Origin of the sequence: Mesorhizobium sp. M0772, from assembly GCF_040320135.1 — a bacterium.
In the GTDB taxonomy this organism is placed as follows: domain Bacteria; phylum Pseudomonadota; class Alphaproteobacteria; order Rhizobiales; family Rhizobiaceae; genus Mesorhizobium.
The window spans coordinates 114,118-171,021 of record NZ_JAMYPB010000005.1; the positions used below are offsets into that span (position 1 = coordinate 114,118).

The 56,904-nt window shown below is 63.5% G+C and carries 50 protein-coding genes, 2 pseudogenes and 1 riboswitch (2 of these 53 cut by a window edge); of the genes and pseudogenes, 36 read left to right on the forward strand and 16 right to left on the reverse strand.

Features of this window, described 5'->3' with window-relative positions; all coding sequences use genetic code 11:
- A pseudogene (locus NKI06_RS05225) lies at positions 1 to 31 on the reverse strand (BrnT family toxin) (it extends 222 nt beyond the left edge of the window).
- A 182-nt stretch (positions 32 to 213) separates the two neighbouring features.
- Between NKI06_RS05225 and NKI06_RS05230 the strand changes: the two are divergent.
- The 9 genes from NKI06_RS05230 (at position 214) to NKI06_RS05270 (ending at position 11,248) form a co-directional block, all read left to right on the forward strand.
- The gene (locus NKI06_RS05230) at positions 214 to 2,199 is read left to right on the forward strand and encodes a CocE/NonD family hydrolase (protein ID WP_352984354.1); all 1,986 of its coding nucleotides are present in this window, start codon (positions 214 to 216) and stop codon (positions 2,197 to 2,199) included.
- A gap of 154 nt (positions 2,200 to 2,353) precedes the next feature.
- The gene (locus NKI06_RS05235) at positions 2,354 to 3,940 is read left to right on the forward strand and encodes an ABC transporter substrate-binding protein (protein ID WP_023671387.1); all 1,587 of its coding nucleotides are present in this window, start codon (positions 2,354 to 2,356) and stop codon (positions 3,938 to 3,940) included.
- A gap of 16 nt (positions 3,941 to 3,956) precedes the next feature.
- Positions 3,957 to 4,916 carry an ABC transporter permease gene (locus NKI06_RS05240; RefSeq protein ID WP_023671388.1) on the forward strand — a complete coding sequence of 320 codons (960 nt, stop codon included), beginning with the start codon at positions 3,957 to 3,959 and terminating at the stop codon, positions 4,914 to 4,916.
- A gap of 9 nt (positions 4,917 to 4,925) precedes the next feature.
- Positions 4,926 to 5,750, forward strand: a complete 825-nt coding sequence (locus tag NKI06_RS05245; protein WP_352654545.1) for an ABC transporter permease — start codon at positions 4,926 to 4,928, stop codon at positions 5,748 to 5,750.
- Positions 5,750 to 7,405, forward strand: coding sequence for an ABC transporter ATP-binding protein (locus NKI06_RS05250; RefSeq protein WP_352535465.1), 1,656 nt, complete (start codon positions 5,750 to 5,752; stop codon positions 7,403 to 7,405). Before NKI06_RS05245 ends, NKI06_RS05250 begins: the two co-directional genes overlap by 1 nt.
- Before the next feature lie 64 nt (positions 7,406 to 7,469).
- Entirely contained in the window at positions 7,470 to 8,309 is an 840-nt protein-coding gene (locus tag NKI06_RS05255; protein ID WP_023815944.1) for an alkaline phosphatase family protein, read from the forward strand.
- Between the two features lie 287 nt (positions 8,310 to 8,596).
- The gene (locus NKI06_RS05260) at positions 8,597 to 9,163 is read left to right on the forward strand and encodes a sigma-70 family RNA polymerase sigma factor (RefSeq protein ID WP_352984356.1); all 567 of its coding nucleotides are present in this window, start codon (positions 8,597 to 8,599) and stop codon (positions 9,161 to 9,163) included.
- A 14-nt stretch (positions 9,164 to 9,177) separates the two neighbouring features.
- The gene (locus NKI06_RS05265) at positions 9,178 to 9,846 is read left to right on the forward strand and encodes an anti-sigma factor (protein WP_352984397.1); all 669 of its coding nucleotides are present in this window, start codon (positions 9,178 to 9,180) and stop codon (positions 9,844 to 9,846) included.
- A complete protein-coding gene (locus NKI06_RS05270) occupies positions 9,836 to 11,248 on the forward strand; it encodes a S8 family serine peptidase (protein ID WP_352984358.1) in 1,413 nt (470 codons plus the stop codon). The genes NKI06_RS05265 and NKI06_RS05270 overlap by 11 nt, the downstream gene beginning before the upstream one ends.
- A gap of 26 nt (positions 11,249 to 11,274) precedes the next feature.
- Here the strand turns inward: NKI06_RS05270 and NKI06_RS05275 are convergent, their stop codons facing one another.
- Positions 11,275 to 12,621 (reverse strand): NAD(P)/FAD-dependent oxidoreductase, encoded by a 1,347-nt coding sequence (locus tag NKI06_RS05275; protein WP_352984359.1) that lies wholly within the window; start codon positions 12,619 to 12,621, stop codon positions 11,275 to 11,277.
- Positions 12,622 to 12,787: 166 nt separating this feature from the next.
- Positions 12,788 to 13,810: a substrate-binding domain-containing protein gene (locus NKI06_RS05280; RefSeq protein WP_023729697.1), complete on the reverse strand. Its 1,023-nt coding sequence runs from the start codon at positions 13,808 to 13,810 to the stop codon at positions 12,788 to 12,790.
- Between the two features lie 364 nt (positions 13,811 to 14,174).
- Here NKI06_RS05280 and NKI06_RS05285 point away from each other — a divergent pair, with 364 nt between their 5' ends.
- The 5 genes from NKI06_RS05285 to NKI06_RS05305 all read left to right on the forward strand — a co-directional run bounded on the left by NKI06_RS05285 (position 14,175) and on the right by NKI06_RS05305 (position 20,783).
- Complete coding sequence (locus tag NKI06_RS05285; protein ID WP_023668892.1) at positions 14,175 to 15,530, forward strand: ABC transporter substrate-binding protein; 1,356 nt, start codon at positions 14,175 to 14,177, stop codon at positions 15,528 to 15,530.
- 234 nt (positions 15,531 to 15,764) lie between these two features.
- Positions 15,765 to 16,778 (forward strand): carbohydrate ABC transporter permease, encoded by a 1,014-nt coding sequence (locus NKI06_RS05290; protein WP_023668891.1) that lies wholly within the window; start codon positions 15,765 to 15,767, stop codon positions 16,776 to 16,778.
- 1 nt (position 16,779) lies between these two features.
- Positions 16,780 to 17,934: a carbohydrate ABC transporter permease gene (locus tag NKI06_RS05295; protein ID WP_023702525.1), complete on the forward strand. Its 1,155-nt coding sequence runs from the start codon at positions 16,780 to 16,782 to the stop codon at positions 17,932 to 17,934.
- A 5-nt stretch (positions 17,935 to 17,939) separates the two neighbouring features.
- Complete coding sequence (bglA, locus tag NKI06_RS05300) at positions 17,940 to 19,604, forward strand: beta-galactosidase BglA (RefSeq protein ID WP_352984360.1); 1,665 nt, start codon at positions 17,940 to 17,942, stop codon at positions 19,602 to 19,604.
- Between the two features lie 66 nt (positions 19,605 to 19,670).
- Complete coding sequence (locus NKI06_RS05305) at positions 19,671 to 20,783, forward strand: ABC transporter ATP-binding protein (RefSeq protein ID WP_023668888.1); 1,113 nt, start codon at positions 19,671 to 19,673, stop codon at positions 20,781 to 20,783.
- Between the two features lie 73 nt (positions 20,784 to 20,856).
- On the opposite strand, the gene NKI06_RS05310 is transcribed toward NKI06_RS05305, so the two are convergent.
- From NKI06_RS05310 to NKI06_RS05320, 3 genes are all read right to left on the reverse strand, one after another.
- Positions 20,857 to 21,090 carry a DUF680 domain-containing protein gene (locus tag NKI06_RS05310; protein ID WP_023715518.1) on the reverse strand — a complete coding sequence of 78 codons (234 nt, stop codon included), beginning with the start codon at positions 21,088 to 21,090 and terminating at the stop codon, positions 20,857 to 20,859.
- Between the two features lie 71 nt (positions 21,091 to 21,161).
- Positions 21,162 to 21,365, reverse strand: coding sequence for a DUF680 domain-containing protein (locus NKI06_RS05315; protein ID WP_023668886.1), 204 nt, complete (start codon positions 21,363 to 21,365; stop codon positions 21,162 to 21,164).
- Between the two features lie 66 nt (positions 21,366 to 21,431).
- Entirely contained in the window at positions 21,432 to 21,638 is a 207-nt protein-coding gene (locus NKI06_RS05320; RefSeq protein WP_023668885.1) for a DUF680 domain-containing protein, read from the reverse strand.
- Between the two features lie 499 nt (positions 21,639 to 22,137).
- A riboswitch (cobalamin riboswitch) is annotated at positions 22,138 to 22,339 on the forward strand.
- 117 nt (positions 22,340 to 22,456) lie between these two features.
- On the opposite strand from NKI06_RS05320, the gene NKI06_RS05325 reads away from it, so the two are divergent.
- The 8 genes from NKI06_RS05325 to NKI06_RS05360 all read left to right on the forward strand — a co-directional run bounded on the left by NKI06_RS05325 (position 22,457) and on the right by NKI06_RS05360 (position 30,296).
- A complete protein-coding gene (locus tag NKI06_RS05325; protein WP_023715520.1) occupies positions 22,457 to 23,704 on the forward strand; it encodes an aromatic ring-hydroxylating oxygenase subunit alpha in 1,248 nt (415 codons plus the stop codon).
- Between the two features lie 37 nt (positions 23,705 to 23,741).
- Positions 23,742 to 24,842 carry an FAD-binding oxidoreductase gene (locus NKI06_RS05330; RefSeq protein WP_352984362.1) on the forward strand — a complete coding sequence of 367 codons (1,101 nt, stop codon included), beginning with the start codon at positions 23,742 to 23,744 and terminating at the stop codon, positions 24,840 to 24,842.
- A gap of 162 nt (positions 24,843 to 25,004) precedes the next feature.
- A complete protein-coding gene (locus NKI06_RS05335; protein WP_023668882.1) occupies positions 25,005 to 25,427 on the forward strand; it encodes a PqqD family protein in 423 nt (140 codons plus the stop codon).
- A gap of 150 nt (positions 25,428 to 25,577) precedes the next feature.
- Positions 25,578 to 26,627: a serine kinase gene (locus NKI06_RS05340; RefSeq protein ID WP_352984364.1), complete on the forward strand. Its 1,050-nt coding sequence runs from the start codon at positions 25,578 to 25,580 to the stop codon at positions 26,625 to 26,627.
- Complete coding sequence (locus NKI06_RS05345; protein ID WP_352984365.1) at positions 26,624 to 27,367, forward strand: glycosyltransferase family 2 protein; 744 nt, start codon at positions 26,624 to 26,626, stop codon at positions 27,365 to 27,367. Before NKI06_RS05340 ends, NKI06_RS05345 begins: the two co-directional genes overlap by 4 nt.
- Before the next feature lie 33 nt (positions 27,368 to 27,400).
- Complete coding sequence (locus tag NKI06_RS05350; protein ID WP_352984367.1) at positions 27,401 to 28,153, forward strand: glycosyltransferase family 2 protein; 753 nt, start codon at positions 27,401 to 27,403, stop codon at positions 28,151 to 28,153.
- Positions 28,138 to 28,830 (forward strand): glycosyltransferase family 2 protein, encoded by a 693-nt coding sequence (locus NKI06_RS05355; protein ID WP_245260052.1) that lies wholly within the window; start codon positions 28,138 to 28,140, stop codon positions 28,828 to 28,830. Before NKI06_RS05350 ends, NKI06_RS05355 begins: the two co-directional genes overlap by 16 nt.
- Positions 28,830 to 30,296, forward strand: a complete 1,467-nt coding sequence (locus NKI06_RS05360; RefSeq protein ID WP_352984370.1) for a nucleotidyltransferase family protein — start codon at positions 28,830 to 28,832, stop codon at positions 30,294 to 30,296. Before NKI06_RS05355 ends, NKI06_RS05360 begins: the two co-directional genes overlap by 1 nt.
- A 45-nt stretch (positions 30,297 to 30,341) precedes the next feature.
- Here NKI06_RS05360 and NKI06_RS05365 read toward each other — a convergent pair whose 3' ends face one another.
- From NKI06_RS05365 to NKI06_RS05390, 6 genes and pseudogenes are all read right to left on the reverse strand, one after another.
- Positions 30,342 to 31,082 (reverse strand): FAD-binding oxidoreductase, encoded by a 741-nt coding sequence (locus NKI06_RS05365; RefSeq protein WP_352984372.1) that lies wholly within the window; start codon positions 31,080 to 31,082, stop codon positions 30,342 to 30,344.
- Complete coding sequence (locus NKI06_RS05370) at positions 31,079 to 31,690, reverse strand: sulfite oxidase-like oxidoreductase (RefSeq protein WP_023696910.1); 612 nt, start codon at positions 31,688 to 31,690, stop codon at positions 31,079 to 31,081. The genes NKI06_RS05365 and NKI06_RS05370 overlap by 4 nt, the downstream gene beginning before the upstream one ends.
- Positions 31,691 to 31,824: 134 nt before the next feature.
- A pseudogene (locus NKI06_RS05375) lies at positions 31,825 to 32,055 on the reverse strand (PDZ domain-containing protein); the annotation flags it as partial.
- Positions 32,056 to 32,070: 15 nt separating this feature from the next.
- Positions 32,071 to 32,835 carry an MBL fold metallo-hydrolase gene (locus NKI06_RS05380; protein ID WP_031196287.1) on the reverse strand — a complete coding sequence of 255 codons (765 nt, stop codon included), beginning with the start codon at positions 32,833 to 32,835 and terminating at the stop codon, positions 32,071 to 32,073.
- On the reverse strand, positions 32,835 to 34,001 hold the full coding sequence (locus NKI06_RS05385; protein WP_023746592.1) for a diphosphate--fructose-6-phosphate 1-phosphotransferase: 1,167 nt from the start codon (positions 33,999 to 34,001) through the stop codon (positions 32,835 to 32,837). Before NKI06_RS05385 ends, NKI06_RS05380 begins: the two co-directional genes overlap by 1 nt.
- 99 nt (positions 34,002 to 34,100) lie before the next feature.
- Positions 34,101 to 34,868, reverse strand: coding sequence for a L,D-transpeptidase (locus NKI06_RS05390; protein ID WP_023668871.1), 768 nt, complete (start codon positions 34,866 to 34,868; stop codon positions 34,101 to 34,103).
- A 229-nt stretch (positions 34,869 to 35,097) separates the two neighbouring features.
- On the opposite strand from NKI06_RS05390, the gene NKI06_RS05395 reads away from it, so the two are divergent.
- The 3 genes from NKI06_RS05395 to xylB all read left to right on the forward strand — a co-directional run bounded on the left by NKI06_RS05395 (position 35,098) and on the right by xylB (position 38,607).
- A complete protein-coding gene (locus NKI06_RS05395; RefSeq protein WP_023715525.1) occupies positions 35,098 to 35,721 on the forward strand; it encodes a LysE family translocator in 624 nt (207 codons plus the stop codon).
- A 24-nt stretch (positions 35,722 to 35,745) separates the two neighbouring features.
- Positions 35,746 to 37,071: a tetratricopeptide repeat protein gene (locus NKI06_RS05400; protein ID WP_023702516.1), complete on the forward strand. Its 1,326-nt coding sequence runs from the start codon at positions 35,746 to 35,748 to the stop codon at positions 37,069 to 37,071.
- Positions 37,072 to 37,152: 81 nt separating this feature from the next.
- Positions 37,153 to 38,607: a xylulokinase gene (gene xylB, locus NKI06_RS05405; protein ID WP_023828615.1), complete on the forward strand. Its 1,455-nt coding sequence runs from the start codon at positions 37,153 to 37,155 to the stop codon at positions 38,605 to 38,607.
- Between the two features lie 191 nt (positions 38,608 to 38,798).
- Here the strand turns inward: xylB and NKI06_RS05410 are convergent, their stop codons facing one another.
- Positions 38,799 to 39,161: a nuclear transport factor 2 family protein gene (locus tag NKI06_RS05410; RefSeq protein WP_023668867.1), complete on the reverse strand. Its 363-nt coding sequence runs from the start codon at positions 39,159 to 39,161 to the stop codon at positions 38,799 to 38,801.
- A gap of 113 nt (positions 39,162 to 39,274) precedes the next feature.
- Here NKI06_RS05410 and xylA point away from each other — a divergent pair, with 113 nt between their 5' ends.
- Positions 39,275 to 40,600: a xylose isomerase gene (gene xylA, locus NKI06_RS05415; RefSeq protein ID WP_352654574.1), complete on the forward strand. Its 1,326-nt coding sequence runs from the start codon at positions 39,275 to 39,277 to the stop codon at positions 40,598 to 40,600.
- A 205-nt stretch (positions 40,601 to 40,805) separates the two neighbouring features.
- The gene (locus tag NKI06_RS05420; RefSeq protein ID WP_023668865.1) at positions 40,806 to 41,009 is read left to right on the forward strand and encodes a hypothetical protein; all 204 of its coding nucleotides are present in this window, start codon (positions 40,806 to 40,808) and stop codon (positions 41,007 to 41,009) included.
- 61 nt (positions 41,010 to 41,070) lie between these two features.
- Here the strand turns inward: NKI06_RS05420 and NKI06_RS05425 are convergent, their stop codons facing one another.
- Positions 41,071 to 42,051, reverse strand: a complete 981-nt coding sequence (locus tag NKI06_RS05425) for a GlxA family transcriptional regulator (RefSeq protein WP_023668864.1) — start codon at positions 42,049 to 42,051, stop codon at positions 41,071 to 41,073.
- A gap of 78 nt (positions 42,052 to 42,129) precedes the next feature.
- Between NKI06_RS05425 and bcoG the strand changes: the two genes are divergently transcribed.
- The 7 genes from bcoG (at position 42,130) to NKI06_RS05460 (ending at position 49,889) form a co-directional block, all read left to right on the forward strand.
- On the forward strand, positions 42,130 to 43,053 hold the full coding sequence (gene bcoG / locus NKI06_RS05430) for a 3-dehydrocarnitine:acetyl-CoA trimethylamine transferase BcoG (protein ID WP_352984376.1): 924 nt from the start codon (positions 42,130 to 42,132) through the stop codon (positions 43,051 to 43,053).
- 14 nt (positions 43,054 to 43,067) lie between these two features.
- Positions 43,068 to 43,691, forward strand: coding sequence for an HD domain-containing protein (locus tag NKI06_RS05435; protein WP_023831233.1), 624 nt, complete (start codon positions 43,068 to 43,070; stop codon positions 43,689 to 43,691).
- Between the two features lie 2 nt (positions 43,692 to 43,693).
- A complete protein-coding gene (locus NKI06_RS05440) occupies positions 43,694 to 44,788 on the forward strand; it encodes a carnitine 3-dehydrogenase (protein ID WP_023831232.1) in 1,095 nt (364 codons plus the stop codon).
- Between the two features lie 5 nt (positions 44,789 to 44,793).
- Positions 44,794 to 45,957, forward strand: a complete 1,164-nt coding sequence (locus NKI06_RS05445; protein ID WP_023694246.1) for an acyl-CoA dehydrogenase family protein — start codon at positions 44,794 to 44,796, stop codon at positions 45,955 to 45,957.
- Positions 45,958 to 45,975: 18 nt separating this feature from the next.
- On the forward strand, positions 45,976 to 48,054 hold the full coding sequence (locus tag NKI06_RS05450; protein WP_352984378.1) for an acetate--CoA ligase family protein: 2,079 nt from the start codon (positions 45,976 to 45,978) through the stop codon (positions 48,052 to 48,054).
- A complete protein-coding gene (locus NKI06_RS05455; RefSeq protein ID WP_023831230.1) occupies positions 48,047 to 48,829 on the forward strand; it encodes a carnitinyl-CoA dehydratase in 783 nt (260 codons plus the stop codon). The genes NKI06_RS05450 and NKI06_RS05455 overlap by 8 nt, the downstream gene beginning before the upstream one ends.
- A 124-nt stretch (positions 48,830 to 48,953) precedes the next feature.
- Positions 48,954 to 49,889: an alpha/beta hydrolase gene (locus tag NKI06_RS05460; protein WP_352984381.1), complete on the forward strand. Its 936-nt coding sequence runs from the start codon at positions 48,954 to 48,956 to the stop codon at positions 49,887 to 49,889.
- A 6-nt stretch (positions 49,890 to 49,895) separates the two neighbouring features.
- Here NKI06_RS05460 and NKI06_RS05465 read toward each other — a convergent pair whose 3' ends face one another.
- Together NKI06_RS05465 and NKI06_RS05470 are read right to left on the reverse strand one after the other, a co-directional pair.
- A complete protein-coding gene (locus NKI06_RS05465; RefSeq protein ID WP_352984382.1) occupies positions 49,896 to 50,759 on the reverse strand; it encodes a hypothetical protein in 864 nt (287 codons plus the stop codon).
- A 6-nt stretch (positions 50,760 to 50,765) separates the two neighbouring features.
- Positions 50,766 to 52,358 carry an ABC transporter substrate-binding protein gene (locus NKI06_RS05470; RefSeq protein ID WP_352984384.1) on the reverse strand — a complete coding sequence of 531 codons (1,593 nt, stop codon included), beginning with the start codon at positions 52,356 to 52,358 and terminating at the stop codon, positions 50,766 to 50,768.
- Between the two features lie 202 nt (positions 52,359 to 52,560).
- On the opposite strand from NKI06_RS05470, the gene NKI06_RS05475 reads away from it, so the two are divergent.
- Entirely contained in the window at positions 52,561 to 54,816 is a 2,256-nt protein-coding gene (locus NKI06_RS05475) for a hypothetical protein (protein ID WP_352984385.1), read from the forward strand.
- 10 nt (positions 54,817 to 54,826) lie between these two features.
- Positions 54,827 to 56,904, forward strand: partial view of a DUF7929 domain-containing protein gene (locus tag NKI06_RS05480; protein WP_352984386.1) — the 5' portion only. 1,780 nt of this gene lie beyond the right edge of the window; 2,078 of the gene's 3,858 nt are visible here — the first part of the coding sequence; the start codon lies at positions 54,827 to 54,829; its stop codon lies beyond the right edge, outside the window.

A 56,904-nucleotide genomic window follows, 5' to 3' on the forward strand; every position in this document is an offset into this window, starting at 1 on the left:
CGCGCTTTGGCTCATCCCAAACGATTTTCAGGCGAAACCATCCTCATCACGTTGGGTTCAGTTAATAAATGTAATACATTAATTATAATCCTGCAACATCAGGACAAAACAATCGGGCTACATATCGTGGCGTCGTCGCGGCGACACCGGCCGTCGCCCGTTTGACTTCATGACATGCCCGCTTCATGCGTCACTGACATCCTGGAGCATCGCATGAAAACCATCACCGAATTTCCCCGCAAGGTCATCGAATTCCCCGATATGGGCATCGTCATGCCGGATGGTTGCCGGCTGTCGGCGCGGGTGTGGATGCCGGACGATGCGAGCGAGGATCCGGTGCCGGCAATCCTTGAGCACCTGCCCTATCGCAAGCGCGACGGCACCATCTTTCGCGATCAACTGACGCATCCCTATTTTGCCGGCCACGGCTACGCCTCGATCCGCGTCGACATGCGCGGCAATGGCGATTCCGAAGGCCTGATGGACGACGAATATTCCGAGCAGGAATTGCAGGACGCCTGCGATGTGATTGCCTGGGCGGCAGCACAGCCCTGGTGCAACGGCAGTGTCGGTATGATGGGCATTTCCTGGGGCGGCTTCAACTGCCTGCAGGTGGCAGCCAAGCAGCCGCCGGCGCTGAAGGCGGTGATCAGCCTGTGCTCGACCGTCGACCGCTACGCCGACGACATCCACTACAAGGGCGGCTGCCTTTTGACGGAAAATTTCGGCTGGGCCTCGACCATGTTGTCCTATTCGTCGCGACCGCCGGATCCGCTGATTGCGGGCGACAACCGCTGGCGCGACCTCTGGCTGACGCGGCTGGAGAACCAGACTTTCCTTCTGCCGCTCTGGCTCAGCCATCAGCATCGCGACGCCTATTGGAAACGCGGTTCGATCTGCGAGGATTTCTCCGCGGTCAAAGCCGCCGTGCTGTCGATCGGCGGCTGGCATGACGGCTATCGCAACACGATTTCGCATCTGGTCACCAACATCCAGGCGCCGGTGAAGGGCATTGTCGGGCCGTGGATCCACAAATACCCGCATTATGCCGAACCCAAACCCGCCATCGGCTTCCTGCAGGAGGCGTTGCGCTGGTGGGACAGCTGGTTGAAGGGCGTCGACACCGGCGTCGAGGCCGACCCGGACTACCGCGCCTATGTCATGGACAGTGTGCGGCCGGCGCGCTGGCACCCGGAGCGGCCGGGCCGTTGGGTGGCCGAACAGGAATGGCCGTCTCCCAACATCAAGGTCGGGGTGATCGAACTCATTGCTGACGGCGTCAGGCCGGCGATCGTGGCGACCCCGCAAAGCTGCGGGCTCGCCGGCGGCGAATATTTTCCCTTCACCTTTGGCCCGGAACTGCCGGGCGACCAGCGCCCGGACGATGCGCTGTCCGTCTGCTTCGATCAGCCTGTGCTTGCCGAGACACTCGACATCGTCGGCGCGCCGGAGCTTCTCATCCGGGTGTCGTCCGATCGCCCGCAGGCGAACATCGCGGTGCGGCTGTGCGACGTGCACCCCGACGGCGCCTCGGAACTGATCTCCTACGGCGTGCTCAACCTGACGCATCGTTCTTCGCACGAACAGCCGCAAGCGCTGGTGCCGGGCGAAACGGTTTCGGCGCGCGTTATTCTCGACCAGTGCGCCTACCGCGTGCCGGCCGGACACCGCCTGCGCATCGCGGTTTCCAATGCTTACTGGCCGATGATCTGGCCGTCGCCGGAGCCGGTGCGGCTCGACCTTTCAGCGGCGACGCTGAGGCTGCCGCTGCGCCCGCTCGCAAAAAGCGACGAGACTTCATTCCAGTCTCCCGAAGGCGCAACACCCTGGGCAACCGCGACAGTTCGTGCAGCGAATTCCGAGCGTCACGTCGATCGCGATGAGAAGACCGGCATCGTCACGCTCTCGATCACGGATGATTTCGGCGAAGTGCGCGATCTCGCGCATGGACTGGCCAATGGCAGCATTGCCCGCGAGAGCTGGACGATCCACCCCGACGACCCGCTGTCTGCCTCGGGCCGCACGCACTGGACGCAGACCTTGTCGCGAAACGGATGGTCGGTGCGCACCGAGACGTCGGCTGAAATGCGCTGCGATGCGCAAAACTTCATCGTCAGCGCCAGAATCGAAGCCTATGAGGGCGAAACGCTGGTTTTCGAACGCGATTTCGAAGAGACGATCCCGCGCGACCTGCTCTGAGCGTCCACCCGACTGGTCCAGTTGCGACGCACGATTTACGCCACGGCATGTCGCATTCCGTCTTGCTTACGGCTTTGCCTTCCGGTCAATATCCCTTTGGTAACAACAAGCAAAAAACGACCATAAGGTCGAACCAACAGAGTGAGGAACTCAAATGTCCAACGAACTCGAATATCTGAGCCGGCGCGTTGCGTCCGGCAAGCTGAGCCGTCGTGATTTCCTCGGCCGCGCCGCAGCACTCGGCGTCACAGCGCCCTTCGCCAATATGCTGCTTTCCAGTGCGGCTCGCGCGGAAGGCCCGGTCAAGGGCGGCACGCTGAAGGCCGGCCTCGTCGGCGGCGAATCCACGAACAGCCTGGACCCGGCTTTGTTCATGACGCAAGTGCCGTTCGCTTTTGGCAAGATGTGGGGCGAACTGATCGTCGAGCTGTCTCCGGAAGGCAAGCTCGAGAACCGCATCGCCGAAGAGATCGGCTCGTCGGACGACGCCAAGGTGTGGACGCTGAAAATCCGCGACGGCGTCGAATTCCACAACGGCAAGACGGTGACCGCTGAGGATGTGGCGGCAACGCTCGAGCGCCATTCTGATGAAAAGTCGAAGTCCGGCGCGCTGGGCTACATGAAAGGCATCGACAGCATCAAGGCCAGTGGCAAGGAAGTCGTCCTGACGCTGAAGGAGGCCAACGCCGACCTTCCCTATCTCCTCAGCGACTACCACCTCATCGTCCAGCCCAACGGCGGCAAGGACAAGGCGGATGCCGGCATCTCGGCAGGACCCTACAAGGTCACTACCAACGAGCCCGGCGTGCGCCATGGCGGCGAGCGCTTCGCCAATTACTGGCAGGCCGACAAGATGGGCCATGCCGACCAGATCGAGATCATCGTCATCAACGACGCGACCGCGCGCACGGCGGCCCTGCAGGGCGGCCAGGTCAACATGATCAACCGCGTCGAGCCGAAGATCGTCGACCTCATCAAGCGCGTACCCGGCGTCACCATCCGCAACCATGCCGGCCCCGGCCACTATGTCTTCATCATGCATTGCAACACCGCGCCCTTCGACAACAGCGACCTGCGCATGGCGCTGAAGCTCGCGATCGACCGCGAAGAGATGCTGAACAAGGTGCTGCGCGGCTACGGCTCGCTCGGCAACGACTTCCCGATCAATTCGTCCTATCCGCTGTTTTCCGAGATCGAGCAGCGCAAATATGATCCCGACAAGGCCAAGTTCCACTACAAGAAGTCGGGCCATGACGGCACCGTGCTGCTGCGCACCTCCGACGTTGCCTTCCCGGGCGCGGTCGACGCCTCGCAGCTCTTCCAGCAGAGCGCGGCCAAGGCCGGCATCAAGATCGAGCTCAAGCGCGAGCCCGGCGACGGCTACTGGAACGAGGTCTGGAACAAGCAGCCCTTCTGCGCCTCCTATTGGGGCGGCCGCTCGACCCAGGACCAGATGTACTCGACCGCCTATCTGTCGACCGCCGACTGGAACGACACCCGTTTCAAGCGTCCGGACTTCGACAAGCTGGTGCTGGCCGCACGCGCCGAACTCGACGAGACCAAGCGCAAGCAGATGTACCACGACATGGCCGTGCTGGTGCGCGACGAGGGCGGCCTGATCCTGCCGATGTTCAATCAGTTCATCGATGCGACAGGCGCCAAGGTCGGCGGCTGGGTAGACGATCCGCATCAGGAGCTGATGAACGGCTACGCGCTGGCGAAGTGCTGGCTCGAAGCCTGAGCCCGGCTTTGCGGATATGTCCTCACCCGTCGTGAAACTTGTGGCCCAGCGCGTTGCGCTGGGCATCGTCCTCTTGCTGGCCGTTTCGGTCCTGATCTTCGCCGGCACCCAGATCCTGCCCGGCGACGTCGCGCAAGCCATTCTCGGACAATCGGCGACGCCGGAATCGCTCGCCAATCTGCGCGAGCAGCTCGGCCTGAATCAGCCGGCTTACATCAGGTATTTCCATTGGCTAGGCGGTGTGCTCACCGGCGATCTTGGCACGGCGATGTCGAGCGGCCAGGATATTGCCACGTCGATCAAGGGGCGGCTGTGGAACACGCTGTTCCTCGCCTTCTGGGCTGCGATCGTGGCCGTGCCGCTGGCCATCATCCTCGGCCTGATCGCCGTGCGCTACCGCAATGGTTGGGTCGACAAGCTGATCTCCGGCCTGGCGCTCGCCTCGACATCTTTCCCGGAATTCTTCATCGGCTATGTGCTCGTCTATTTCTTTGCCGTGAAGTATCAATGGTTCCCGGCCATTTCCACGGTCTATGACGGCATGCCGTTCGGCGAGCGCATGCAGGCGATCGCGTTGCCAGCCACCGCGCTGACGCTGGTTGTGCTGGCGCATATGATGCGCATGACCCGCGCGGCCATCCTCAACGTCATGCAGTCGGCCTATGTCGAGACGGCGGAACTGAAAGGCCTGTCGGCCTTCAACGTCATCCGCAAGCATGCTTTCCCCAATGCCATCGCGCCGATCATCAACGTCGTCATGCTCAACCTCGCCTACCTCATCGTCGGCGTCGTCGTGGTCGAGGTGATCTTCGTCTATCCCGGCATGGGACAATATCTGGTCGACCACGTCACCAAGCGCGACGTGCCGGTGGTGCAGGCGGTCGGCCTGGTCTTCGCCGCCGTCTATATCAGCCTGAACATCATTGCGGACATCGGGGCGATTGTCGCCAATCCGCGCCTCAGACATCCGAAATAGGCGGCGGGCATGCTCGACATCAAACGCATCCCCATTCCCGCGCTGATCGGCATCGTGCTGACGGCTATGTTCGTGCTGGCGGCAGTTTTCGCACCGTTGATCACACCGTACGGCAATGCCGAAATCGTCGGCGATGTCTGGGAACCGATGACGGCGGCACATTTGCTGGGCACCGACAATCTCGGTCGCGATCTTCTGTCGCGCATGATCTACGGCGCTCGCATCACGCTGTTCATTGCGGTGCTGGCCACCGCGCTGTCATTCTCGCTCGGCGCCATCCTCGGCTTTTCGGCGGCGGTGTTCGGCGGCTGGTTCGACACGCTGCTGTCGCGCCTTGTCGATCTGCTGATGTCGATCCCGACCCTGATCATGGCGCTCGTCGTGCTTTCGGTGCTGCCGACCAACCTGGTGACGCTGATCTTGGTGATGGGCGTCCTCGACTCGACCCGCGTCTACCGGCTGTCGCGCGCGGTGGCCGTCGACATCAACGTCATGGATTATGTCGAGGCCGCCAAGCTGCGGGGCGAAGGCAGCGGCTGGATCATCTTCCGCGAGATCCTGCCCAACGCGCTGTCGCCGCTGGTCTCGGAACTTGGCCTGCGCTTCATCTACGCGGTGCTGTTCTTGTCGACGCTGTCCTTTCTCGGCCTCGGCGTGCAACCGCCGGATGCCGACTGGGGCGGCATGGTCAAGGAAAACAAGGACGGCATCGTCTTCGGTATCGGGGCGGCACTCATCCCCGCCGCGGCGATCGCAGCACTGGCGATTTCGGTCAATCTGGTCGCCGATTGGGTGCTCAACCGCACGACAAGCCTGAAGGGAGGACGCGGGTGATGGCTGACACAAAAGCAAAGCCCGGCCTGCTGCTCGATATCCGCAATCTGCGCATCGAGGCGACAGTGTTTCCGCCCGGCGAGGTGCCGAAGAACATCGTGCTGGTCCACGATGTCTCGCTGACGCTGGAAAAGGGCAAGGTGCTCGGCCTGATCGGCGAGTCCGGCGCCGGCAAGTCGACCATCGGCCTGTCGTCGATGGGCTATGGCCGTGGCGGCGTGCGCATCACCGGCGGAGAGGTGCTGCTCAACGGCCGCGATATCCTCAAGGGGGGCAAGGAAGGTTTCCGCAAATTGCGCGGCCGCGAGGTCTGCTATGTCGCGCAGTCGGCGGCCGCCGCCTTCAACCCGGCGCACAAGCTGATGGACCAGGTGGTGGAAGCAACGCTGCTGCACGGCACGGCGACACGCGCCGAGGCCGAGAAACGTGCCGTGGCGTTGTTCAAGAAGCTCAGCCTGCCAAACCCCGAAATCATCGGCGAACGGTTCCCGCACCAGGTCTCCGGCGGCCAGTTGCAGCGCGTGATGACGGCGATGGCGCTGTGTTCGGAACCCGACCTGATCGTCTTTGACGAGCCGACCACGGCGCTCGACGTGACGACGCAGATCGACGTGCTGGCGGCGATCAAGGACGCCATCCGCGACACCCATGTCGCGGCGCTCTACATTACCCACGATCTTGCCGTCGTCGCCCAGGTCTCGGACGAGATCATGGTGCTGCGCCATGGCAGGCTGGTCGAATGGGGCGGCACTCGCCAGATCATCAAGGAGCCGCGCCAGGAATACACCAATGCGCTGGTCTCGGTGCATGAGATCGAGCATGCCGAGCAGAAGCCCGGCGCCGCGCCGTTCCTGTCGGTCAAGAACGTCACCGCCGCTTACGGCGGCAGCCACGTCAAGGTGCTGAAGAACGTCTCGGTCGACATCTATCCGGGACAGACGCTGGCGGTCGTCGGTGAATCCGGCTCCGGCAAGTCGACGCTGGCGCGCGCCATCACCGGGCTGTTGCCGCCCGAGGAAGGCACCGTCACCTTCGACGGCAGGCCGCTCGCCAACCGGCTTGCCGACCGGCCGAAGGAGGATCTGCGCCAGTTGCAGATGATCTATCAGATGGCCGACGTGGCGATGAACCCGCGCCAGACCGTCGGCACCATCATCGGCCGGCCGCTGGAATTCTACTTCGGCATACGCGGCCGCGAGCGCGACAAGCGCGTCGCCGAACTGCTCGACGAGATCGAGATGGGCAAGGGCTTTCTCGATCGTTATCCGGCCGAACTCTCCGGAGGCCAGAAACAGCGCGTCTGTATCGCCCGCTCGCTCGCCGCCAAGCCCAAGCTGATCATCTGCGACGAGGTGACATCGGCGCTCGACCCGCTGGTGGCCAACGGCATTCTCAAGCTGCTGCTCAACCTGCAGCAGCACGAGAAGGTCGCCTACCTCTTCATCACCCACGATCTGGCGACGGTGAAGTCGATCGCCGATTCGATCGCGGTGATGTACCGCGGCGAGGTGGTGCGCTACGGCGCCAAGAGCAAGGTGCTGACGCCGCCCTTCGACGCCTATACCGACCTGCTGCTGTCGTCCGTTCCCGAGATGGAGATCGGCTGGCTGGAAAAGGCGATCAAGGGACGGCGCATGGCGAGCGCGGGGAATTAGTAGGGAATTCGCGGCCTTTGTCGCGAAAACTTCCTTCAACGGCAAAAGCTTTCCGGAGCCGCCCATGGCGCTCAAGACCAAACTGCTGCTCATCATTCTCGATGGCGTGCCCTACCGGAACTGGCGCCGGCTGATGGGCAATCTCGAGGGCTGGGTGCAGTCGGGCGAGGCGCAGGTGTGGAAGATGCGCTCGGTGCTGCCGTCGACCTCGGCCTGCTGCTATGCCTCGATCCACACCGGGGTTTCGCCGCAGGAGCACGGCATACTATCCAACGAGAACCGTTTTCTCGTCAACAAGCCGGATATTTTCTCCGAGGTCAGCAAGGCCGGCGGCAAGACCGGCGCGGTGACGCATTCCTACTGGTCGGAATTCTTCCGTTCCTATCCGTTCGATCTAGTCGAGGACATGGAGTTCGACGAGCCCAACGGACCGATCGCGCATGGCCGCTTCCACACCATGACCGGCTACAATTTGCGCAACCAGATGACGCCGAGCGATGTCGATTTGTTTGCGACACTGACCCTGCTGACCCGGCGCCACGCCATCGACTACGGGATCCTGCACACCTGCACGCTGGATTCGATGGGCCATCGCTTCGGCCATGACTGCCACGAAATGGACCATGCCTGCTATGCGATGGACGGCATGTTGGCAGCCTTCCTGCCGGGCTGGCGGCAAGCCGGTTACGAGGTGATCGTAACCGCCGACCACGGCCAGACAGACCGCGGCCATCATGGCGGCCGTGACGATGAAATGCAGGATTTCGCGCTGTATTATTTCGGAGCCGGCAAAGGGCCGGATCCGGACACGCTGCTTGATCAGCTGCAACTGGCGCCGACGGTGCTGAAGCGGCTGGGTGTGCCGGTGCCGGAGACCATGAAGGCTAAGCCGTTTTTGGGGTGACGGAGGTCGTCGCTGAGCCGCCGTTCGCTACCCCCTCTCCCCGTCACTATACGGGGAGAGGGTAAGGGTGAGGGGCAGCGCTAACATCAAAATAAATACCCCAACGCCGGCGCCGCCCCTCATCCGCCTGCCGGCACCTTCTCCCCGTATAGTGACGGGGAGAAGGGAGACGCTCTGGCAACACTCCCTCTCTTCGGTTAGCTTCGCCAAAATTCCTTGGCGGAAGGATGAACCTTTTTGAACCTATCGGCGACAGAGCAGACAGGAGCCAGGCGGCTCGACCGGCCATGACGGCAGCGACCGAGACTGATCGCGCGCTTGTCGACCGGGTCGCGAAGGGCGACCGTTCCGCTGTTCGGCTGCTGTTCATGCGTCACCACGCGCGGGTCTACCGCTTCGTGGTGCGCCAGACGGGATCGGAAATGATGGCCGACGATATCGCAAACGAGGTCTTTCTCGAGCTGTGGCGCCAGGCGCCCGGTTTCGAAGGGCGCTCGGAAGTCTCGACATGGCTGCTCGGCATCGCCCGGTTCAAGGCGCTGTCGATGCTGCGGAAGAAAAAAGAAGACTGGATCGATGACGACGATGCGGCGCAGGTTCCCGACGGCGCCGACACGCCGGAAGTCGCCACCATGAAGGAAGACAAGGGCGCCGCTTTGCGGCGCTTCGTCGATGCCTTGCCGGAGGAACACCGCTCGGTGATCGACCTTGCCTATTACCATGGACAGTCGGTGACGGAGATCGGCGAGGTGCTCGGCATCCCGGTCGCCACGGTCAAGACCCGAATGTTCTACGCCCGCAAGAAACTCGGCGAAGCCCTCAAGGCCGCCGGTTACGACAGGGGGTGGCCATGAGTAATCCTGAAGATATGAGCGCCGCTGGAAAAATGTCACGCCGTGACGAAATGGAAACGCTGCTGCCGTTCTACCTGAACGGCTCGCTGGAAGGCTCGGACCTCGAAGCCGTCGAGGAATGGCTGGCGTCCGATCCGGCGGCGACGGCGGCGCTTGGCGAGGCTGAGGCGGAATTCTCCGGCGCCGCCGCCGCCAACGAGGCGATCCGGCCACCGGCCGATGCGCTCAGCCGCTTTGCCAGGGCGCTCGACGCCGAAGCCGGACCGGTCCGCGCTCCCGCGGGCGGTTCCTGGCTGGCGCAGGCACTCGGCCGTTTCATGGCGGTGCCGGTCGGCGTCGCCTGGGCGGCAGCGGCGGTGCTGCTGGCGTTGGTCGTGGTGCAGTCCTACGTGCAGACCGGCGGCAAGAGCAATGATTTCGAGATTGCCGGCGCCGAGGATGATCTGGCGAAACTGCCGTTCGCGCTGGTCAAGTTCAAGCCGGATGCGAAGATGTCCGACATCGCTGTCTTCCTCGACCAGAACGCGCTGAAGATCGCCGGCGGGCCGGCCGCCTCGGGCGTCTTCCGCATTGCCATCCCGGTCAAGACCGGAGCAGACTACACCAGGCTCGTCGGCCTTATTGCCGCCCAGCCGTTCGCGGAGACTGTGATCGAGGGAAGGAAACCGGTTGATGGCAGCTAGGGCGGTCATTCGATTTGCGGCGATCCTGGTGGCGGCGACGACAATCGTCGCCGTGCCGGCGTCGGCGCAGACCAATGATCCCAATGCCGGCCGGGCCGACTGCACCGAGGCGGCCGGAGCGGCGGCTGCCGACTGCCCGAAAGACGGCAATGAGGCCAACGTCGGCGGCGAACCAGGCGCAGTTACCCTTCCGGCCCTGATCGTCGACCTGTTTCCCAACCCACCGGTTCCCGAAGCGCCCGTGCCGACGCCACGGCCGTCAGGGCCGCCTGCCGACACGCAGGCCGGACCACCCGCCGGCGGGGCGATCGTTTCGCCGACCGATCTTGTCGCGACCGCGCCGCGCCGTGCCATCGCCGGCGAGTTCGTGCCCGGCGAGGTGCTGGTGACCGTCGACGGCGATGCCGGCGCCGTCCAGCAGATCGCCGCCTCCTTCGGCCTTGAAGTGCGCTCGCAGCGCCAGTCGCGGCTGCTCGGCACCACACTGGTGCGCTTCGGCATTCCCGACGGCCGCCCGGTCGGCGCCGTGCTGGCGCAGCTGGCCGCCGATGGCCGCACCCTGCGGCGCGAGCCAAACCATATCTATTCGCTGCAGCAGGCGGCCGGCATCGTCAACTATGCCTTCGAGCGCATTCAGCTCGACAACAAGCAAGCCAGTGGCGAAAACGTGCGCATCGCCGTCATCGACACCGGCATAGACGACACCAATCCGGCGCTGTCCGGCGTCATTGCCGACCAGTTCGACGCCATGCCCAACGTGCCGGTCGAAAAGCGTGACCATGGTACCTCGGTCGACGGACTGATCGCCGGCGTCGGCGCGCTCGAAGGCATGGCGCCCGGCGCCAGGATCTATCACGCCCGCGCCTTCGAGGACGGCAGGTCGACCATGGATGTCATCCTGTCGGCGCTCGACTGGGCGGCGGACCAGAATGTCAGCATCATCAATATGAGTTTCGTCGGCCCCAAGAACGATCTGCTCGCCACCGCCTGCCGCAATGCGCGCGGGCTCGGCATCATCCTGGTCGCTGCTGCCGGCAACAACGGGCCGAAAGCGCCCTATGGCTACCCCGCCGCCTATGACGGCGTGATCGCGGTCACCGCCACCGACGCCAAGGACGGGCTGATGCAGCAGGCCAATCGCGGCGCTTATGTCTTCATCTCGGCGCCCGGCGTCGAGATGGTGGCGCCGAGCGGCGCCGGCTCTGACGTCGTCACCGGCACCTCATTTGCCGCCGCGATCGTGTCCGGCGCAATCGCCAACCTGATCCACGCCTCACCCGAGCGCTCGGCCGACGATATCGAAAAGGCGCTGGCCGCCACCGCCAGGGATCTCGGTCCGAAGGGACGGGACAATGATTTCGGTTATGGGCTGCTGGATACGAAGGCGGCGGCGAACAAGTAAACCGGGCGAATTTCGCGCCACCCAATTCAGAGCGCCGGACCCAGCCGGACAGGGCTGCCATCATGGAAGCGCGACAGCCGGAAGCGGCTGAGGTCGTGCCCCGTCTGGTTTCCCTGGATCATGTCGGCAACGACGCGGCCTATGCCAGGCCCGATGCCGAAGCCGTGGCCGCTCATTCCCGTTGCGACGAAAAGGCTGCCGACTGCCTCAACCCGATCCACGACGGGGACGACGTCGGGCATGGCGTCGATCATGCCACCCCAGCCTGCCTTCAGGCGAACCCTCTCGAACTGCGGAAAGAGGTGCTTGAACTTGCGTTCTATCGAACGCAGACGGGCCGGTTCAGGGGCCGGGTCGAGCACCCGCATTCTCTCGAAAGGGCTGTGCGAATCCGGCGCCCAATCGCGCGGCGTCGACCAGGCATCGGGGTAACCTGACGGCGCGAACGGAAAGTAGCGTGTCCCCAGCGGATTGTCCCTCAGCGCAGGAAGATATTTGGTGGCGTGCCGGAAGGCGTCAGGTCCCAGGTAATGCAGATGGCTGCCGCCCGCGGCGAGCGTATACCCGCCATCCTGCCGGCGCCTGAAAGCGATGTGTTCGTCAGTCGCCGCACCTGCATAGATTTCAGCCAAGGGGTCCGTTGCGGCTGCGGTTACCCTGACGCTGAGCTGGGGGATGGAGACGCCGTGTCTTCTCAGGAACAAGGATGACCAGGCACCTCCCGCGACCAGCACGCTGGAGGCCTCGATATACCCCGTCTCGGTCCACACGCCCTTGACCTTGCCACCTGAGATTTCGAGGGTTCGCGCTGCGCAATTCTCGACGATTTTGACGCCTTTTCGCACGGCGAGCCGGGCAAATGCGGGCACCGCCAGCCAAGGCTCCGCCCGCATGTCGGAGGGCGTCGTCATCGCGCCCTTGAATTTGCGCGACATGCCTTTGATGAGTGCCGCGGTTTCGTCTGCATCCAGGAGACGGGTGTCGAGCGCATGCGTCGCAGCGATCTTCATGAATGCTTCGAAGCCGGCCATGTCCTTGTCGGTCTTCGCCAGGTAGGTCACACCTGTCTGGGTCAGGCCGATGTCCTCGCCGCATTCCTCAGCCAGTTCCCGCCACAGGCGAATAGCCTCTATGACGATGGGCAACTCGTCGGCGTCGCGTCCCTGCTTCCGGATCCAGCCCCAATTGCGGGACGACTGTTCGGCCGCAATGCGTCCTTTTTCCAGCAGCGTCACCGGGATGTTCCGCTGTGCCAGGAAAAGCGCCGTCGTCACACCGATGATGCCGCCACCGACAATGACCACCTCCGACGTTTTCGGCGGTGGGCCAGGATGCCGGATTGGATCCGTTTCGGAGAACGGGAATATGGGCAAGTGGCGCACCCTGAGGACTGGTTGATGGCTCTGGCTTACTGGTTGCCACCCACTCGAAGCCAAATCAAGGACAGGTCCAGGCAGACCGTTGTCCCAACGAAGTCAATCTATCTGCGGGCAACATCCACATGGGTGAACTTGCCCAGCGGAGCAATTGGATTAATCCCTAAACCGGCGCGCCGGCGACCGAGCCTCTCACCACCAGGTCGACAGGCCAGACCTCGCCCCGCGCCCCTTCTTCCAAGCCGGAAATGCGCGCTGCCAGGCGTTCGGCGATGCGGGCGCCGGCGAGGCGGATCGACGAGCGCGTCGTCGACAGCGGCACGGAAAAATTCTCCGGCTTCAGCCATGGAAAGACGTCGTCATGGGCAATCAACGACAGGTCGCCGGGAATGGTCAGGCCAAGGTCGCGCACCGCGCGCACGACGCCGAGCGACATGATCAGGCTGGAGCAGGCGATCGCCGTCGGCCGCTCGCTCTGTTCGAGCAGGCGCCTGGCGGCGCGGTAGCCGTTCTCCTCGGTCATGGTGAGTGAACAGACATGGCGCTCGCCGAGCGTCAGGCCGCTCGCGGCCAGCGCCCTGCGCATGCCGCGCTCGCGGTGGATGGCGAAGGTCTCGCGGTCGTCGCCATTGATCAGCGCCAGCCGGCGGTGGCCGAGCTGAACCAGCAGCCGGGCGGCGTCGTGGAAGCCGCCCTCATTGTCGATGTCGGTGAAGGGGTAGTCGAAATCGGAGCCTTCGCTGCGGCCATGGACGATGAAGGGAATGCCGAGCGTGTTGACCAGCGCCACCCGCCGGTCGGCCGGGCGCGGCGAGGAGATGTAGACGGCGTCGACCTGGCGGTTGGCGACGATGCGGCGATAGGTGGTTTCCTGGTCGTCGGCATCGGCCGGCGACAGCACCAGGTCGAGCTCGTGCGAGCGGGCATAGTCGCCGAGGCCGGAGAGGAATTCGACGAAATGCGGGTCGATGTCGACGGAGGCGCCCGTCGGCAGGACATAGCCGATCATGCCCGTCTTGCCGGTCGCCAATCGGCGCGCGCTCGGATTGGGCCGGTAGCCGTGGCGCTTGGCGGCATCCACCACGCGCCGGCGGGTTTCCTCGTTGACCTCCGGATAGCCGTTGAGCGCACGGCTTACCGTTGTCTGCGACAGGGCCAGCATATGAGAGAGCTGCTTCAGGTTCACTGGGAGGCCTCCAAGCCTCAAAGCGCTTTTAATTTTGAAGCCACGCGGCGCCACAACGGGCGCGGCCAAGCTGGTCGACCATACGCACTGGTCCGGCCAGTTTGAAGCTTAATACGCTGCTGCACCGCCGTAAAACTATGCTGCAGTGCACTTTACCAAGTCTTCCAGCTCGAAATTAAATCGATTAGCCCACCGCCCTCTTGACTTCCAGCCGATTCAATGGCGAGATCAAAAAGACCAAAGCGCTTTGGAAGACTCTTCGAAAGGTTGCGGTTCCTTTCTGAACGAGTCACAGTCCTGCAGCGTCGGCGGGCGGAATGGAGGTTCCGTCCGGGTGTATGTGTCCACACTGGGAGGAATACCGATGAAGAAGATGCTTCTGCTTGGCGCAGCGTTTGCCACGCTCGCCTTGTCCCTGCCGGCGCAAGCCGAACTGAAGTTCAAGCCCGGGGAAGACAAGCGCTTCAACTGGGCCAATTACGAAGAGCTGAAGAAGGTCGATCTCAAGGGCGAGACGCTGACCATCTTCGGGCCCTGGCGCGGCGAGGACGAAGGCCTCATCCGCACTGTTCTCGAATATTTTCAGGAAGCCACCGGCGCCGAGATCAAGTACTCCTCGTCGGAAAATTACGAACAGCAGATCGTCATCGATACCCAGGCCGGCAGCCCGCCCAATATCGCCGTACTGCCGCAGCCGGGCCTGATCCAGGATCTGGCGTCCAAGGGCCTTTTGACGCCGCTGGGCGACGACACCGCCAAATGGATCAAGGACAATTACGGCGCCGGCCAGTCATGGGTCGATCTCGGCACCTTCAAGGACAAGGACGGCAAGCCGGGCTTCTTCGCCTTCCCCTACAAGGCCGACGTGAAATCGCTGGTCTGGTATTCGCCCGACAATTTCGAGGAAGCCGGCTACAAGGTTCCCAAGACCCAGGAAGAGCTCGCCGACCTCGAGAAGAAGATCATCGCCGACGGCGGCACGCCGTGGTGCATCGGCCTCGGCTCAGGCGGCGCTACCGGCTGGCCGGCGACCGACTGGGTCGAAGACATCATGCTGCGCACCCAGGCGCCCGACGTGTATGACAAGTGGGTAAAGAACGAGATCCCGTTCAACGATCCGGCGGTGGTCAACGCCATCGACATTTTCGGCAAGATCGCGACCGACGACAAGATGGTCGACGGTGGGGCCAAGGCGGTTGCCGCGACCGACTTCCGCGACAGCCCGAAGGGCCTCTTCTCGGTGCCGCCGAAATGCTACCTGCACCATCAGGCATCGTTCATCCCGACCTTCTTCCCGGAAGGCACAAAGGTTGGACAGGACGCCGACTTCTTTTACTTCCCGCCCTATGCATCCAAGCCCGAGCTGGGCACGCCTGTGCTCGGCGCCGGCACGCTGGCCATGATCACCAAGGATTCGAAGGGTGCACGCGCGTTCATCGAATTCCTGAAAATGCCGCTGGCACATGAAATCTGGATGGCCCAGGGCGGCTTCGTCACGCCGCTCAAGTCGGTCAACAAGGATGCCTATGCCAGCGACGCGCTGAAGAAGCAGGGCGATATCCTCGCCAATGCCTCGACCTTCCGCTTCGACGGTTCGGACCTGATGCCGGGCAAGATCGGCGCCGGCGCCTTCTGGACCGGCATGATCGATCTGGTCGGCGGCAAGTCGGCGCAGGATGTCGCCACCGACATCCAGAAGAGCTGGGACGCTATCAAGTAGTCAGCTGGCAAGCAGTCAGCTGGCAAGTAACCACTGCCAAGTGTTCAGCCGCTTTGGCGGCAAATTCAGGACTTCCTCCACAGATTGGATCCGGGCCGCTATGGCCCGGATCCGACCGGCGCCTTACGCCGGACCGATTTGCGTTCGTTCGTTCCGAATAACTTAAATCGGCGCAGAGCCACATCGCCAGGGCTGTTCAAGGCCCGGTCGATCATGCGCAGGGAAGAGGGACCCATGGCTGCTCAGATCTTATCGGCCATTTTTGTCATCATCATCGGCGTCGGCGGCTGCGTCGCCTATTTCTGGGGCGCCAACAAGCTGGTCGACCTGATATTCCCGTCGCGCGGCGTGGCCGGGGCTGCGGCCATCGACAATCTGCGCCGGCAAGGACTGGTCCGTCCGTGGCTGTTCGTCGGCCCGGCGATGATCATCCTCACCGTCTACCTGATCTACCCGGTGGTGGCGACGCTCTGGCTGTCCTTCCTCGACCGCGGCGGCCAGCATTTTGTCGGCTTCGCCAACTATGAATGGGCGTTCGGCGACCGCGAGTTCCGCAACTCGATCCTCAACAACATCATCTGGCTGGCGGTGGTGCCCGCCGCCTGCACCTTTCTAGGGCTGATAATCGCCGTGCTCACTGACAAGATCTGGTGGGGCACGATCGCCAAGAGCTTGATTTTCCTGCCGCTGGCGATCTCCTTCGTCGGCGCCAGCGTGATCTGGAAATTCATCTACGAATATCGCGGCGAGGGCCAGACGCAGATCGGTCTGCTCAACGCGATCATCCAGTATTTCGGCGGCCAGCCGCAGGTCTGGATATCGCTGCCGTTCTGGAACAATTTCTTCCTGATGATCATCCTGATCTGGATCCAGACCGGCTTTGCCATGGTCATCCTGTCTTCGGCATTGCGCGGCATCCCCGAAGAGACGCTTGAAGCCGCGGTCATCGACGGCGCCAATCCGTTCCAGATATTCTGGAAGATCATGGTGCCGCAGATCTGGGGCACCATCGCCGTGGTCTGGACGACGATCACCATCCTAGTGCTGAAAGTGTTCGACATCGTGCTGACCATGACCAACGGCCAGTGGAACAGCCAGGTGCTGGCCAATCTGATGTTCGACTGGATGTTCCGCGGCGGCGGCGATTTCGGCCGCGGCGCCACCATCGCCATCATCATCATGATCGCGGTCATCCCGATCATGGTCTGGAACATCCGCCAGGCGAACAAAGAGACGGGAGGACATTGAGATGGCCGTCGCGACCGGGAAGTCCTTTGCCAGCCGCTTCGGCGTCCACATCGCCGTGCTCGTCTTCGTCGCCATCTGGACCGTGCCGACGCTCGGCATCCTGGTCTCGTCACTGCGCGACAAGGACCAGATCATCGCCTCGGGCTGGTGGAACTCGTTCTCCAGCTCCAGCCAGACCGAAGCCGGCCGCCTGCCGCCGGCCTCGGCGCAGGTCGAGAAGGACGGCAAGTTCGTGCTTGCCGGCAATATCTTCGGCGACGGTGCTGCGCGCAACATCAGCGCCTTCGGCGTCAAGTCGGCGGCACCGACGCAATATCCGGCCGGCACCACTGCCGATCTCGGCGACGGCGTGACCTTGCAGCTCAATGCCGACGGAACGTTCGTCATGAGTTCGCCCAAGGCTTTCGAAGGCGACCGTGGCCAGCGCGTCTATTACGCCTCGTCGGCGCCACCGAAATTCACCACCGACAATTACCAGACCGTGCTGTTTTCGGAGGGCATCGGCCGCTCGTTCATAAACTCGCTGACCGTTACCATCCCGGCGACGGTCATCCCGATCCTGATCGCCGCCTTCGCCGCTTATGCATTGGCGTGGATGCGTTTTCCCGGCCGCGCCTTGCTGATCGCCACAATCATCGGCCTGCTGGTCGTGCCGCTGCAGATGTCCTTGATCCCGCTTTTGAAGATCTACAACGGCGTCGGCATCTTCTTCGGTGTGCCGTCGAAAACCTATCTCGGCATCTGGCTGGCGCATACCGGCTTCGGCCTGCCCTTCGCCATCTATCTCCTGCGCAGCTACATTGCCGGCCTGCCGCGCGAGATCATGGAATCGGCGCGCATAGATGGCGCCAGCGATTTCGAAATCTTCGTCAAGATCGTGCTGCCGCTGTCCTTCCCGGTGCTGGCGTCCTTTGCAATCTTCCAGTTCCTGTGGGTGTGGAACGATTTGTTGGTGGCAATGGTTTTCCTCGGTACCGAAGGGGACCAGATCGTGCTGACCGCGAAGCTCAACGCGCTGCTCGGCTCGCGCGGCGGCGACTGGGAAATCCTGACGACATCGGCCTTCGTCACCATTATCGTGCCGCTGATCGTGTTCTTCTCGCTGCAGCGCTATTTCGTCCGCGGGCTGCTGGCCGGCTCGGTCAAAGGAGGTTGAGACTTATGCAAGCCGCTTTGAAGGCGACCTCGAAGCCCGATCTCGCCGTCGATCGCGACTGGTGGCGGGGCGCGGTGATCTACCAGATCTATCCGCGCTCCTATCAGGACTCCAATGGCGACGGCATCGGCGACCTCAAGGGCATCATCCGCAGGCTGCCCTACATCGCCTCGCTCGGCGTCGACGCCATCTGGATTTCGCCCTTCTTCAAGTCGCCGATGAAGGATTTCGGCTACGACGTCTCGGACTATTGCGACGTCGACCCGATGTTCGGGACGCTCGCCGATTTCGACGCGCTGGTTGCGGAAGCCCATCACCTCGGCCTCAAGGTGATGATCGACGAGGTGCTGTCGCACACCGCCGACAACCATCCATGGTTCAAGGAGAGCCGCGCCAGCCGTAGCAATCCCAAGGCCGACTGGTATGTCTGGGCCGACGCCAGGCCGGACGGCACGCCGCCCAACAACTGGCTGTCGATCTTCGGCGGCTCGGCCTGGCAGTGGGACACCAGCCGCCAGCAATATTATCTGCATAATTTCCTGTCCGAGCAGCCGGACCTCAACTTCCACAATCTGCAAGTCCAGGACGCGCTGCTCGACGTCACCCGCTTCTGGCTGGAGCGCGGCGTCGACGGCTTCCGCCTCGACACCATCAATTTCTACTTCCACAGCCACGGGCTGGAGAACAATCCGCCGCTGCCGCCCGAAGAGCGCAACGACCAGACAGCACCTGCGGTCAATCCCTACAACTACCAGGACCATATCTACGACAAGAGCCGGCCGGAAAACCTTGCCTTCCTCGAACGGTTCCGGGCGCTGCTCGACGAATATCCGGCAACCGCCGCAGTCGGCGAAGTCGGCGATTCGCAACGCGGACTGGAAGTGGTCGCCGCCTACACCGCCGGCGGCAAACGCGTCCACATGTGCTATTCCTTCGATTTCCTGGCGCCGGAAAAGATCAGCGCCGCCAAGGTGCGCCAGGTGCTGGAAGCCTTCGGCAAGGTCGCCAGCGACGGCTGGTCGTGCTGGGCCTTTTCCAACCACGACGTGATGCGTCCGGCCTCGCGCTGGGCCGCCGACGAGGCCGACCCGGCCGCCTATCTGAAGGTTATCTCGGCGCTGCTGATGTCGCTGCGCGGTTCGGTCTGCCTCTATCAGGGAGAGGAGCTTGGGCTGGGCGAAGCCGAGTTGCAGTTCGAGGATCTGCAGGACCCCTACGGCATTCGCTTCTGGCCCGAATTCAAGGGCCGCGACGGCTGCCGCACGCCGATGGTGTGGGATGCAACCGCCAGCAATGCCGGCTTTTCGACGGCCAAGCCCTGGCTGCCGGTGCCGGGCAAGCACTTGTCGCAAGCGGTCAATGTTCAGCAGGGCGACGCGGCCTCGCTGCTCGAGCACTACCGGCGCTTTCTCGGTTTCCGCCGCCAGCATCCGGCCCTGGCCAAAGGCGACATCGAGTTCATCGAAAGCGAGGGCGACACCGTCGCCTTCACTCGCCGTGAGGGCAATGAGCAGATCGTCTGCGTCTTCAATCTGGCCAGCAAGCCGGCCGAGGTCGATCTCGGTGGTCAGGCGCTGCTGCCATTGGCCGGGCACGGTTTTTCGGGACAATCCGGCACAGGTTCCATCCGCCTCGGCGGCTACGGCGCCTGGTTCGGGCGCATCGACTGAGTTTTTGACGAAACTGGATTTTTTGAGGAAATCCAGGTTCTCTAGGGAAATCACTGGGAGGAAATTATGGCCGATGTCACGCTGAGACAGGTGAAGAAATCATACGGCAATCTGCACATTCTCCACGGCATCGACCTCGACATAAAGTCGGGCGAGTTCATCGTCTTCGTCGGCCCGTCGGGTTGCGGCAAGTCGACCTTGCTGCGGTCCATCGCCGGGCTTGAGGAGATCACCTCCGGCGAGCTGAAGATCGCCGGCGAGGTGGTGAACGACGTGCCGCCTTCCAAGCGCGGCATTGCCATGGTGTTCCAGTCCTATGCGCTCTATCCGCACATGACCGTCTACGACAACATGGCCTTCTCGATGAAGATCGGCAAGGAAAGCAAGGCCGAGATCGACAAGCGGGTGCGGCAGGCCGCCGAAATCCTGCAGCTGACCAAATATCTCGACCGCCTGCCCAAGGCGATGTCGGGCGGCCAGCGCCAGCGTGTCGCCATCGGTCGCGCCATCGTGCGCAATCCGAAAGTGTTCCTGTTCGACGAGCCGCTGTCGAATCTCGACGCGGCGCTGCGCGTCGCGACCCGCATCGAGATCGCCAAGCTCAAGGAATCGATGCCTGCCACGACCATGATCTACGTCACCCACGATCAGGTCGAAGCGATGACGCTCGCCGACCGCATCGTCGTGCTGAAGGATGGCCATATCGAGCAGGTCGGCACGCCGATGGACCTCTACAAGAAGCCCGGCAATCTGTTCGTTGCCCAGTTCATCGGCTCGCCGGCCATGAACATCCTGCCGGCGACAATCGACAGGACGGGCAACCCGACAATCGTCAGCCATGTCGGCGGCCGCAAGGCAACGGTGCCGATCGCAACGCCGGCGTCAGCAAAGGGTGCGGCAGTCAGCTTCGGCGTGCGGCCGGAGGATCTGTCGGCCGCCACCGGCGCGGAATATCTTTTCGAGGGCGTGGTGGACTATGTCGAGCAACTCGGCGAGGTGCAGCTTGTCTATGTCGATATCGGCCGCGCTGACCTGCCGTTGGTGACCAAGCTGCCCGGCAATGTCGAGGTCAAGCGCGGGGCAAAGCTGCGACTGACCGCGGATGCCGGGGACCTGCACATCTTCGACGCCGATGGGCACTCCTTCTCGCTCAAGCCGGTGGAAGTGAAGGCGGCTTGAGATAGCTGCGTCGTACAGGCATGAAAAAAGAGCGGCGGGCCCGGCCCGCCGCTCTTTTTTTAAGCTTCGGCTGTTAGTTGTTGCCGAACCGATCCCTGTCGCTGCTCTGAGGAACGAACTTCTGTTGGTCGTTCGACGAGTTCAGCAGCTTGTAGACCGCCGAGTTGGTGCCGGTCGACGAAGTGCGGGTGGTGTCGACGGCAGCGGCCGGCTGGTTGGCGCCATTGGAGCCATAATTGTCGCTGCCGGCAAAGGCAGCGCTCGAAACAGCCAGAACGGCTGCGGTGGCAAGAACGATCTTCTTCATTTTAGTCTCCTGAATTTTTCTGATGCCGCCAGCTGCAGCGGATAAGCCCGCCACGTGCTGGAAACCGGCTTTTAGCGGCCGAAAAGGTTACGGTCGGCACCGTGGGCAGGCGCCTGCTCGGCTGGAGCCGACTTCTCAACCGAAGCCGTATGGCCACTATCGGTCGACGTAATCGCAGGCTGGTTGGCGCCGTTCGAACCGTAGTTGTCGCTGCCGGCGAAAGCGCTGCCGGAGATGGCCAAAACGGCGGCGGCAGCAAGGATGATCTTTTTCATTTCAAATACTCCTGAATTTTTTGGGATCCCGAGAGCGACGGGTTAGCCGCCCTTCTTTGGTCGGGATCAGCGATTGCCGTAGAGGTCGCGGTCGGCGCCCTGAACGACAGGCTGCTTGTCAGCGTGCGCCGGCTTCTGAATGGAAGCCGTATACGAGCTGTCGACCGAGACGGCTGGCTGGTTCGCACCATTGGAACCGTAATTGTCGCTACCGGCGAAGGCGCTGCCGGTGATCGCCAAAACGGCTGCGGCAGTGAGGATGATCTTTTTCATTTTTAGGACTCCAGTTTGTCTGTCCGTCTAGCGGCGTGTCTTGGGAGGAATTCGCGTCGATCGGACAGCCCCGATGTGGGAAAGCCATAGGCTGGTTTCCAATCACGAAGTTGTTCCGTGTGGACCACGGTCCTGCACCTTGAAATTGTGCCAGGAAGTTCCTCTATGGTCATTTATCGCATTGTTTTCAGTCGCTTATGCCGAACCGAGTGGTTCGCTCCGACGTCGGTTTCCGGGCCGTCGTCCACACCGTCCTGCACGCATTGTCAACAGAAACGAACCGTTCGGTTCGATTAGAGATTGCTAATAGTAACTTTTCGATACCGTTGAGCCATTTTTGCCCGCGATCGAACTGGATCGGCAGCGATTCGAAACGGCGATGATGGCGTCGCAAGAAACGTCTCAGCTCTTTGACCGGGGGCGGGGGGCGTAAGCCGCGCGTGTCGCGCCGCATGGATATGATGTCGCTTTCATGCCGACGTCGCGATCGCTGCCGTGATTAGATGATCGCATCTCAGGTGCCGCTTCGTGACGACGCAGCGGAGAATTGGGAAGCCGGTCAGAATCCGGCGCTGCCCCCGCAACGGTGGTGGAGTTCAAGTCGCAACGGGAGACCACTGGGCAAGAGCCTGGGAAGGTGTCGCGATGGTCCGCAAGGACAACTCCAGAGCCCGGAAACCAGCCCGAGATGCCTAGACTCGACTGATCGCGGTGGGCGGTCAAGAGGTGGATAGTGCATGTCCGGCGCCGCGCCGGCCTGCGTCCGATCCTTCCTCCATCACCACCAAGTTCAGTCCTTAAACCACGAGGACAGAACTATGGATACGCGCAACGACATGCTGAGGCTCCTGAACGGCCGCAAGCAAGGCTTTTCGCTGGAACAGCCCTTCTACACCGACCCGGACTATTTCAAGCTCGACATGGAGCTTATCTGGTATCGCGACTGGCTGTTCATCGGCCATGATTGCGAACTGCCGAAGCCCGGCAGCTATATCACCGTGCAGATCGGCGATTATCCGGTGGTGCTGGTCCGCGACCAGAAGGGCAACATCAACGCCTTTCACAATTCCTGCCGCCATCGCGGCAGCCGTGTCTGCAACACTGAGAAGGGCATGGCGGCAAAGCTTGTCTGCCCTTATCACCAGTGGACCTACGAGCTTGACGGCCGGCTGCTGTTTGCCCGCCAGATGGCCGACGGTTTCGACAAGAGCCAGTTCGGCCTGAAGCCCGTCGCCTGCGAGAGCGTCGGCGGCTACATCTTCATCTGCCTGGCGAAAGAACCTGCCGACTTTGCGCCGATGCGCGCCATGATAGAGCCCTACCTCAAGCCGCACCGGCTGAATGAAGCCAAGGTCGCCTTCGAGAGCACCATCATCGAGAAGGGCAACTGGAAGCTGGTCTGGGAAAACAACCGCGAATGCTATCACTGCGCCGGCAATCATCCGGAGCTGTGCAAGACATTCCCCGAAGCGCCGACGGTGACCGGCGTGCAGGGCGCCGACAGCGATCCGGAGATGCTGGCGCACTGGGCGAAATGCGAGGCGGCGGGCCTGCCGAGCAAGTTCCGCATCGATCCGGCCGGGCAATACCGCGCCACCCGCGCGCCGCTGCTGCGCGATGCCGTCAGCTACACGATGTCGGGAAAGCGCGCGGTGACGAAGAACCTGTCCGACACTGTTGCCGCCGACCGCATCGGCACCTTGATGCACTACCACTATCCGACGACCTGGAACCACATCCTGATCGACCATGCGGTCACCTTCCGGGTGCTGCCGATCAGCGCCACGCAAACCGCGGTGACGACCAAGTGGCTGGTGCACAAGGATGCGGTCGAGGGCGTCGACTACAACCTTGAAGAACTGACCCATGTCTGGACCGAGACCAACGACCAGGACCGCCGCATCGTCGAGGAGAACGCCTTCGGCATCCTGTCCCCGGCCTATGAGCCCGGCCCCTATTCGGAGCTGCATGAGGGCGGCGTGATCCAGTTCGTCGAATGGTACGCGGCCTTCATCGGCCCGCGCCTTGCCGAAGGCGGCCGGCCGGCGCTGCGCAGCGTCGCGTGAGCTGGAGCAGGCGAAGAGGGACCAGAGGATGAATGCGATGACGGATCTTGGGCTCTATCGCCATCTCGACCAGATGGCGCCGTGGAACGATAGGCTGCAGGTGCTGGAAGTGATCGGCGTCAGCGACGAGGCGCCTGACGTCAAGACCTTCACCTTCCGCTCCGACAACCAGACCTGGTTCCGCTACAAGCCGGGCCAGTTCCTGACGCTGGAACTGCCGACACCGGACGGGCCGCTGATGCGCACCTACACGCTGTCGTCGTCGCCGTCGCGGCCGTTTTCGATCGCGGTGACGGTCAAGGCGCAGGCCGGCAGCATCGGCACGCGCTGGATGTTCGACCATCTGATGCCCGGCTCGCACGTCAAGGCCTATGGACCGGCGGGCGACTTCTCGTTGCACAGCCACCCGGCGGCCAAATACCTGTTCATTTCGGCTGGCTCCGGCGTGACGCCGATGATGTCGATGCTGCGCTGGCTGAACGACTGCGCGCCATGGACCGATGTCGGTTTCGTCAACTGCGCGCGGCGTGCCGAAGAGATCATCTTCCGCAAGGAACTCGAACTGCTCGGCGGCCATATGCCCGGCCTGTCGCTCGGCTTCATGATCGAGGAACGTTCCAGCCGCGAGGGCTGGTACGGTCATATGGGGCGCATCGACGCGATCCGGCTGCCCTTGCTGGCTCCGGATTTCCGCGAGCGCGAAATCTTCTGCTGCGGCCCCGATCCGTTCATGCGCGCCGTGCGCGGCATGCTGGAGGCCGCCGGCTTCGATATGACGAAATACCATCAGGAGAGCTTTGCCGCGCCCGTGGTGGAGGAAATCCCGGCGCCGTTTGCTTCACCCGCTGAAGACGGTGCTGTTGCACCTGTCGAGGCTGTGACGCCGATCCGCTTCTCGCTTTCGGAGGTCGACGCCGGCTGCGTTGCCGGCCAGACCGTGCTGCAGACGGCGCGCAGCTCGGGCGTGCGGATACCCGCCGCCTGCGAGTTCGGCCTGTGCGGCACCTGCAAGGTGAAGAAGGTCTCCGGCGAAGTCGAGATGAGCCACAATGGCGGCATCCTCGACCACGAGATCGACGACGGTTTTATCCTTGCCTGCTGCTCGAAACCGTTGTCGGCGCTCGAAATCGAGGCTTGAGCCGGTCGACTTCGCCGCAATGGTCGCCGACGCAAGCGTTGTGTTCGCGGGTCTTTGTCTTGCCAAGCATAGGCCGAGTGATTTAGACGCACTTAGGAAGGGCTGGGCAGACCGTGAAACCGGCGCATCCCTTCATGGGCGCATGGAACGGGGGACAGAGCGATGCAACAGCGGGTCTACGCGGTCGCAAGCAAGGACATCGTTTTCGAATCATTCGATGGCGAAGCCGTCGTTCTCGATCTTTCGAACGGTAAGTATTTCGGCTTTTCCGATTCCGGCAGCCGGGTCTGGCAGGCTTTGTCGTCCGGCGTCGCCACTGAAGCGCTGGTCGGAGCTGCCGCGGGCGCCGCAAAAATAAGCCTAGCCGACCTCGAAAGCTTCGTTGCCCGACTGCTCGATTTCGGGTTGCTTGCGCCAGCCGAAACACCGGCACAACCGCTTTCGGGCGAGCTGTCGGCTGCGCTTGCTGCCAGCAATGAGCCGCTCAAGGTCGATGTCCATGACGACCTTGCCGATCTCATCATTGTCGACCCGATCCATGAGGTCGAGGAACCTCTCGGCTGGCCGGCGGTGAAACAGGCATAATCGTTTCCCTAAAGCGCGTCGCGTTTGACGGACTCAGGCGACGCGGTTTAGATCTTTGATTTTATGCATGTCGTCGTCTCAAAACCGGGGCCACCCCGAGCGACATGCATCAGGCGACCCGGCGCAATTCTGGACGCTGAACAACAACACATGCCTTTGATCACGCTGCAAACCCTGCCGGATTATGCCCGCCATGTGCTGGCGGCCGCGGAAAGCGCCGCCGCCTTCTATCCCGTTACCGCCGGGGTGCGGTTGCCGGGACTGGACCTGAGTGTCCACCTCGACCATGGCACGCTGGCGGAAGCCATGAGCCATGCCTTCATACCGGCCCCGGAAAATCCGTCTGCATCTGACGGCTGCCGCATTTTCGTCGCCCACCCGGCCATCGATGGCGTCCCCGCCCCGGCCACCTGGGGCCGAGGCGATTACAACCATCATGCCTTTGCCAACCGGCTGGAAGAGGCCGGATTGCGCGGCAGCTACTATCATGACCTCGACTTCTGGCAGTTCCATGATCCGCAACGCCATGTCGGGGCGCAGCTGATGATGTCGGCCAAGGCCTTTCCGCCATGGGAACAAGGGGCGCCGCTGCGCGCCTACCTGCATTGGGAATATGCGGCGCGCGGCATGCGGCTTACCCATGCCGGCACGCTGGGCATCGATGGCAAGGGCGTGCTGCTGGCGGGCTCTGGCGGAGCCGGCAAATCGGGAACGGTCGTCGCCGGCCTGCTCAATGGGCTCGATAGCGTCGGCGACGACTATGTGCTGATCGACCGGACCGAGGGGGTGACGGCCTATCCGCTGTTTGCCACGCTCAAGCAGGATCCGGAGGGCTTCAGGCGGCTGAAGCTGGAGGAGCGGCTAGAGTCGTACCAACCGCTGAACTGGCAAGGCAAGCATGCCTTTCACATCGACGAGATCGCGCCTCGACCAACTCCTGCAAGTCTGGACATTATTGCTTTGATAGTGCCCCATATCAGGGGAGGTGCGAGAAGCTCGGTCATGCCCATATCGCGCAAGGATGCCATGATTGCCCTGGCGCCGTCCGGCCTCGTGGAGCTGCCGGGCGAACGGGAAGCGGGCTTTCGCTTTTTCAGCGAGCTTACCCGCGACCTGCCATGCTACCGGCTGTCGCTGGGGACCGAGCCGCAGGAGATCGCCGGCACGATTGCGGATTTCGTCCTTCGGGGCGCCGCATGAAGTTGAGCGTCATTGTGCCGGTCTACAATCGGGAGATCTATGTCGTTTCGACGTTGCGGTCCCTGCTCAGGCAACGCGACGATGCCGATCTCGATATCATCGTTGTCGACGATGGCTCGACGGATAGCTCCGTTGAAGCAGTCCGCGCCATCATGCGGGAAGCGTCGTGCATCCGCCTGTTCCAGCAGGCCAACCAGGGCGTGGCCAACGCGCGCAACACAGGGCTCAAGCAGTTGCTGCCGCACACCGAACTGGTGTCGTTCCTGGATTCGGACGACGTCTCGCCGGCTGGACGATTCAAGGCTGACCTACCCCTGTTCGCGGCCGACCCTGCGCTCGAGCTGACCTACTCGCTGATGACGCGCGTCGATCTCATGGACGACGAAACCCTCCAGCCGGCACCGGGCGGCGCAGGTCCCACCGTGCGCGGCGTCAGCCTTAGCGCCGGGATATTCCGCAGGGCACTCATCGACCGTACCGGTGCTTTCGACGAGGAGTTCCGGCAGGGCGAAGACGCCGACTATCTGCTGCGCATTTTCGAAACCAGCCCGAAGCACATTTTTCCCGCCACCGTCGCGGTATACTACCGGCGCCACCCCGGCAATTTGACCAAGCAAAGGGATGTGGCGGTGCGCGAATATCTGCGTGTAATTCAGAAATCCTTGCGGCGGCGCAAGGCCGATCCGTCGCGGCGCCCGGTCGAGGGGCTTTTCGAGATCAAGCGCCCGGCAGAGTGGTGAAAGAATGAACAGATCACAGCCTGGAATGCGTGCGTGAAGCTGAGCGTGATCATGCCGGTCTACAACCGCGAACGCCATGTCGGCTCGGCGCTGCGCTCGCTGCTGAGGCAGCGCGACGCCGCCGATCTCGACATCATCGTTATCGATGACGGTTCGACCGACAGTTCGGCGGCAGTCGTGCGCTCGCTGATCGCGGAGGCGCCGTGCATTCGCCTTTTCCAGCAGCAGAATGCCGGGGTGACGCGGGCACGCAACGCGGGCCTGCGGCAATTGCTGCCGCAGACCGGGCTGGTATCGTTTCTCGATTCGGACGACATTTCCCCGCCGGGCCGCTTCAAGGCGGATCTGGCCTGTTTCGACGCAGACCCCACCCTCGAGCTGACCTATTCGCGCATGACGCTGGTCGACGACATAGATGACGATACGCTGGAGCCGACAGCCGACAGCCACTCGGTGACGGTTCGCGGCATTCACCTGTCTCCCGCTATCTTCGTCCGGCGGTTGGTCGAACGCATCGGCAGCTTCGACGAGGATTTCCACCAGGCCGAGGACACCGACTATCTGCTGCGCACTTTCGAAAGCGGGCCGAAATTCACGATGCCCGAAACTGTTGCGCTCTATTACCGGCGCCATCCCGGCAACATGACCAGGCAGGCCGATGTTCCTTTTCGCGAATTCATGCGCGCCGTCTACAAGTCGATGAAACGGCGCGAGGCCGACCGCTCCTTGCACCCTGTCGACGGCATCTTCGATTTCAAGGAACTTGCGAATTGGCGTTTCCTGTGATGGCCAGCTACGGCGTCGTCATTCCGGCCTTCAACGCGACCGCCACCATCGCCGAGACGCTGCGATCGGTCGCGGCCCAGACGGTCCAGCCCGACGCCATAATCGTCGTCGATGACGGCTCGACCGACGATACGGTCGCGGTGGTCAATGCGCTGGGCATGCCGGTGCAGGTGTTGCGCCAGGACAATGCCGGACCAGGCAGCGCCACCACCAGGGGCATCGCCGCGCTGGCGACGCCCTTCGTCGCCACGCTCGATGCGGACGATCTGTGGCTGCCGACCAAGATCGAAAGGCAGCTGGAGCATTTCGAGCGGTTTCCCGCGACGGCAGGAGTCTTTGCCCACTGGCGGACGTTTCGCGATGACAAGCCCGATGTGCAACAGGACGTGGCCGTGGCGGGCTGGTCGCGCACGACGATGATGATCCGCCGGGAGGTAGCCGAGGCCGTCGGTCCGATCATCGACCCGCAAGGCGGTCGCGGCGACATGGTCGACTGGATCGCCCGTGTCCGCGAGGCGGGCTTTGCGCTTGCCATGCTCGACGATGTCCTGACCTTGCGCCGCATCCGGCCCGACAGCATGTCCTATGGACGCGACCCCGTGCGCGACCGCGGTTATGTCGAAGTCGTAAGGCTGGCCATGCAAAGGCGAGCAGCGAAAAAGGCGAGCGCCGACTGATGGCCAATGCCATGCGCCGTATCGGCCGTCGGTTTCCGGACTATGGTTGGTCATGGCCAACTGGCGGACTCGACCAGCTGCTGAAGGCCGCATTGCTCCCCGATGAAGAGGCGGCCGGGGGCTATGCGGCGCGCTGGCTCGACGAGAACGACATCGACCATGTTGCCTTCCGCGAGCATCGGCTGCTGGCCGCGATCTCCGACAGGTTTGGCCGCAAGCTCGCTGGGCATCCGGCCTATCCACGTCTTGTCGGCCTGCAAAAGATGCTGTGGACCAAATCGCGGCTGGCTGCGCGCGAGGCCGAGCCGGCGCTACAGGCCATGATCGACGCCGGCTGCGCGGTGATGCTTATCAAAGGCGCCAGCCGCATCGCCGTCAACGCGTCGGCGCAGCGCGGCCGGGTGGCGCATGACATCGACATGCTGGTGCGCCCGCAGGCCATGATTGCCGCCTTCGATGTGCTTAGCGAACGCGACTGGCAGATCGCCACCGGCGTCAGTCCGCAATATCTGCGCACCAGGCTGGCGTCCTTGCGTTCGATGAATTTTTTCAAGGGCAGTTTCGGCGACATCGACCTGCACCAGCTCGCTTATGACGGGTCGCAGCAAAGCGCGGAAGATGATCTGGCGATCTGGCAGCGGGCGCTGTCAGCCGATTTCAATGGCGTCCGCGTGCTTGTTCCCTCTCCGGCCGACCGCATGGCGCTCGCCATCGCACATGGCGGCCTCGATGCCCACACCCACAGCGACTGGCTGGTCGACTGTGCGGTCGCCATCGAGAGTGGCGCAGTCGACTGGGGCGTGTTCGCCGACGTCGTCGCCAAGCGGGGCCTCGCCGTCGCCGCGGCGGTGGCGCTCTCCTATCTCTGCCTGGAGATCGGCATTGCGGTGCCGGAGGCCGAACTTGCAAAGACGATTGAGTTGGCCGACCGCGCCGGCCTGTCGCGCTGGTCCTCGGTGCTGCAGGCCAAGCCGCGCACCGATTTCGGCGGCCTCGTTTGGCTGTCGCGCGGCTTTGCCAAGCAGTTGCGCCTCAAACGCAAAAAGGGCCGCCTGCAGCAGCCGACGCCCGCCGTCTGGCGCGGCAGGCCGACATTGCGCAAGGCAAGAGCGACGTCGGCGCCGTTTGCACTTTCCCAGCCCCTGCCGCGTCCGGACAGGACTGGAGCGATGGTGCTGGACGTCACCGTCAGGATCGTCGTTCCACCAATCCGGCGCCGCATTGAGATGGAAATCAATGCCGGCGGCGGCCATGTCGCCCGCCTGCGTTCCATGGTGACCAGCCGCGCCGGCGGCGGACGTGTGCTGCGCTTTCGCGGCAAGGTAACGGTGGACGACACCGGCCGGCCTCTGGTGATCGAGGCACGGCCATCGCGCCAGTTCCGCAACTGGGACAATGAGGCCGAAGTCGCCGCCTATGGCGCGCTGCCGTTCCAATTGCTGTCGGCAAGGTTTTCACCCACCTGAGAGCGGGTGGCTGTTTCCATGAAACGGTGAACCACTGTGGCCCTCTCAGACGCCATAGCGCTCGGTGCGGATGATTTCCGCTGATATGCCGGCGTCGATCAGCGCCTGGGCAGCCGCCGAGACGAAGGCGTTCGACCCGCAGACGAAGGCGAGCGCCGGCGGCCGCGGCAGCCGCGTGAGCGCCTGCATGACCATTGCCGTGTCGATGCGCCTCGAATAGTCGGACGGGCGCCGTACGGCCTCGCGCGTCAGCGTCAGCACCAGCTCGAACCCGTCGCGGCGGTCACCGAGACCGATCAGCTCGTCGCGGAAGATCACCTCGTCCCAGACCCGCACCGAAAACATCAGCGCCACCGGCACCGCCGATTTGCGCCAGGTTCGATGCCGCACCATCGCCATCAGCGGCACCACGCCGGAGCCGCCGCCGACCAGAAGCAGCGGCCCGCCATCCCCATCGGACCAGACGAAATGGCCGCCGAGCGGCCCGCGCAGTTCGATCTCGTCACCGACCGCGGCGATGTCGTGGAAGAAGGGCGAGACTTCACCGTCGTCGAGCTTCTCGATCGCCAGCTCGATCGTGGCGCCGCTCTCCGGCGCCGAGGCGATGGAATAGGAGCGGCGCGCCTGGTAGCCGTCAGGCGCCGTCAGCCTGACGTCGACATGCTGTCCGGCGCGATAGGCGAATGGCCGTGACAGCGCGAAAAAGAAACTGGTGACGCGTGGCGTCCGCTTTTCGATCCGGGTGATTTTCGCCGTCTGCCAGGGAGATTGCGGCGCTTCGCTCATGGATCGCCGCTATAGCGCTGCTCGCGCCACGGGTCGCCATAGATGTGATAGCCGCGCAATTCCCAGAAGCCCGGCTCGTCGCGCTCGGTGAACTGCAGCCCGTTCAGCCATTTAGCCGATTTCCAGAAATAGAGATGCGGCACCAGGAGCCGCGCCGGGCCGCCATGGTCGGCAGTGATTGGCTTGCCTTCATAAAGCAGCGCCACCATCGCCTTCCCCGCGGTGAGATCCTTGGCCGGCACGTTGGTGGTATAGCCGTCATAGCCATGCGCCAGCAGGAAGCCGGTCGGCGCTTCGATGCCTGCATCGGCAAGGATGTCGTCGACCAGCACGCCTTGCCAGGCGGTATCGAACTTGGTCCAGGCGGTAACGCAATGGATGTCGCGCGTCATCTTGGTCAAGGGCAGCGCGTTGAACTCGGCCCAGTTCCATTTCTTGATCCGGCGCGGCCCGTGCTTGAGCGTGAACGACCAGTCCTCGGTGCGCACGCGCGGCGTCGGCCCCGCCGACAGCACCGGAAAGCCCTGTTCGAGATACTGACCGGGCGGAATGCGCGCATCGGTCTCCGTCGGAGGCTTTCGACCGGAGGAAAAACCGCGAGTGACCATCGGACTGTCCGTTTTTAGCAGGCCATTGCCGGCCTGCCGTAATGTTCTCGAAGATGTCGCGGCGGGCAACAGGAATTTTGGCGGGGCCGTGCGGCAGGCCTGCCGATCGTTCAGCGAGCCCGCCGCATCATGACTCAACCGGCGGCGAAGGGTACGGCGACGAAGATTTGCGCGTCGCCCCGGTCGACCAAAAGCAGCACCGACTTCCGGCCCGATCTGCCGGCCTCGGCGATCGCCTGGTTGGCTTGCCGCGCATCCCGCACGGGCGACCGGTCGACGGCGACGATGACGTCGCCCGGCTGCAGGCCGGCATTGGCAGCTGCCTTGTCCGGATTGACGCGCTCGACCACGGCGCCACGCTGGTTCCAATCCCAATGTCGTCAGAGGCCTCCGGTGCGCCTGAGATAGGCTGTGGCGATCTCGCGCATCCGGTTGCCGTCGAAGCTCGGCCCATGGCCGCCATGGCCGAGGCGAACAGGCAGGTCAAGGAGCCGCTGCATGGTACGGCGATAATCAGGCCGGGAGGAATCCGGCAGGTCGTCGATCAGCGTGGAATCGTAGATGGCGTCGCCGGCAAAGAACAGGCCGTCTGCCTCGTCGAACAAAGCGATCGAATCCGGCGAATGTCCGGGCAGATGCAGGACGCGGAACTGCCGGTCGCCGAGGTCGACGATGTCGCCCTCGTCCAGCGTGCGCGTCAGCGGCGCCGGCGGAATCTTGTAGTCGGCCGCCGTCCAGCCCGGCGCCGGCAATTTCGAAACGGCGCCGTCGAGATTACAAAACATGTAGGCGTAGGTCACCTGATCGTTCATGGTCTCGAAATGCTCGGCACTGTGCCGCGGCCCGGCGCGCAGCGGAAACTCGTGCAGCGAGCCGACATGGTCGAGATGGATGTGGGTGGCGACAACGATGAGCGGCTTGCCCTCGGGCGTGTCGATCTCAGGCGCCAGCGGGCAGATGCCCATGCCGGTGTCGACCAGCAGGTCGGCGTCGCGTCCCCTGAAATGCCAGATGTTGGCGCGCACGAAATCATGCACGAACGGCTCGGTCAGCATCGTCGTGCGGTCGTCGATGATCGTCTTGCCGAACCAGTCGCCGACAACGCGCTCGCCACCAAAACGGGTGCCGCCAAAACGGCCGCCCATCAGACGAAGGGCTTTCCCACCTTGTATTTTTCCGGCACCAGCCGCTTCAGGTAAGCCATGCCCGCTTCCGACAGCTGGTTGACATCGGGCTTCATGAAATCGTCAGGCATATGGCGCGTCTTGCCGGCGACGTTCTTCAGCGGCACCTTCTTCAGCACGGTTTTCGTGCCGTCATATTGCAGCGCCACCGAGCCACCGCCTTCGCCGGCAACGGCAACCGCGAAGGCGCCGGCGTCGAAAGCCTCCCGCGCGTCGACGGCGCTGATCGCGCCGACATAGCCGCGCGGCATGTAGCCAAGCGCATCGACGCGGGCGCGCTTGCCCGGCAGGCCTTCGGCGAGCGCACGTTCCAGAGCTGACGGCAGGTCGCTGCCCGACAGTTTGACGTTGCCATGCGCGTCGCGCTCGAGCTTGTCCGGCGGCACCAGGCTTTCGACCAGCGCCTTGCCGTCGGCGGTGCTGACACCTTCGGAGACGGCGACGATGCAGCGCTTGTGGCGGTCGAGCGTGGAGCGCACGTCGTCGATGAAACCGGCGGCGGAGAATGGCCGTTCCGGCACGTAGACCAGATGCGGGCCGCTGTCGGGATCGAGCTGCCAGGCTGCAGCCGCCGCGGTGAGGAAGCCGGCATGCCGGCCCATGACGATGCCGACATAGATGCCGGGCAATGCGCGGAAATCGAGATCGACGGACAGGAAGGCGCCGGCGACGAATTCGGCCGCCGAGATGAAGCCCGGCGTGTGGTCGTTTTCCTCGAGGTCGTTGTCGATGGTTTTTGGCGCATGGACGAAAGCGATGCTGCCGCCGGCGGCGTCGGTCAGAATCTGCTGCGTGCCCGACGTGTCGTTGCCACCGATGTAGATGAAAGCGTCGGCGCCGGCCTTCTTCAACCCGTTGAGGATGACTTCGCAATAGGCAGCGTCGGGCTTGTCGCGTGTCGAGCCGAGCGCGGCACTCGGCGTGCCGGCGATCAGCCGCAGCCGGTCCTCTGGGATGGCGGAGAGGTCGACATAGTTGCCGTCACGAATGCCGCGCACGCCGTGGAGCGAGCCCAGCACCTTGGCGCCGGGATGGCGCTTGCGGACTTCCAGCGTGGCCCCGACAACCGTCTGGTTGATGACGGCGGTCGGGCCGCCGCCCTGTGCGATGACAAACGTTCCAGCCATGCTCGATCTCTCCCGGCGCTGTGGTTTTCAAGGCACCTTGGCCTAGCTTGCCGCATCGCGCAACGGGAGTTTCCAGCGGCGCCAAACCGCCGCACAGGATCAGACGACCACGACCGGGTTCTTCTTGGAAACGCGGCTGTAGAGGTCGATGATATCCTGGTTGATCAGGCGCACGCAGCCCGACGACATCGCCTGGCCAATGCTCGCCCATTCCGGCGAACCGTGTATGCGGTAGCCGGTGTCCTTGCCGTCCTGGTAGATGTAGAGGGCGCGTGCGCCGAGCGGGTTGGTGAGGCCACCGGGCTGGCCGTTTTGCCATTTCACCAGTTCCGGCTTGCGCTGGATCATCTCCGGCGGCGGCGTCCAGGTCGGCCATTCCTTGCCGTACTGGATGTTGGCGCGGCCGGACCAGCGGAAGCCGTCCTTGCCGATGCCGACGCCGTAGCGGATGGCGTCGCCGCCCTCCTGCACCAGATAGAGCTTTCGCTCCTGCAGATGGACGACAATCGTGCCGGGCGCCTCGCCGGTCTCGTTGACGACGATCTGGCGGCGGAACTCCGGCTTGACCTTCTGATAGGGCACCGCCGGCACTTCGAAGCCGCCATCGTTTAGCGAAGCGTACATGACATCGGGGCCGGTGACGTTCTTGTCGACGCTGATCGCCGGACGGATCGGCCGCACCGAGCCGGTGACCGTGTCATCCAGCTGGAATTGCGGCAGCTCGAGCGTCGAAGTGCTGCAGCCGGCCATGCCGAGCAGCGTCATGGCGCCGGCCCCTGACAGGACGAAGCGGCGGGAATAGAGATGTTCGGTCTCGTTTGCGTCGCCATTTGCTGGCGGCGTCACATTCTGCGGCAACTCACGCATGCACCCAAACCCTACGCTGTCGGCGGGAAACACGGTCCGGCCGGATAGCAGGCAGTTTCGCCAAACATGGTTGAAAAAGGGTGAAGGCCCAACGACCGGCATTAAACTTGTGCCGCCAATAGCCGCAGCGGTCGGGCGAAATGGTCCGCCGTGTATTTTTGGGAGAGGGCTCTTTACATTCCTCCGCACACGAGGATTTATCCTTTTCTTTGCGCTCAAGGAGACAAAGATGTCGTTCGAAAACTGGGCCGCCTTCGCCGCCGCCTCCACCGTTCTGCTCATCATTCCCGGCCCGACCATTCTTCTGGTCGTGTCCTATGCGCTGGGCCAGGGCTGGCGCACCGCCTTGCCGATGTCCGTCGGCGTGGCGCTGGGCGACTTCACCGCCATGACCCTGTCGATGCTGGGCATCGGCGCGCTGCTGGCCGCGTCGGCGACCGTGTTCACCATTCTGAAGCTGATCGGCGCCTGCTATCTGATCTATCTCGGGGTAAAACTATTTCGCGCCGGCGGCGCGCTCAAAGCCGAACCACGCACAGATGCCGTCTCGGCCGCCAAGATGATGGCGCACGCCTGGCTGGTCACCGCACTCAACCCGAAGAGCATCACCTTCTTCGTCGCCTTCCTGCCGCAGTTCCTCAACCGGGAAGCCGATTTCTGGGCACAGATGCTGATCTTCGAAGCGACCTTCCTGGCGCTCGCCTTCGCCAATGCCTTCGGCTACGCGCTGATTGCGGCGCGCGCCCGCAACGTCGTACGCAACCCCAAGGCGATCCGCATCTTCAACCGCACCGGCGGCACGCTGCTGGTCGGCGCCGGGATCGCCACGGTGGCGATGCGCTCGGGCAATTAGGAACTGCGGAGCATCAGGGCCGATATGGCAGTAAGAGATCCATTCGGCCTAATGTTTTCGGGCGCGACCGAGGCCGGGTTTTCACCCTACAGCCAGGCCGTTCATGAATTGCAATGCTTCGTCGGCGACCCGGTCGGCTCCGTTGACCGCGCCATATCGGCGGATCCCGGTTTCGTCATGGCGCATGTCTTCAAGGGGTATCTGTTCGGCCTCGCCACCGAACGCGAGGCAATGGCGGTCACCCAGGCATGCCATGCTGCGGCACTGCCGCTTGCCGCGACGCCGCGCGAACAGGCGCATGTGGCGGCCCTTGGCCACCTTGCCGAGGGACGCTGGCATGACGCCGCGCGCCTGCTCGAAGATATCGCCATCGACAACCCGCTCGACGTGGTGGCGTTGCAGGTCGGCCACCAGATCGACTTCTTCACCGGCAATGCCCGCATGCTGCGCGACCGTATCGGCCGCGCGCTACCGTCCTGGCAGAGCGGCATGCCAGGTTATCACGCCATTCTCGGTATGCAGGCCTTCGGTCTCGAGGAGATGGGCGACTATATCAGAGCCGAAAGTTTTGGCCGACAGGCGATCGAGATCGAGCCGCGAGACGGCTGGGCGCAGCACGCGGTCGCCCATGTCATGGAGATGCAGAGCCGGCAACGGGACGGCATCGCCTGGATGCGCGCCAATCCCGAGGCGTGGACCAAAGAGAGCTTCCTGCAGGTGCATAATTGGTGGCATCTGGCGCTGTTCCACTACGATCTCGGCGAGACCGACGAGGTGCTCAAACTCTATGACGGGCCGATCTATGGCGAGCGTTCGACGCTGGCGCTGAACATGGTCGATGCATCCGCGATCCTGTGGCGGCTTTATCTCGGCGGTGTCGATGTCGGCGACCGCTGGGCAGCGCTCGCTGCCAACTGGGCGCCGAAGGCTGGAGCCGGCAATTACGCCTTCAACGATGCGCATGCGATGATGGCATTCGTCGGCGCCGGTCTCGAAGCGCCGGTCAAGATCTTGCTCGAAGCCCAGCACGAGGCGATGCGCGGCAGCGACGACAACGCCGCCTTCACCCGGGATGTCGGCCAGCCACTGACGGAAGGCATCAAGGCATTCGGCGAGGGCAATTACAGCGAAGCGGTGCGCCTGATCCGACCGATCCGCGCCATTGCCCATCGCTTTGGCGGCAGCCACGCCCAGCGCGATGTGATTGATCTCACGCTGATCGAGGCGGCGTTGCGCGCCGGCGACACGGCGCTTGCCTGGGCGTTGACGGCCGAGCGCGCACTGGTCCGGCCGGACAGTCCGCTGTCGGCGCTGTTTTCGCAACGCGCCGCCAATTTGTCAGAGAATTGACCCGCGGCGGATCTTGTTTTAAAAACTGGCGAGCCAGATTTTTTCGAGACCCGAAAAAATTAATGGCAATGGGAGGAATGCATGTATCTCGGCCTCGATCTCGGCACGTCGGGCGTCAAGGCGCTGTTGATCGATGCCGGGCAGAAGATCATCGGCTCCGGCCATGCTTCGCTTGACGTATCGCGGCCGCATCCCGGCTGGTCCGAACAAAACCCCGCCGACTGGATCCGCGCCTGCGAGACCGCCATTGCCAAGCTGAAAGCCTCGCACCCGAAAGAGCTTGCCGCGGTCAAGGGCATCGGCCTTTCCGGCCATATGCATGGCGCCACCTTGCTCGATGCCGGCGACCAGGTGCTGCGCCCCTGCATCCTGTGGAACGACACGCGCAGCCACGCGGAGGCCGCCGCGCTCGATGCCCACCCGCACTTTCGCCAACTCACCGGCAACATCGTCTTCCCCGGTTTCACGGCGCCGAAACTCGCCTGGGTGAAGAACAACGAGCCCGCGGTTTTCGCCAAGGTTGCAAAAGTGCTTTTGCCGAAGGATTACCTTCGGTTCTGGCTGACCGGCGAGCATATCTCAGAAATGTCGGACTCCGCCGGCACCTCCTGGCTAGATGTCGGCAAACGGCGCTGGTCCCCCGAATTGCTTGCGGCGACATCGCTCGACGAAAGGCAGATGCCGTCGCTGGTCGAAGGCACGGAGAAGGCCGGAGCCTTGCGCGCCGAACTGGTCGCCAACTGGGGCATAGCATCAGGCGTCCCGGTGGCAGGTGGCGCGGGCGACAATGCGGCTTCAGCCTGCGGCATGGGCACGGTCGGCGCCGGCCACGCTTTTGTGTCGCTGGGCACATCTGGCGTGCTGTTTGCTGCCAACGCTTCCTACCTGCCCAATCCGGCAAGCGCGGTGCACACCTTCTGCCATGCCCTGCCCAACACCTGGCACCAGATGGGGGTCATCCTGTCTGCGACCGATTCGCTGAACTGGCTGTCGGAGATTTCAGGCAAGAAGGCCGGCGAATTGACCGCCGAACTTGGCGATGTGCTGAAAGCGCCGAGCGGGGTGTCGTTCCTGCCCTATCTCTCGGGCGAGCGCACGCCGCACAATGATTCCGCCATTCGTGGGTCCTTCACCGGACTGGCGCATGAATCCGGCCGCGCGGTGCTGACGCAGGCCGTGCTTGAAGGCGTCGCCTTCGCATTCCGCGACAGTCTCGAAGCCTTGAAGACCGCCGGAACGGATTTGACGCGGGTGACGGCAATCGGCGGCGGCTCGCGCTCGCGCTACTGGCTGAAGGCGATCGCTACGGCGCTGCAGGTGCCCGTGGACATTCCGGCCGACGGCGATTTCGGTGCTGCCTTTGGCGCGGCGAGGCTTGGTCTGATCGCGGCGACAGGGGCTGATCCGCTGGCGGTGTGCACGGCGCCGAGGACGGATGCGACGATCGAGCCGGATGCTGCGCTTGGCGGGGCGTATGCCGATGCCTATCAGCGCTACCGGGCGCTGTATCCGGCGATCAAAGGCGTGACCGCGTGAGTCGGCGCGAGGCACCCCCCTCTGCCCTGCCGGGCATCTCCCCCGCAAGGGGGGAGATCGGCAGCGTCGGCGGGTATGCCAGTCTTGTAAGGTGGGTGATTAGCGAAGGCGTGGATGCCAGCCAATCTCCCCCCTTGCGGGGGAGATGCCCGGCAGGGCAGAGGGGGGTGTCTCGCGCCACCCTTAATCGATCACTGCGCCGGCACCTTGTCCAGAAACCCGGTGACGCTCTTCAGGCGCCCATTTTCGATAACACCGATATCGGTGCCTTCGATAACCGACGGCACGCCTTCCGGCCCAAGATTCCACGAGAAGCGGATGCGGTCGCCAAACCCGTCCGGCGTACCCTTCAGCGAGAACCGGAAGCCGGCGAAGCGCTGCTGTACGCCGTCGATCAGCCCAGCAACGCCGGCGTGGCCGTCGCCCTGCATGAGCGGATCGCGGTAGCTGACGTCTTCGGTGAAGGTGGCCTTGAGCAGTTCGGCACGGCGATCCGCATCGGCCTCGTTCCAGGCGGTGATGTAGTTCTCGGCGATCGTGTTGAGGTCGGTCATGGTCTGTCTCCTTCGTTGAGTGGCTTTGACACGAGCCTTTTCACCCCAAGCGAGAGCGAAACCAATTACGCCTGAGGTAATCAGGGCGAACTATTCGAGAGAGGACAGAAATCATGAGCAGCGGATTTTTCGGCGACATCAAAGCGATCAAGTATGAGGGGCCGGATTCGACCAATCCGCTGGCCTACCGCTTCTACAATCCCGACGAGGTGGTGGCCGGCAAACGGCTGGAAGACCATCTGCGCTTCGCCGTCGCCTACTGGCATTCTTTCGCCTGGCCGGGCGGCGATCCCTTTGGCGGCCAGACCTTCGACCGGCCCTGGTTTCCCAAGGCTGGCGGCATCGACACGATGGAGCTGGCCAAGCTGAAAGCTGACGTCGCCTTCGAGATGTTCTCGCTGCTCGGCGCCCCCTATTTCTGCTTCCACGACGCCGACGTGCGGCCGGAAGGCAAGGATTTCTCCGAAAGTGCCGCGCGGCTCGACGAGATCGCCGACTATTTTGCCGCCAAGATGAAGAAGACCGGCGTCAAACTGCTCTGGGGCACGGCCAACCTGTTCTCCAACCGCCGCTTCATGTCGGGCGCCGCCACCAATCCCGATCCGGATGTCTTCGCCTATGCGGCGGCGACGGTGAAAAGCTGCATCGACGTCACGAAGCGGCTGAAGGGCGAGAATTATGTACTGTGGGGCGGGCGCGAGGGCTATGAAACGCTGCTCAACACCGATCTTGCCCGCGAGCAGGAGCAGGCTGGGCGCTTCCTCAGTCTCGTCGTCGACTACAAGCACAAGATTGGCTTCAAAGGCACGATCCTGATCGAGCCGAAGCCGCAGGAGCCGACCAAGCATCAGTACGACTACGACGTTGCCACGGTCTACGGCTTCCTCAAGCGCTTCGGGCTGGAGAAGGAAGTGAAGCTGAACATCGAGCAGGGCCACGCGATTCTTGCCGGCCATTCCTTCGAGCACGAGCTGGCGCTGGCCAATGCGCTCGGCGTCTTCGGCTCGATCGACATGAACCGCAACGACTACCAGTCGGGCTGGGACACCGACCAGTTCCCCAACAATGTGCCCGAGATGGCGCTGGCCTATTACCAGGTGTTGCAGGCCGGCGGCTTCAAGACCGGCGGCACCAATTTCGACGCCAAGCTGCGCCGCCAGTCGCTCGACCCGCAGGACCTGCTGATCGGCCATATCGGCGGCATGGATTCCTGCGCACGAGGCCTCAAGGCAGCCGCCAAGATGGTCGAGGACAAGGCGCTGTCGGGTCCGCTGGCCGAGCGCTATGCCGGTTGGAACACGGCCGAGGGCAAGGCGATGCTGTCGGGCAAGCGCTCGCTGGAAGACATCGCCGAGCGCGTGGTGAAGAAGAAGATCGAGCCGCAGCCACGCTCCGGCCGCCAGGAGTTGCTGGAAAACATCGTCAACCGCTACGTCTGAGGGCGGAAAGCCGATTCGTTGTGCTCAAGGGTGGCTGGATAACATTCCGGCCGCCCCGGAATGGGGTTTGCGCAAGACCCTATCCGACGACAAGGGTTTGCCCTTTGGCGCCCCTCAATGACCTCGCTCTTGCCTTCAAACTGCCGTCACGTATCTCGTATAAGGATGCGGTTGTGGCGGGTGAAAAGGAAGGAGGCGAACCGATATGCAGCATGAACGCGAAATCGACGCCCTGCTCTCATCCGGCGAGACCGGATCGATCATCGACCGGCTGATGGCGCTGCCGCGGCCGACCGACAGCGTGAAAAACGAATGGGATCGTGCTGTCAGCAGCCGATTTGAAGTCCGTCTGGCGAGGCAGATGCGCTCGCAGATGGACGCCGGCAGCGATCGACAGAACGCAGCCTGATCTCCCTTTGTCTGTGCATGTCGTAATCCCAAAACCGCGACACACTTTTGGGCGACATGCATCAACCTCGGCGCAGCCTGACCGGGGCTTCGCCGAACGCTCTTGAAAACGCTCTGGAAAATGCCGCGGCGGACGAGAACCCCGTCCGCCCGGCAATATCCGCCATGGCGATCCGCGTGTCGACCACCAGCCGCCGCGCCGCGCCCAGCCGCAGCCTGAGATAATATGCGCCCGGCGTCTCGCCGATCGACTTGCGAAAAATGCTCTCCAATGTCCGCGCCGTCACCCCGGCGCGTTTTGCCACCGCGTCGATGGTCAGCGGCTGGTCGACATGCGATTCCATCAGCCGGATAGCCTGCGCCAGACGCGGGTCGTAGCCGTCGAGCCGGCCGAGCGAGACCAGCGGCTGCGCGTCGGTCGCGGCGCGCGCCTGGTCGTAGATGAAGACGCTGGCGACATCGAGCGCGACGGCCATGCCGAGCCGGGTGCGGATCAGATGCAGCATCAGGTCGAAGGTCGGCGACGCCCCGCCCGAGGTGAACACCGGTCCGTCGATGACGTAGCGGTCCGGACGCACGTCGACGCCGGGAAAGGCGGAGGAAAAATCCTCCATGTCTTCCCAATGGGTGGTGGCGCTGCGGCCTTCGAGGAGGCCGGCGCGCGCCACCAGCCATGTGCCGGCCTCGACGCCGCCGCAGGCGCGAGCCGCGCGGGCCGCTCGCCGTAATCCGGAAAGCAGAGCCGATGTCGCGTAATTCTGGGTGCCGAAGCCGGCGACGACGACAAGCACGTCGGTCGGCTCGGCCGCATCGAAGCGGCCCCTGACCGCCACCGGCAGGCCGCATGTGGTGACCGGCGCCTCGCCGGTGACCGAGACCAGTTTGAAATCGAACAGCGTCTCGCCTGAGATGCGGTTGGCGGCGCGCAGCGGGTCGACGGTCGACGCCACGCACATGATGGACGAGCCTGAAAACACCAGCAGCGTCACCTTGAGCGGCGATCGCTCAGCGCGAAAGATGGTCGGTTTTTCGCTTTTGATCACGAGAGCTTCGTAAATTGCAAAACAGTTTCCGGCAAGTCGGTCATTGTTAGGGTCTGTTTCTATGGGGAGGAGATGTCCATGCCGCTCGCGATGAACCGTGAGGTTTTCATTACCTGTGCCGTGACCGGGTCCGGCGGCTCGCAGGACCGCTCCCCGCATGTGCCACGCTCGCCCAAGCAGATCGCCGATTCGGCGATCGATGCGGCCAAGGCCGGTGCCGCCATCGTCCACTGCCATGTCCGCGACCCCGAGACCGGCAAGCCGCGCCGCGATGTCCATCTCTACCGCGAAGTGACGGACCGCATCCGCGCGGCAGAAGTCGATGTGATCCTGAACCTGACCGCCGGGATGGGCGGCGACATGGTGTTCGGCTCACCGGAAGCGCCGCTGCCGCTCAATGAAAAAGGCACCGACATGGGCGGCGCCACCAACCGCATGGAACATGTGCGCCAGTGCCTGCCGGAAATCTGCACGCTGGATTGCGGCACCATGAACTTCGCCGAGGCCGATTATGTCATGACCAACACGTCCGGCATGCTGCGCGCCATGGGCGGCATGATGACGGCGCTCGGCGTCAAGCCGGAGATCGAAGCCTTCGATACCGGCCACCTCTGGTTCGCCAAGCAGCTGGTCGAAGAAAAGGTCTTGAATCCCGACGCGCTGGTGCAGCTCTGCATGGGTGTGCCGTGGGGGGCGCCGGACGACCTCAACACCTTCATGGCCATGGTTAACAACGTGCCGTCGACCTGGAACTGGTCGGCCTTCGCCATCGGCCGCAACCAGATGGCCTATGCAGCCGCTGCAGTGCTCGCCGGCGGCAATGTCCGCGTCGGTCTCGAAGACAATCTCTGGCTCGACAAGGGCGTGCTGGCCACCAATGCGCAGCTGGTCGAGCGCGCCGCCAGCATCGTCACCAATCTCGGCGCCAGGATTTTGGGGCCGGAGGAAGTGCGCAGGAAGCTCAACCTCACCAAGCGGGCGCCGATCGCAGCGGCTGCTTAAGACGGGAGCGGATCATGGCTACCGTCAAATTCACTGCGATGAAGGATGGCGACAGGCAAGACTATGAGTTCCTGACCGCCCATGAGATCGACTATGCCGCCAAGACCGGCGAGCGGCTGCTCGACGCTTTGGTGCAGCTCGACGAAGGCCTGTCCGGCTACAAGATCACCCGGCTCGGCCATTCGCTGCAGGCGGCGACTCGTGCCTGGCGCGACGGCGCCGACACCGACTGGATCACCTGCGCGCTGCTGCACGACATCGGCGACATCTACGCTCCCTACAATCACGACGAGTACGCCGCTTCGATCCTGAAACCTTTCGTGCGCGAGCAATGCACCTGGGTGGTGGAAAAGCATGGCGACTTCCAGCGGCTCTATTACGCGCATCATCTCGGCGGCAACCGCCACGCTCGCGACCGCTTCGCCGGCCATGCCTATTTCGACGATTGCGACCAGTTTTGCGAACGCTGGGACCAGTCGAGCTTCGACCCGGACTACGACACGCTGCCGATCGAATTCTTCTGGCCCTTCGTGCTCGAAGTCTTCGCCCGCAAGGCCTACGACCCCTTCGTGATCCGCTCCGGCGAGCGCGTGCCTCTCATCGACCCCGAAACCGCCAAGACAAGAACCGGAGCCTGACCATGAGCATCATCAACAAGGCAGCCGCCATTGGCGGCGGTGTCATTGGCGCCGGCTGGGTGGCGCGGCTGCTGCTCAACGGCATCGACGTGTCGATCTTCGATCCCGATCCGGAGGCATCGCGCAAGGTCTCGGAAGTGATGAAGGGCGCGCGCCGCGCCTACAAGCAGATGGTTCCAGGCGGCCTGCCCAGGGAAGGCAGACTGACCTTTGCCAAGACCATCGCCGAGGCGGTGGCCGACGCCGATTTCATCCAGGAGAGCGTGCCGGAGCGGCTCGACCTCAAACACCGCGTGCTGGCCGAGATCGACCTTTATGCGCCGGCGAACGCCATAGTCGGCTCGTCTACCTCCGGCATCAAGCCGACCGACATGCAGGTCGCGATGAAGAAGCATCCGGAGCGTCTGGTTGTCGGACATCCCTTCAACCCGGTCTACCTGCTGCCGCTGGTCGAGATCGTCGGCGGCGAGCAGACGTTCCCCGAAGCGATCGAGGTTGCCAAGGAAATCTATGCCTCGATCGGCATGAAGCCGGTGGTGATCCGCAAGGAAATCGAGGCCTTTGTCGGCGACCGCCTGCTCGAAGCGGCCTGGCGCGAGGCGCTGTGGCTGATCAAGGACGGTATCTGCACGGTCGAGGAACTCGACGACATCATGCGCTATGGCTTCGGCCTGCGCTGGGCGCAGATGGGCATGTTCCAGGTCTATCGCGTCGCCGGCGGCGAGGCAGGCATGCGCCACTTCATGGCGCAGTTCGGGCCGTGCCTGAAATGGCCGTGGACCAAGCTTATGGATGTGCCGGAGTTCAACGACGAGCTGGTCGATCTTATCGCCTCCCAGTCGGACGACCAGGCGCACGGCCTGTCGATCCGCGAGCTGGAAAAGATCCGCGACGACAATCTGGTCGCGATCATGGATGCTCTGTCGAAACAGAACAAAGGCAAGGGCTGGGGCGCCGGTGCCTTGCACAAGGACTATACCAGGCAGCTGGCCAAGCTGGCAGCGAAGAAGCCGGCCGCATCCAGGGCCGCCGAAAAGGCCAAGGCATCCAAGCCGGTGAAGAAGGCGGAAAAGCCGAAGAAAAAGAAGAAGGGCTGAGGACCATGGATTTCGGTCTCTCGGAGGAACAGAAGCTCATCGTCGAGACGACGCGCGCGTTCGTCGAGAATGAGCTTTACCCGCATGAACGCGAGGTCGAGCGCACCGGCGTGCTGCGCCGCGAGTTGATCGAGGAGATCAAGGTCAAGGCAATCGAAGCTGGGCTCTATGCGGCCAACATGCCGGCCGATGTCGGTGGCGCCGGCCTCGATACGGTGACCTGGCTGCTCTACGAGAAGGAACTCGGCCGCGCCAACTATGCGCTGCACTGGACCTGCGTCGCGCGCCCCTCCAACATCCTGCTCGCCGGCACGCCCGAGCAGCGCGAAAAGTACCTGTTCCCGTGCATCCGCGGCGAGAAGTGGGACTGCCTGGCGATGACCGAGCCCGGCGCCGGCTCCGACCTGCGAGGCATGAAGGCGACCGCGGTGCAGGACGGCCACGACTGGGTCCTTAACGGCACCAAGCATTTCATCTCCCATGCCGATCTTGCCGATTTCGCGATTTGTTTCATGGCTTCGGGCGAGGAAGAAACGCCGCGCGGCAAGCGCAAGAAGATCACCGCCTTCTTCGTCGACAAGGGCACCAAGGGGTTCACCGTGCGCGACGGCTACCGCAACGTCTCGCATCGCGGCTACACCAACGCCATCCTCGAATTCGACGATTGCCGCCTGCCGGCAAGCCAGGTGCTGGGTGAGGTCCACAAGGGCTTCGACGTCGCCAATTCCTGGCTCGGCGCCACGCGCCTGCAGGTCGGCGCCACCTGTCTCGGCCGCGCCGAGCGGGCGCTCGGTCATGCCATCGAATATTCCGCGCAGCGCCAGCAGTTCGGCCAGCAGATCGGCAAGTTCCAGGGCGTGTCGTTCAAACTCGCCGACATGGCGACCGAATTGAAGGCGGCGGACCTGATGGTGTTCGAAGCCGGCTGGAAGTACGATCAGGGCACCGTCACCGATCAGGACATGGCCATGGCGAAGCTGAAGGCTACCGAAATGCTCGCCTTCGTTGCCGACGAAGCCATCCAGATCCATGGTGGCATGGGGCTGATGGACGACCTGCCGTTGGAACGCATCTGGCGCGACGCCCGCGTCGAGCGCATCTGGGAAGGGACGTCGGAAATCCAGCGCCACATCATTTCGCGGGCGCTGCTGCGCCCGTTCGGGGCTTAAAAAGAAGAGACGGGGAATATGCACAAGCTTGAACGTCTCCTGCGCCCAAAATCCATCGCCGTGTTCGGCGGGGCGCAGGCCGCTGCCGTCGTCGCGCAATCGATCAAGATGGGCTTTGTCGGCGAAATCTGGCCGGTGCATCCGAACAAGGACGAGGTCGCCGGCCGCAAGGCCTATCGCTCGGTCGCCGAATTGCCCGGGGCGCCCGACGCCGCCTTTGTCGGCGTCAACCGGCATCTCACCATCGAGGTGATCAAGGCGCTGGCTGAGCGCGGCGCCGGCGGCGCCGTCTGTTTTGCCGCGGGCTTTCTTGAGACCGAGGCCTATGACGATGACGGCGAGCGGCTGCAGGCCGAACTGGTGGCTGTCGCGGGCCAGATGCCGATCATCGGCCCGAACTGCTACGGCCTGATCAACTATGCCGATGGCGCGCTGCTATGGCCCGACCAGCATGGCGGCATCAGGCTGCCCGAAGGCGCCAAGGGCGTCGCCATCATCACCCAGTCCTCCAACATCGCCATCAACATGACGATGCAGAAGCGCGGCCTGCCGATCGCCTTTCTGATGACCGCCGGCAACCAGGCGCAGACCGGCCTGTCGGAAATGGCGCTCGGCCTGATCGAGGATGAGCGCGTCACCTCGCTCGGCCTGCACATCGAAGCCTTCGATTCGGTAGCCGGCTTCGAGAAGCTGGCGGCGCGCGCGCGCGAACTGAAGAAGCCGATCATCGCCATGAAGGTCGGTCGCTCCGAACAGGCGCGGCAGGCGACGGTCTCGCACACGGCATCGCTGGCCGGTTCGGACGCTGCCTCGGGCGCCTTCCTGCGGCGGCTCGGCATTGCGCGCGTCGATTCCATCCCCGCCTTCATCGAGGCGTTGAAGCTTCTACATGTCACCGGGCCGCTGCCCGGCTACCGCCTGTCCTCGATGAGCTGCTCCGGCGGCGAAGCCTCCGTCATGGCCGACAGCGCCGAAGGGCGCTGGGTCAATTTCCCGGAGCTCACCAGCAAGCACCGCGCCCATGTCAAATCGACGCTCGGGCCGCTGGTCGCGGTCGCCAACCCGTTGGACTATCACACCTTCATCTGGAACAACGAGCCGGCGATGACCGCCACCTTCACCGCCATGGTGTCGGGTGGTTTCGACCTCAACATGCTGGTGCTCGACTTTCCACGCCCCGACCGCTGCTCGGTCACCGACTGGTGGGCGACGCTGCGCGCCTTCGAATCGGCGCTGAAGACCAACAAGGCGCATGGCGCGATCGTCTCGTCGCTGCCGGAGAACCTGCCGGAGGAATACACCGCCGAACTGATGGCGCGCGGCATGGTGCCGCTGTTCGGCATCTCCGAGGCCATGGATGCCGCAGGTGCGGCAGCCTTCATCGGCTGGGCCTGGGCCGAGCCGCAGGCGCAGCCTATCGACACGTCGGCTGCAGGTGCTGCCGGCGGCGATCATGTCACCCCTGACGAGGCCGAAGCCAAGGCGCGGCTGATCAAGGCCGGCTTGCCGGTGCCGAAGGCAGAACGTGCCGCCAATGCCGTAGAGGCGGTGATTTCGTCGATGGCGCTCGGCTTCCCGGTGGCGCTGAAGGCGCTCGGCGTCACCCATAAGTCGGAAGTCGGCGCGGTGCGGCTCAATCTGAAAGACGCCGAATCGGTCAGCACGGCGGCGCATGATCTGCTGCCGCTCGGCACCGGCCTCTATGTCGAGCGCATGGTGCGCGACGGCGTTGCCGAGTTGATCGTCGGCTTCACCCGCGATCCGATGTTCGGCGCGGTCATGACGCTGGGCACCGGAGGCGTGCTGGTCGAGCTGTTGCGCGACAGCGTCACGCTGATGCTGCCGGCGACGCGCGACGACATCGAGGCCGCCCTGCGTGGCCTCAAACTGTTTCCGCTGCTCGACGGCTATCGTGGCCGGCCCAAGGCCGATATCGGCGCTGCCATCGACGCCATCGCGGGCATTGCCGGCTTCGTGCAGACGAATGCCGGAGAGATCGAGGAACTCGACATCAATCCGCTGATCGTCTGCGCCGAGGGCAAGGGCGCCTGGATCGCCGACGCGCTGCTGGTGCTGGGAGAGAAGAAGAATGTCTGACGTCATTTCCACCCGCCGCGAGGGCACCATTCTCGAGGTCACGCTCGACCGGCCCAAGGCCAACGCCATCGACCTCAAGACCTCGCGGCTGATGGGCGAGACCTTCAAGGCGTTCCGCGACGATCCCAGATTGCGCGTCGCCATCGTCAAGACCGCCGGCGACAAGTTCTTCTGCGCCGGCTGGGATTTGAAGGCAGCCGCCGGTGGCGACGCGGTCGACGGCGACTATGGCGTCGGCGGTTTTGCCGGCCTGCAGGAGCTGCGCGACATGAACAAGCCGATCATTGCCTGCGTCAACGGCATGGCGGTGGGCGGCGGCTTCGAGCTGGCGCTGTCCTGCGACCTCATTTTCGCCTCCGACCATTCCTCCTTCGCCCTGCCCGAAATCCGCGCCGGCACGCTGGCTGATGCCGCGACGATCAAGCTGCCCAAGCGCATTCCCTACCATGTCGCCATGGACCTTCTGCTCACCGGCCGCTGGATGGATGTGGCGGAAGCGCATCGCTGGGGCCTGGTCAACGAAGTGCTGCCCAAGGACAAGCTCGAGGAGCGCGTCTGGGAGATCGCAAGGCTGCTCGCCAGCGGCCCGCCGCTGGTGTTCGCCGCGATCAAGGAGACGGCGCGGGTGGCGGAGGCGCTGACCTTCCAGGACGCGATGAACCGCGTGACGCGCCGGCAATTGGCGACGGTCGATGCGCTGTATGGCTCGGAGGACAATATGGAAGGGTTTCGTGCGTTCGCAGAAAAGCGCGACCCGGTGTGGAAGGGGAAGTAGCCTCTTTACCCTCCTCTCGATGGGGAGGGTCGGACCGAAGGTCCGGGGTGGGGTGATGCGCCACCACCCCCCCCCCGCCGCGGCGCGGGGACCTCCCCCATCAAGGGGGAGGTAAAGGAGCTGCATGACCGACTACAAAACCCTCATCGACGCGGAAACCTGGGCCTTCATCGAGAAGACCAACTCCTACTATCCTCCCGACACGATCGACTACACCATCGCCCAGCAGCGTGCGATCTATGACAGGATGTGCCGCGAGTTCTTTGCCGGCTATCCCGATGGCGTGACGGCGGAAACGACAATCATTGCCGCCCACGACATCCCGATCCGCATTTATCGCAGCGCGACACCGGGCCATGCCGCGATGGTGCTTTACATCCATGGCGGCGGCTTCATCCTCGGTGGGCTGGACAGCCATGACGATGTCTGCGCCGAGCTGTGCGCCCGGACCGGCTTCGAAGTGGTCTCCATCGACTACCGGCTGGCGCCGGAGCATCTGCACCCGGCCGCTTTCGACGATGCTTTACGTGCCTTCGAATGGGCAGCCAAAACCTACGACCGCCCTATTCTGCTGTGCGGCGACAGCGCCGGCGGCAATCTCTGCGCGGCTGTTGCTCACGCAACGCGTGGCCATGCCAAAAAGCCGATCGGCCAGGTGCTGATCTATCCGGGCCTCGGCGGCGACCGTTCGAAGGGCTCGTATGTCACGCACGCCGAAGCACCGATGTTGACCATGCGCGATCTCGAATTCTACAAGCACATCCGCACCGGCGGCGCTGACGGTACTGGTGACATCACCTTGTCGCCGCTCGCCGACACCGATTTCACCAAACTGCCGCCAACCGTGCTGATCACCGCGCAATGCGACCCGCTGTCGTCCGACGGCGAGGCCTACCGCGACCGCATCCTTACCGCAGGCGGACACGCCAGCTGGTCCGAGGCGCCGGGGCTGGTGCATGGCTATCTCCGGGCCAGGCACACGGTCGGCCGTGCCCGCGCCTCCTTCAGCCGCATTGTCGAGGCGGTTTCCGTGCTGGGCAAAGGCGACTGGATCTGGTGATCCGGCTCAACCGCGGACAAAGGCGATCAGTCCCTCAGCCATGCGATCGTTGAATTCCTGACGAAAGCGATTCTTCTTCAGCCATTCAGGGTTTGAGCCGACGGTCTTGTTGGCATCCACGACAACGCCTTTGCCATCGACAATGAAATAGTCGATGGCGCCGAAATCCAGATTGAGCCTTTGCCGCACCGCCAGCACCTCCGGCGGGACGGCGCCGCCCACCTCATTGCTCAGGATTTTTGAGCCGGCGCACAACACATCGTCGTAGACCTGCCGCATGTTGATCTCGGCGCCGAGCAGGAACATGTAGCGGTGCTTGACGATGGGCAGGTCGAGGGTTTCGAAGGCGAACCTTTCCACCATCAGGCGATTGTTGCGCCATACATCCGGAGGAACCTCGCCGATCGTCTGGTAGACCTTATAGGGCGGGCACAGGCGGTCCTTGTAGCCGGGTTCGAAGAGCTTGCGGATGGCATGCGCGCTCCTGGTCAGGCCGTTGCGATGCTGCCACCAGCGCTGCTCTGGTCGGCCCCTGGAGTTGAGGACGGTCTTGACGACAACCGGCCCCTCGTGGCTGTCGCCTGCCTCCAGCTTCAGTGTCGAATAAAGGTGCCGGTGGATGGACAGCGCGCGGCCATTGATGGTGCGGTCGTAGAGGTGGCCGAGCCCGCGGTACGTTGGCGGCACGATTGTCAGGTCGACATGCAGAAAGGCCACCGGCGCCCGATCTCGGCCGGCTGGCCGGTCGAGCAGGCGCACTTTCAATCCAGCCTGTTCCAGGTAAGGCAGCAACTGCGCGATGCTATAGCTCCGCACCAGTCGGAAATTGCGCAGGCTCTCTACATAGACATCGAGATCGGCGGCAGACACCGAACGCTATTCCTTGATATCGACGCCCGAGAAATCATGGTGATCAAAGGGGTCCATGACATAGCCCGTCACCTGTTCGCGCATCGGCATCGAGACCACGGAGTGGGCGATAGCGACCCACGGCATCTGCTCCCTGAAGATCGTTTGCGCCTGCGAATAGAGTTTTGCGCGGGCAGCGGGATCGACGATCCCGGCTGCCTGCTTGAGCAGATCGTCGAAGGCCGGAAAACACCAGTTGGCACGATTGGTGGTGCCGACGCCGGCACAGCCAAGCGGCACGGACAGGAAGTTGTCGGGGTCGCCATTGTCGCCGGTGAAGCCGAACAGCATGGCGCCGTCGCGGTCGCGTGACTTCGAGCGGGCAAGGTATTCAGTCCACTCATACGTCACGACTTCCACGGTGACACCGATCTTTGCCAGGTCGGACTGGATCATTTCGGCCATACGCTGCGCATTCGGGTTATACGGACGCTGCACCGGCATCGCCCAGATCTTCATGTGCAGGTCTTTTACGCCGGCATCGGCGAGCCCCTGCCTGGCGGCAGCGGGGTCGAAGACATGATCGGGGCTCGTCTTGTCATAGGCCCAGGAGGTTGGCGGCAGCGGATTGCGTGCGACTTCGCCAGTGCCGCGGAACACGACGTCGACCAGCGCCTGCGTGTCGATGGCAATGGCGATCGCCTTCCTCACCCTTGGATCGTCGAAGGGCTTCTGCAAGGTGTTGAAGGCGAGGTATCCCGTATTGAGGCCCTCCTGCCGCATGACCTTGATTCCGGGCGTCGCCTTGATCGCCTCCAGGTCGGCCGGATTTGGATAGGGCATGAGATCGCATTCGCCGGCGCGCAGCTTTTCCATGCGAATGCTGGCATCGGTGGCAATGGCGAAGACGAGATCGTCGATCTTCGGCTTGCCGCGCCAGTAGTCCCGATTGGCCTTGTAGCGGATGACTGCATCCTGCTGGTAGTCGACAAGCTGGAATGGACCCGTCCCGACCGGCTTCAGCGCCAGGTCGAGAAGCCGCTTCTCTGCGACGAGCTTGTCGGCATATTCCTCGGAAACGACCGAAGCGAAATCCATCGCCAGGTCGGCAAGCATCGGCGAATGCGGCGCCTTCAGCGTCATCACCACAGTATGGTCGTCAAGCTTGCGCCAACCGGCGACAAGATCCGGCATGCCGATGCCGTCGAAGTAAATGTACTGGCGTTTGGCGTAATTGTTGAACGGGTTCTGCGCGTTGGCCTGCCGGTCGAAGGTAAACAGCACATCATCGGCGTTGAAGTCGCGGCTCGGCGTAAAACCCTCGACGCTGTGGAACTTCACGCCGTGCCGCAGGTGGAATGTGTAGGTGAGGCCGTCGTCGGAAATCTCCCAGCTGTCGGCAAGGCCGGGGCGCACCTTGGTGGTGCCGGGCTCGAACTCGACCATGCGGTTGTAGAGAGCGGTGGCCGAGGCGTCGCGGGATCCGGAGGCGAGTGCGGGATCGAACGTATCGGGGCTAACCTCGGTGCAGTAGACCAAGGTCTTGGCTACGGATTGATGGACCGGCAACGCACATGGAAAAAGCGCCGCCAGCAAGAGAACGAAGTGCCTGCGTGTCATGATCCCCCCAGGGTTGGGAAGACGCTAGCAGAAGCCGGCACTGACGGTAAGTAAGCCGGCCGGTCTTTCGCGCGCCAAGACTGTTTTCCACCTTGAGTTGACACAAGGAATTGGCCGCGCCTCTGTGAAATGGCGGACAGACCCGGCCGCCGTTTCGCATGAACCTTTCCGCTCCAGCCTGCGACTGACGACCAGGCGCCGCATGGTGCGGGCCGGAAAGGATGCCCCCATGACCAGGACCCTAGAGGCTCCACGGTCTCCGGGACCAACGCAAGCTCAGCGCGACCACCGCCTTCGGGATGGAGTCGATGCGCTGGGCTTTCGGCTGATTCCGTTGACCCTGCGCAGGAGCAGGCGTATCGTGAAGATGAGGAAAGCAGACAATTCGATCAGGGACGAACGTGCCGGAACGCCGCGCCTTGCCCTGTTTCGCGCGGCCGGACCGGATGTTCCTCCCGAAAACTTCGGGGGGAGTTTTATGTCCTGCGATCGCGGCGCGTCCATGTCGTCTCCAAGCGGCGGTTTGCGCCGTTCGCTCCATCTAGCCGGCGGTTTGCTTGCCCTGGCGCTGAGCGCCACGCTCTGGTTGGACACAGCCGCCCAAGCGCAGGAAACCCAGATCATCTATCCCGGCTCGATGGCGGTCACCGGATTTTCCGGCACCGTCATTCCCAATTTCGACTCTGCCGATTCCGAAAGGGGGGGGCTGCCGCCCGGCGTCGACCCGGTCGACGAAACCTTCATCGACACGACGCGCGCCACCTTGCGCGTCTTCGACGTTTCGGCGCTCGGCGGACCGGCTTCCGGCCAGCTCGTCTACACGCCGCCGCCTTTCGAGGTGACGGCCGAACAGATCGGCCAGGTATTCGCCATCACCTATGATGACGGTATGCGCGACGGCGTTCCCTCGGGCGTCCCCAATCTCTATGCCGGCGCTACCTCGCTGCACGGCATCCGTATCGTCACCCCGGACGAAGATGCCGACGGTCGGCCCGAGCGACAGCGCCGCGGCACCGCAGGCGCCGTCTTCATGGACGGCCAGTTCGGCACCGAAAGCGGTGGCGGTCCGGGCACGATCTGGAAGATCGACGGCATCACCGGCGCGGTCTCCAAATTCGCCGACATTGACACCAACAGCGGTTCCGGCATCGGCGACATCAGCTTCGACAGCAATCACCGCGAGTTCTTCGCCAGCGATCTCGACACCGGCCTCATCCACCGCCTCGACGCCAACGGCACGCTGATCGACACATTCGATCACGGCGTTGCCGGGCGGCCGGCGCATGGGCTGGCTCCCGTCGCCGATGACGGTGCGGTGATGGACATACAGGGTGCTGCCTTCGACTCGGAAGACCCCGACACATGGGGCTACACGCAGGACGAACGCCGCGTCTGGTCCGTCGCCTATCATGGCGGCCGGCTCTATTATTCGGTCGGCGAAAAGGCCGAGATCTGGTCGGTTGGCATTGCCCGCGATGGCAGCTTTGCCGGTGATCCGCGCTGGGAGCTGACGGTCAAGGCCGACAAGGACTACGCCGTCACCGACATCGCCTTCGACAACCAGGGTTTCATGTATCTGGCGCAGCGCGGCCCGGTCGAGAATCGCTACGATTACAGCCAGTTCGCCGATTCCGGCAAGGGCGAGGTCATCCTCTACTGGCGCGAAAACCCGGACGATCCGGCGACGGAATCGGTCTGGGTGGAAGAGCCGCAGGAATATGCCGTCGGCTTCCCGCAAGGCAACCGGCAGTCGGCCGGTGGGCTCGACCTGCAATATGGCTATGACGCCGACGGCAATCTCGACACCGGCGTGTGCACCGACACGCTGGTCAACACCGGCGACAAGCTGCGCGACAGCCCGACACTTGCCGACCAGCTCGCCGCCGGCGGGCCGCTTGGCGTGCACGGCGTGCAGATCACGCCGACGCCGTTGGTCAAGCCGGCCAACGTGCCGCCTTTCGGCTCGTGGTTCGTCGACTTCGACGGCTATTTCGAAGACCCGGAAGTGGAAGGCCATGTCGGCGACGTCGAGGTCTGGCACCCCTGCGAAGGCCGGGCCGGCTATTATGAAGAGATCCCCGGCGGTTATCTGCCGCCGTTCTATCCGCCGGACTTCCCACCGCCCGGCGATCTGCCTCCGTGCATCGATGTCGAGGATGTTCAGTTCTACTGCACGCCTCGCGGCCTCCAGGCCGACCTCTATCTCCATGACCATGCCGGCTTTGGCGGCGATTCGATCAAGGTCCAGTCCATGACACCAGGCGTCGGGGTGACATCACCCCAGTCGCATGCTCCCGGTAAGCCTTACACGGTCGACATCACCGGCCATTCTCCGGGCGACAGAGTCGATGTTGGACTTTGCTTCTACAGGCAGTCCGACAAGGACAAGGGTGGCTACTACCCTTGCTGCAAGATGACTTTGCCGCTCAGAACCCCAGCCGTCAGCTGCGAACGTTGAGGAGGGGAAGATGAAAAATCTCGCACTTTCCCCGACCGCGAACAGCAGTCAATCCAACGTCATGGAGACCATCATGAAACCCCTGTCATATGCCAGGCGCGGCGCGCGCTGGCTGATGGCGGCCGGTATCGCGGTCGCCATGTTCACCCCTGTGGCAAGCCACGCCGAAGATGCAGTCCCGATCACTCCGGAACTGCGGCTCGACCTCGACAATTCAAAAATCGTCAATCCGAGGCCGGAACGGATCGTGCCGTTCTTCACCAAAACAGGCACACAGAGGAGCTGCGACTACGTCGTCTACTCCCTGAGCTTTGGCCTGCGCGGCGACTCGCAAGGCTTTGCCGACCCAAGCTTTTCGGCCAGGCTGAAGAAACTCCAACTCGACTTCAAGGATCAGCTTCCGCACGGTCTTGCGATCGTCAACGTCAACGTGTCCGGCGACGGCACGGATGCGTCTGGCGGACCGCTGCCGGGTGCGACAATCAGCACCTCGGCTAATCCGAACGATACGGCAACGGTTTCCGATTTCCGGATTTCCACCACCGATCTCGACGGCGCTGGGGCTGGCAATGAACGCGTCATCAATTTCAAGATCACCGCCAAGATCGACCATGCGGCGTTTCCTTCGCCGACCATCGTCGACAACCAGGGCATGATCAAGGTGACGCCGGGCGTCGGCACGGGGGCCATCATCCCGTCGCAGGATCCGGGCAAGCCCGACGACGGCGACTACAAGACCGGGGCCAAGACCTCGATCAAGATCGACCTCACCAACTGTGACAAGCGGCCTCCGCCTCCCGACCGGGAATGTTTCAAGGTGGAGCGCGGCACGGTCGATTGCGTGCAAGGCGGCGGCGCGTTCATCTACCACATGCCTGTCGGCCCGGAGATGGGCGGAAAATGGGTGCAGGTATCGACGACGACCCCAGGCATCACCATCATCCCCGACACGCAATTGGTGCCGCCGGGCGGCGGTGTGCTGAACTGGAAGATCGCCGGTGCGTCGCCCGGCGACGTCATCCACCTCATCGTCACCGGCATCGAGACCTATGCCGGCCCGAAGGAGGGCTGGGGCCTGTGCTGCACACAGGCCATCGACATCGTCATCCCGCGTGACTTGAGATGTCCGCCCAAGGACAAGGAACCGGACCTCAAGGTCGAGAAACGCGCCGACGTGACGCGTTGCACGATGGGCGGCGGCTGCGACTTCACCATCAAGGTCACCAATGTCGGCGACGGGCCGTATCACGGCAAGATCGTGCTCGATGAGGTGACGCTGCCGGCCGGCTCGACTCTGGATTCAGGGCCCAACCCGCCCTGGGTATGCATGCCCGGCGTGACCCCGATGACGTGCACCTATCCGGTGACCACGCTCAATCCGGGGGCCTCCATCAACCTTAAGCTCGGCTTCAAGCCGGCGGGTGGTTGGCAAGGCAGCGCGTTGCGCAACTGCGCCACCTATAATTACGGCGCCAGCGGCAAGCCGCTGTTCGGCAGCCAGCAGAACGATCGCGGCTGTGCCTCGATCCCGATCTGCCGGCGTGGCGACCGCGACCGCGATTGCCGGCCCCCGGTCGACAAGAAGGTCGACCTGATCCTGAAGAAGCGTGCCCGCATCCCGATCTGCACGCCCGACGGCATCTGCTACTTCGTGATCGACATCATCAACAATGGCAGCGTCCCCTATAATGGGCCGCTGACGGTTATCGACAATTACCCGGGCGGCGCGCCGGCCTCGTCGACCTTCGGCCCGTCTCCGCCCTGGACATGCGGACCGAACGGTCCCGGCCAGTTCCGCTGCGACAATGCAGGCATCGTGCTGATGCCGGGCGCCTCGACGCCGATCGTCGTCAAGGCGGTCATGCCGGCCGGCTACCAGTCGGATTCGGTCGAGAACTGCGCGGCGCTGAAGCCCGTCCCCGGTGAGGTCGACCTCACCAACAACAAGGACTGCGCCAAGGAACGCTTCCGTCATCCCAATGGCGGCAAGCCGACCCTACGCATCACCAAGGTCTGCAATGGCTCGCTCGCCGGTGCGGCGGTGGTTTCCTGCCGCATCACCGTCATCAGCCTTGGCACCTCTGCCCC

What these genes read in the sequence shown, in the direction of transcription:
- NKI06_RS05250 (WP_352535465.1), top strand. Translation starts at nt 5,750, where the DNA reads ATGGCTGACACAAAAGCAAAGCCCGGCCTGCTGCTCGATATCCGCAAT.
- NKI06_RS05235 (WP_023671387.1), top strand. Translation starts at nt 2,354, where the DNA reads ATGTCCAACGAACTCGAATATCTGAGCCGGCGCGTTGCGTCCGGCAAG.
- NKI06_RS05325 (WP_023715520.1), top strand. Translation starts at nt 22,457, where the DNA reads ATGGATACGCGCAACGACATGCTGAGGCTCCTGAACGGCCGCAAGCAA.
- NKI06_RS05270 (WP_352984358.1), top strand. Translation starts at nt 9,836, where the DNA reads ATGGCAGCTAGGGCGGTCATTCGATTTGCGGCGATCCTGGTGGCGGCG.
- NKI06_RS05445 (WP_023694246.1), top strand. Translation starts at nt 44,794, where the DNA reads ATGGATTTCGGTCTCTCGGAGGAACAGAAGCTCATCGTCGAGACGACG.
- NKI06_RS05260 (WP_352984356.1), top strand. Translation starts at nt 8,597, where the DNA reads ATGACGGCAGCGACCGAGACTGATCGCGCGCTTGTCGACCGGGTCGCG.
- NKI06_RS05290 (WP_023668891.1), top strand. Translation starts at nt 15,765, where the DNA reads ATGGCTGCTCAGATCTTATCGGCCATTTTTGTCATCATCATCGGCGTC.
- NKI06_RS05440 (WP_023831232.1), top strand. Translation starts at nt 43,694, where the DNA reads ATGAGCATCATCAACAAGGCAGCCGCCATTGGCGGCGGTGTCATTGGC.
- NKI06_RS05305 (WP_023668888.1), top strand. Translation starts at nt 19,671, where the DNA reads ATGGCCGATGTCACGCTGAGACAGGTGAAGAAATCATACGGCAATCTG.
- NKI06_RS05435 (WP_023831233.1), top strand. Translation starts at nt 43,068, where the DNA reads ATGGCTACCGTCAAATTCACTGCGATGAAGGATGGCGACAGGCAAGAC.
- NKI06_RS05380 (WP_031196287.1), bottom strand. Translation starts at nt 32,835, where the DNA reads ATGGGCGGCCGTTTTGGCGGCACCCGTTTTGGTGGCGAGCGCGTTGTC.
- NKI06_RS05320 (WP_023668885.1), bottom strand. Translation starts at nt 21,638, where the DNA reads ATGAAAAAGATCATCCTCACTGCCGCAGCCGTTTTGGCGATCACCGGC.
- NKI06_RS05360 (WP_352984370.1), top strand. Translation starts at nt 28,830, where the DNA reads ATGGCCAATGCCATGCGCCGTATCGGCCGTCGGTTTCCGGACTATGGT.
- NKI06_RS05390 (WP_023668871.1), bottom strand. Translation starts at nt 34,868, where the DNA reads ATGCGTGAGTTGCCGCAGAATGTGACGCCGCCAGCAAATGGCGACGCA.
- NKI06_RS05400 (WP_023702516.1), top strand. Translation starts at nt 35,746, where the DNA reads ATGGCAGTAAGAGATCCATTCGGCCTAATGTTTTCGGGCGCGACCGAG.
- NKI06_RS05230 (WP_352984354.1), top strand. Translation starts at nt 214, where the DNA reads ATGAAAACCATCACCGAATTTCCCCGCAAGGTCATCGAATTCCCCGAT.
- NKI06_RS05295 (WP_023702525.1), top strand. Translation starts at nt 16,780, where the DNA reads ATGGCCGTCGCGACCGGGAAGTCCTTTGCCAGCCGCTTCGGCGTCCAC.
- NKI06_RS05265 (WP_352984397.1), top strand. Translation starts at nt 9,178, where the DNA reads ATGAGCGCCGCTGGAAAAATGTCACGCCGTGACGAAATGGAAACGCTG.
- NKI06_RS05370 (WP_023696910.1), bottom strand. Translation starts at nt 31,690, where the DNA reads ATGGTCACTCGCGGTTTTTCCTCCGGTCGAAAGCCTCCGACGGAGACC.
- NKI06_RS05475 (WP_352984385.1), top strand. Translation starts at nt 52,561, where the DNA reads ATGGTGCGGGCCGGAAAGGATGCCCCCATGACCAGGACCCTAGAGGCT.
- NKI06_RS05340 (WP_352984364.1), top strand. Translation starts at nt 25,578, where the DNA reads ATGCCTTTGATCACGCTGCAAACCCTGCCGGATTATGCCCGCCATGTG.
- NKI06_RS05345 (WP_352984365.1), top strand. Translation starts at nt 26,624, where the DNA reads ATGAAGTTGAGCGTCATTGTGCCGGTCTACAATCGGGAGATCTATGTC.
- NKI06_RS05420 (WP_023668865.1), top strand. Translation starts at nt 40,806, where the DNA reads ATGCAGCATGAACGCGAAATCGACGCCCTGCTCTCATCCGGCGAGACC.
- NKI06_RS05285 (WP_023668892.1), top strand. Translation starts at nt 14,175, where the DNA reads ATGAAGAAGATGCTTCTGCTTGGCGCAGCGTTTGCCACGCTCGCCTTG.
- NKI06_RS05470 (WP_352984384.1), bottom strand. Translation starts at nt 52,358, where the DNA reads ATGACACGCAGGCACTTCGTTCTCTTGCTGGCGGCGCTTTTTCCATGT.
- NKI06_RS05245 (WP_352654545.1), top strand. Translation starts at nt 4,926, where the DNA reads ATGCTCGACATCAAACGCATCCCCATTCCCGCGCTGATCGGCATCGTG.
- xylB (WP_023828615.1), top strand. Translation starts at nt 37,153, where the DNA reads ATGTATCTCGGCCTCGATCTCGGCACGTCGGGCGTCAAGGCGCTGTTG.
- NKI06_RS05330 (WP_352984362.1), top strand. Translation starts at nt 23,742, where the DNA reads ATGACGGATCTTGGGCTCTATCGCCATCTCGACCAGATGGCGCCGTGG.
- NKI06_RS05310 (WP_023715518.1), bottom strand. Translation starts at nt 21,090, where the DNA reads ATGAAGAAGATCGTTCTTGCCACCGCAGCCGTTCTGGCTGTTTCGAGC.
- NKI06_RS05455 (WP_023831230.1), top strand. Translation starts at nt 48,047, where the DNA reads ATGTCTGACGTCATTTCCACCCGCCGCGAGGGCACCATTCTCGAGGTC.
- NKI06_RS05385 (WP_023746592.1), bottom strand. Translation starts at nt 34,001, where the DNA reads ATGGCTGGAACGTTTGTCATCGCACAGGGCGGCGGCCCGACCGCCGTC.
- bglA (WP_352984360.1), top strand. Translation starts at nt 17,940, where the DNA reads ATGCAAGCCGCTTTGAAGGCGACCTCGAAGCCCGATCTCGCCGTCGAT.
- NKI06_RS05460 (WP_352984381.1), top strand. Translation starts at nt 48,954, where the DNA reads ATGACCGACTACAAAACCCTCATCGACGCGGAAACCTGGGCCTTCATC.
- xylA (WP_352654574.1), top strand. Translation starts at nt 39,275, where the DNA reads ATGAGCAGCGGATTTTTCGGCGACATCAAAGCGATCAAGTATGAGGGG.
- bcoG (WP_352984376.1), top strand. Translation starts at nt 42,130, where the DNA reads ATGCCGCTCGCGATGAACCGTGAGGTTTTCATTACCTGTGCCGTGACC.
- NKI06_RS05410 (WP_023668867.1), bottom strand. Translation starts at nt 39,161, where the DNA reads ATGACCGACCTCAACACGATCGCCGAGAACTACATCACCGCCTGGAAC.
- NKI06_RS05315 (WP_023668886.1), bottom strand. Translation starts at nt 21,365, where the DNA reads ATGAAAAAGATCATCCTTGCTGCCGCCGCCGTTTTGGCCATCTCCGGC.
- NKI06_RS05450 (WP_352984378.1), top strand. Translation starts at nt 45,976, where the DNA reads ATGCACAAGCTTGAACGTCTCCTGCGCCCAAAATCCATCGCCGTGTTC.
- NKI06_RS05240 (WP_023671388.1), top strand. Translation starts at nt 3,957, where the DNA reads ATGTCCTCACCCGTCGTGAAACTTGTGGCCCAGCGCGTTGCGCTGGGC.
- NKI06_RS05365 (WP_352984372.1), bottom strand. Translation starts at nt 31,082, where the DNA reads ATGAGCGAAGCGCCGCAATCTCCCTGGCAGACGGCGAAAATCACCCGG.
- NKI06_RS05255 (WP_023815944.1), top strand. Translation starts at nt 7,470, where the DNA reads ATGGCGCTCAAGACCAAACTGCTGCTCATCATTCTCGATGGCGTGCCC.
- NKI06_RS05395 (WP_023715525.1), top strand. Translation starts at nt 35,098, where the DNA reads ATGTCGTTCGAAAACTGGGCCGCCTTCGCCGCCGCCTCCACCGTTCTG.
- NKI06_RS05335 (WP_023668882.1), top strand. Translation starts at nt 25,005, where the DNA reads ATGCAACAGCGGGTCTACGCGGTCGCAAGCAAGGACATCGTTTTCGAA.